Source organism: Leptospira bourretii, assembly GCF_004770145.1.
GTDB lineage: Bacteria > Spirochaetota > Leptospiria > Leptospirales > Leptospiraceae > Leptospira_A > Leptospira_A bourretii.
Window position 1 is genome coordinate 171890 of record NZ_RQFW01000001.1, and the last position, 57266, is coordinate 229155.

General features: G+C 40.4%; 58 protein-coding genes (2 of these 58 running past the window's edge). 27 read left to right on the forward strand and 31 right to left on the reverse strand.

Features of this window, described 5'->3' with window-relative positions; genetic code table 11:
- Together EHQ47_RS00830 and EHQ47_RS00835 are read left to right on the forward strand one after the other, a co-directional pair.
- Positions 1 to 452 carry the 3' end of a glycerol-3-phosphate dehydrogenase/oxidase gene (locus EHQ47_RS00830; RefSeq protein ID WP_135776360.1) on the forward strand. Its footprint begins 1189 nt before the window's first position, so the window shows 452 of its 1641 coding nt (coding positions 1190–1641); its start codon lies beyond the left edge, outside the window; it ends in the stop codon at positions 450 to 452.
- A complete protein-coding gene (locus EHQ47_RS00835; RefSeq protein WP_135749398.1) occupies positions 452 to 874 on the forward strand; it encodes an acyl-CoA thioesterase in 423 nt (140 codons plus the stop codon). Before EHQ47_RS00830 ends, EHQ47_RS00835 begins: the two co-directional genes overlap by 1 nt.
- On the opposite strand, the gene EHQ47_RS00840 is transcribed toward EHQ47_RS00835, so the two are convergent.
- Positions 867 to 1856 (reverse strand): P-loop NTPase family protein, encoded by a 990-nt coding sequence (locus EHQ47_RS00840; protein WP_135776362.1) that lies wholly within the window; start codon positions 1854 to 1856, stop codon positions 867 to 869. The genes EHQ47_RS00835 and EHQ47_RS00840 overlap by 8 nt on opposite strands.
- A 104-nt stretch (positions 1857 to 1960) precedes the next feature.
- Complete coding sequence (locus EHQ47_RS00845; protein WP_135749400.1) at positions 1961 to 3979, reverse strand: protein meaA; 2019 nt, start codon at positions 3977 to 3979, stop codon at positions 1961 to 1963.
- Positions 3980 to 4080: 101 nt separating this feature from the next.
- Between EHQ47_RS00845 and EHQ47_RS00850 the strand changes: the two genes are divergently transcribed.
- A complete protein-coding gene (locus EHQ47_RS00850; protein WP_135749401.1) occupies positions 4081 to 5412 on the forward strand; it encodes a hypothetical protein in 1332 nt (443 codons plus the stop codon).
- Between the two features lie 6 nt (positions 5413 to 5418).
- On the opposite strand, the gene EHQ47_RS00855 is transcribed toward EHQ47_RS00850, so the two are convergent.
- From EHQ47_RS00855 to EHQ47_RS00865, 3 genes are all read right to left on the reverse strand, one after another.
- Positions 5419 to 6054 (reverse strand): lytic transglycosylase domain-containing protein, encoded by a 636-nt coding sequence (locus EHQ47_RS00855; RefSeq protein ID WP_135776363.1) that lies wholly within the window; start codon positions 6052 to 6054, stop codon positions 5419 to 5421.
- A 51-nt stretch (positions 6055 to 6105) separates the two neighbouring features.
- Positions 6106 to 6474, reverse strand: a complete 369-nt coding sequence (locus EHQ47_RS00860; protein WP_244290162.1) for a response regulator — start codon at positions 6472 to 6474, stop codon at positions 6106 to 6108.
- 81 nt (positions 6475 to 6555) lie between these two features.
- Positions 6556 to 7959, reverse strand: a complete 1404-nt coding sequence (locus EHQ47_RS00865; RefSeq protein WP_135749403.1) for an aspartate ammonia-lyase — start codon at positions 7957 to 7959, stop codon at positions 6556 to 6558.
- Between the two features lie 74 nt (positions 7960 to 8033).
- Between EHQ47_RS00865 and EHQ47_RS00870 the strand changes: the two genes are divergently transcribed.
- The 7 genes from EHQ47_RS00870 (at position 8034) to EHQ47_RS00900 (ending at position 11326) form a co-directional block, all read left to right on the forward strand.
- The gene (locus EHQ47_RS00870; RefSeq protein ID WP_135749404.1) at positions 8034 to 8381 is read left to right on the forward strand and encodes a hypothetical protein; all 348 of its coding nucleotides are present in this window, start codon (positions 8034 to 8036) and stop codon (positions 8379 to 8381) included.
- Positions 8382 to 8418: 37 nt separating this feature from the next.
- Positions 8419 to 9099, forward strand: coding sequence for an SH3 domain-containing protein (locus EHQ47_RS00875; RefSeq protein ID WP_135749405.1), 681 nt, complete (start codon positions 8419 to 8421; stop codon positions 9097 to 9099).
- Between the two features lie 92 nt (positions 9100 to 9191).
- Positions 9192 to 9572, forward strand: a complete 381-nt coding sequence (locus tag EHQ47_RS00880; protein WP_135749406.1) for a TIGR04452 family lipoprotein — start codon at positions 9192 to 9194, stop codon at positions 9570 to 9572.
- Positions 9573 to 9667: 95 nt separating this feature from the next.
- A complete protein-coding gene (locus EHQ47_RS00885) occupies positions 9668 to 10120 on the forward strand; it encodes a Spy/CpxP family protein refolding chaperone (RefSeq protein WP_135749407.1) in 453 nt (150 codons plus the stop codon).
- A gap of 3 nt (positions 10121 to 10123) precedes the next feature.
- Positions 10124 to 10648 (forward strand): RNA polymerase sigma factor, encoded by a 525-nt coding sequence (locus EHQ47_RS00890; protein ID WP_135749408.1) that lies wholly within the window; start codon positions 10124 to 10126, stop codon positions 10646 to 10648.
- Positions 10629 to 10892 (forward strand): hypothetical protein, encoded by a 264-nt coding sequence (locus EHQ47_RS00895; protein ID WP_135749409.1) that lies wholly within the window; start codon positions 10629 to 10631, stop codon positions 10890 to 10892. Before EHQ47_RS00890 ends, EHQ47_RS00895 begins: the two co-directional genes overlap by 20 nt.
- A 146-nt stretch (positions 10893 to 11038) precedes the next feature.
- Positions 11039 to 11326, forward strand: coding sequence for a hypothetical protein (locus tag EHQ47_RS00900; RefSeq protein ID WP_135749451.1), 288 nt, complete (start codon positions 11039 to 11041; stop codon positions 11324 to 11326).
- Between the two features lie 70 nt (positions 11327 to 11396).
- Here the strand turns inward: EHQ47_RS00900 and EHQ47_RS00905 are convergent, their stop codons facing one another.
- The 15 genes from EHQ47_RS00905 to EHQ47_RS00975 all read right to left on the reverse strand — a co-directional run bounded on the left by EHQ47_RS00905 (position 11397) and on the right by EHQ47_RS00975 (position 29057).
- Positions 11397 to 12083: a sulfite exporter TauE/SafE family protein gene (locus tag EHQ47_RS00905; protein WP_135776364.1), complete on the reverse strand. Its 687-nt coding sequence runs from the start codon at positions 12081 to 12083 to the stop codon at positions 11397 to 11399.
- A complete protein-coding gene (locus tag EHQ47_RS00910; RefSeq protein WP_135749411.1) occupies positions 12061 to 12258 on the reverse strand; it encodes a cbb3-type cytochrome oxidase assembly protein in 198 nt (65 codons plus the stop codon). Before EHQ47_RS00910 ends, EHQ47_RS00905 begins: the two co-directional genes overlap by 23 nt.
- Positions 12240 to 14702 carry a heavy metal translocating P-type ATPase gene (locus tag EHQ47_RS00915; RefSeq protein WP_135749412.1) on the reverse strand — a complete coding sequence of 821 codons (2463 nt, stop codon included), beginning with the start codon at positions 14700 to 14702 and terminating at the stop codon, positions 12240 to 12242. Before EHQ47_RS00915 ends, EHQ47_RS00910 begins: the two co-directional genes overlap by 19 nt.
- Entirely contained in the window at positions 14699 to 15196 is a 498-nt protein-coding gene (locus tag EHQ47_RS00920; RefSeq protein WP_244290163.1) for a FixH family protein, read from the reverse strand. Before EHQ47_RS00920 ends, EHQ47_RS00915 begins: the two co-directional genes overlap by 4 nt.
- Positions 15196 to 16515, reverse strand: coding sequence for a cytochrome c oxidase accessory protein CcoG (ccoG, locus tag EHQ47_RS00925; RefSeq protein WP_135749413.1), 1320 nt, complete (start codon positions 16513 to 16515; stop codon positions 15196 to 15198). Before ccoG ends, EHQ47_RS00920 begins: the two co-directional genes overlap by 1 nt.
- A gap of 2 nt (positions 16516 to 16517) precedes the next feature.
- Positions 16518 to 17048 carry a c-type cytochrome gene (locus EHQ47_RS00930; RefSeq protein WP_004788022.1) on the reverse strand — a complete coding sequence of 177 codons (531 nt, stop codon included), beginning with the start codon at positions 17046 to 17048 and terminating at the stop codon, positions 16518 to 16520.
- 5 nt (positions 17049 to 17053) lie between these two features.
- A complete protein-coding gene (locus tag EHQ47_RS00935; RefSeq protein ID WP_002991638.1) occupies positions 17054 to 17203 on the reverse strand; it encodes a hypothetical protein in 150 nt (49 codons plus the stop codon).
- A 4-nt stretch (positions 17204 to 17207) separates the two neighbouring features.
- On the reverse strand, positions 17208 to 17903 hold the full coding sequence (ccoO, locus tag EHQ47_RS00940; RefSeq protein WP_135749414.1) for a cytochrome-c oxidase, cbb3-type subunit II: 696 nt from the start codon (positions 17901 to 17903) through the stop codon (positions 17208 to 17210).
- Positions 17903 to 19333 (reverse strand): cytochrome-c oxidase, cbb3-type subunit I, encoded by a 1431-nt coding sequence (gene ccoN / locus EHQ47_RS00945; RefSeq protein WP_135694219.1) that lies wholly within the window; start codon positions 19331 to 19333, stop codon positions 17903 to 17905. Before ccoN ends, ccoO begins: the two co-directional genes overlap by 1 nt.
- 194 nt (positions 19334 to 19527) lie before the next feature.
- On the reverse strand, positions 19528 to 20499 hold the full coding sequence (locus tag EHQ47_RS00950; protein WP_135749415.1) for an LA_0442/LA_0875 N-terminal domain-containing protein: 972 nt from the start codon (positions 20497 to 20499) through the stop codon (positions 19528 to 19530).
- Between the two features lie 210 nt (positions 20500 to 20709).
- Positions 20710 to 22152, reverse strand: coding sequence for a glutamate synthase subunit beta (locus tag EHQ47_RS00955; RefSeq protein WP_135749416.1), 1443 nt, complete (start codon positions 22150 to 22152; stop codon positions 20710 to 20712).
- On the reverse strand, positions 22145 to 26722 hold the full coding sequence (gene gltB / locus EHQ47_RS00960) for a glutamate synthase large subunit (protein WP_135776365.1): 4578 nt from the start codon (positions 26720 to 26722) through the stop codon (positions 22145 to 22147). Before gltB ends, EHQ47_RS00955 begins: the two co-directional genes overlap by 8 nt.
- Before the next feature lie 395 nt (positions 26723 to 27117).
- A complete protein-coding gene (locus EHQ47_RS00965) occupies positions 27118 to 27654 on the reverse strand; it encodes a shikimate kinase (protein ID WP_135749418.1) in 537 nt (178 codons plus the stop codon).
- 38 nt (positions 27655 to 27692) lie between these two features.
- Entirely contained in the window at positions 27693 to 28547 is an 855-nt protein-coding gene (locus tag EHQ47_RS00970) for an HDOD domain-containing protein (RefSeq protein ID WP_004788173.1), read from the reverse strand.
- Positions 28548 to 28553: 6 nt separating this feature from the next.
- A complete protein-coding gene (locus EHQ47_RS00975) occupies positions 28554 to 29057 on the reverse strand; it encodes a chemotaxis protein CheD (protein WP_135694214.1) in 504 nt (167 codons plus the stop codon).
- A gap of 60 nt (positions 29058 to 29117) precedes the next feature.
- On the opposite strand from EHQ47_RS00975, the gene EHQ47_RS00980 reads away from it, so the two are divergent.
- The 3 genes from EHQ47_RS00980 (at position 29118) to EHQ47_RS00990 (ending at position 31273) form a co-directional block, all read left to right on the forward strand.
- Positions 29118 to 30341 (forward strand): TraB/GumN family protein, encoded by a 1224-nt coding sequence (locus EHQ47_RS00980; RefSeq protein WP_135749419.1) that lies wholly within the window; start codon positions 29118 to 29120, stop codon positions 30339 to 30341.
- Positions 30342 to 30381: 40 nt separating this feature from the next.
- On the forward strand, positions 30382 to 30753 hold the full coding sequence (locus EHQ47_RS00985; RefSeq protein ID WP_135776366.1) for a hypothetical protein: 372 nt from the start codon (positions 30382 to 30384) through the stop codon (positions 30751 to 30753).
- Positions 30754 to 30826: 73 nt separating this feature from the next.
- Entirely contained in the window at positions 30827 to 31273 is a 447-nt protein-coding gene (locus EHQ47_RS00990; RefSeq protein ID WP_135694211.1) for a four-helix bundle copper-binding protein, read from the forward strand.
- Between the two features lie 86 nt (positions 31274 to 31359).
- On the opposite strand, the gene EHQ47_RS00995 is transcribed toward EHQ47_RS00990, so the two are convergent.
- Entirely contained in the window at positions 31360 to 32208 is an 849-nt protein-coding gene (locus EHQ47_RS00995; RefSeq protein WP_135776367.1) for an esterase/lipase family protein, read from the reverse strand.
- A gap of 115 nt (positions 32209 to 32323) precedes the next feature.
- Between EHQ47_RS00995 and EHQ47_RS01000 the strand changes: the two genes are divergently transcribed.
- The 3 genes from EHQ47_RS01000 to EHQ47_RS19945 are packed head-to-tail and all read left to right on the forward strand — an operon-like array spanning position 32324 to position 34357.
- Positions 32324 to 32689, forward strand: coding sequence for a hypothetical protein (locus tag EHQ47_RS01000; protein ID WP_135749422.1), 366 nt, complete (start codon positions 32324 to 32326; stop codon positions 32687 to 32689).
- Position 32690: 1 nt separating this feature from the next.
- A complete protein-coding gene (locus EHQ47_RS01005) occupies positions 32691 to 34103 on the forward strand; it encodes a UTP--glucose-1-phosphate uridylyltransferase (RefSeq protein ID WP_135776368.1) in 1413 nt (470 codons plus the stop codon).
- Entirely contained in the window at positions 34100 to 34357 is a 258-nt protein-coding gene (locus EHQ47_RS19945) for an LA_0364 family Cys-rich lipoprotein (RefSeq protein ID WP_135749424.1), read from the forward strand. Before EHQ47_RS01005 ends, EHQ47_RS19945 begins: the two co-directional genes overlap by 4 nt.
- Here the strand turns inward: EHQ47_RS19945 and EHQ47_RS01015 are convergent.
- A complete protein-coding gene (locus EHQ47_RS01015) occupies positions 34347 to 34937 on the reverse strand; it encodes a TetR/AcrR family transcriptional regulator (protein ID WP_135776369.1) in 591 nt (196 codons plus the stop codon). The genes EHQ47_RS19945 and EHQ47_RS01015 overlap by 11 nt on opposite strands.
- A 116-nt stretch (positions 34938 to 35053) precedes the next feature.
- Here EHQ47_RS01015 and EHQ47_RS01020 point away from each other — a divergent pair, with 116 nt between their 5' ends.
- Positions 35054 to 35464 carry an acyl-CoA thioesterase gene (locus tag EHQ47_RS01020; RefSeq protein ID WP_135749426.1) on the forward strand — a complete coding sequence of 137 codons (411 nt, stop codon included), beginning with the start codon at positions 35054 to 35056 and terminating at the stop codon, positions 35462 to 35464.
- Positions 35465 to 35496: 32 nt separating this feature from the next.
- Here the strand turns inward: EHQ47_RS01020 and EHQ47_RS01025 are convergent, their stop codons facing one another.
- The 3 genes from EHQ47_RS01025 to EHQ47_RS01035 are packed head-to-tail and all read right to left on the reverse strand — an operon-like array spanning position 35497 to position 39222.
- Positions 35497 to 37908 (reverse strand): fibronectin type III domain-containing protein, encoded by a 2412-nt coding sequence (locus tag EHQ47_RS01025; protein WP_135776370.1) that lies wholly within the window; start codon positions 37906 to 37908, stop codon positions 35497 to 35499.
- 1 nt (position 37909) lies between these two features.
- Positions 37910 to 38551 carry an energy transducer TonB gene (locus EHQ47_RS01030; RefSeq protein WP_135749428.1) on the reverse strand — a complete coding sequence of 214 codons (642 nt, stop codon included), beginning with the start codon at positions 38549 to 38551 and terminating at the stop codon, positions 37910 to 37912.
- 11 nt (positions 38552 to 38562) lie between these two features.
- Positions 38563 to 39222 carry a MotA/TolQ/ExbB proton channel family protein gene (locus EHQ47_RS01035; protein ID WP_100745034.1) on the reverse strand — a complete coding sequence of 220 codons (660 nt, stop codon included), beginning with the start codon at positions 39220 to 39222 and terminating at the stop codon, positions 38563 to 38565.
- Positions 39223 to 39328: 106 nt separating this feature from the next.
- On the opposite strand from EHQ47_RS01035, the gene EHQ47_RS01040 reads away from it, so the two are divergent.
- From EHQ47_RS01040 to EHQ47_RS01060, 5 genes are all read left to right on the forward strand, one after another.
- Positions 39329 to 41209, forward strand: a complete 1881-nt coding sequence (locus EHQ47_RS01040) for a hypothetical protein (RefSeq protein WP_135776371.1) — start codon at positions 39329 to 39331, stop codon at positions 41207 to 41209.
- Between the two features lie 12 nt (positions 41210 to 41221).
- Entirely contained in the window at positions 41222 to 44425 is a 3204-nt protein-coding gene (locus EHQ47_RS01045; protein ID WP_135776372.1) for an efflux RND transporter permease subunit, read from the forward strand.
- A gap of 74 nt (positions 44426 to 44499) precedes the next feature.
- Positions 44500 to 44862 carry a PilZ domain-containing protein gene (locus EHQ47_RS01050; protein ID WP_135749431.1) on the forward strand — a complete coding sequence of 121 codons (363 nt, stop codon included), beginning with the start codon at positions 44500 to 44502 and terminating at the stop codon, positions 44860 to 44862.
- A gap of 50 nt (positions 44863 to 44912) precedes the next feature.
- Positions 44913 to 46154, forward strand: coding sequence for a sensor histidine kinase (locus tag EHQ47_RS01055; protein WP_135749432.1), 1242 nt, complete (start codon positions 44913 to 44915; stop codon positions 46152 to 46154).
- On the forward strand, positions 46151 to 46792 hold the full coding sequence (locus tag EHQ47_RS01060) for a response regulator transcription factor (protein WP_135749433.1): 642 nt from the start codon (positions 46151 to 46153) through the stop codon (positions 46790 to 46792). The genes EHQ47_RS01055 and EHQ47_RS01060 overlap by 4 nt, the downstream gene beginning before the upstream one ends.
- A 423-nt stretch (positions 46793 to 47215) precedes the next feature.
- Here EHQ47_RS01060 and meaB read toward each other — a convergent pair whose 3' ends face one another.
- The 4 genes from meaB to EHQ47_RS01080 form a co-directional block, all read right to left on the reverse strand.
- Positions 47216 to 48328 (reverse strand): methylmalonyl Co-A mutase-associated GTPase MeaB, encoded by a 1113-nt coding sequence (gene meaB / locus EHQ47_RS01065; protein ID WP_135749434.1) that lies wholly within the window; start codon positions 48326 to 48328, stop codon positions 47216 to 47218.
- Between the two features lie 104 nt (positions 48329 to 48432).
- Positions 48433 to 50571, reverse strand: coding sequence for a methylmalonyl-CoA mutase (gene scpA, locus EHQ47_RS01070; protein WP_135749435.1), 2139 nt, complete (start codon positions 50569 to 50571; stop codon positions 48433 to 48435).
- A 1-nt stretch (position 50572) separates the two neighbouring features.
- Complete coding sequence (locus EHQ47_RS01075; RefSeq protein ID WP_135776373.1) at positions 50573 to 52384, reverse strand: methylmalonyl-CoA mutase family protein; 1812 nt, start codon at positions 52382 to 52384, stop codon at positions 50573 to 50575.
- 1 nt (position 52385) lies between these two features.
- Entirely contained in the window at positions 52386 to 52694 is a 309-nt protein-coding gene (locus EHQ47_RS01080) for a hypothetical protein (protein ID WP_004788068.1), read from the reverse strand.
- 65 nt (positions 52695 to 52759) lie between these two features.
- On the opposite strand from EHQ47_RS01080, the gene EHQ47_RS01085 reads away from it, so the two are divergent.
- The 4 genes from EHQ47_RS01085 to EHQ47_RS01100 all read left to right on the forward strand — a co-directional run bounded on the left by EHQ47_RS01085 (position 52760) and on the right by EHQ47_RS01100 (position 55642).
- A complete protein-coding gene (locus EHQ47_RS01085; protein ID WP_135749437.1) occupies positions 52760 to 53428 on the forward strand; it encodes a lysoplasmalogenase in 669 nt (222 codons plus the stop codon).
- Positions 53429 to 53486: 58 nt separating this feature from the next.
- A complete protein-coding gene (locus tag EHQ47_RS01090) occupies positions 53487 to 54251 on the forward strand; it encodes a ferritin-like domain-containing protein (RefSeq protein ID WP_135776374.1) in 765 nt (254 codons plus the stop codon).
- Positions 54251 to 54733, forward strand: coding sequence for a DUF2505 family protein (locus EHQ47_RS01095; RefSeq protein WP_135749439.1), 483 nt, complete (start codon positions 54251 to 54253; stop codon positions 54731 to 54733). The genes EHQ47_RS01090 and EHQ47_RS01095 overlap by 1 nt, the downstream gene beginning before the upstream one ends.
- A gap of 69 nt (positions 54734 to 54802) precedes the next feature.
- Positions 54803 to 55642 (forward strand): DMT family transporter, encoded by an 840-nt coding sequence (locus EHQ47_RS01100; RefSeq protein WP_135776390.1) that lies wholly within the window; start codon positions 54803 to 54805, stop codon positions 55640 to 55642.
- 30 nt (positions 55643 to 55672) lie between these two features.
- On the opposite strand, the gene EHQ47_RS01105 is transcribed toward EHQ47_RS01100, so the two are convergent.
- Entirely contained in the window at positions 55673 to 56518 is an 846-nt protein-coding gene (locus tag EHQ47_RS01105; protein WP_135776375.1) for an RNA polymerase sigma factor, read from the reverse strand.
- Positions 56518 to 56871: an antibiotic biosynthesis monooxygenase family protein gene (locus tag EHQ47_RS01110; RefSeq protein ID WP_135749441.1), complete on the reverse strand. Its 354-nt coding sequence runs from the start codon at positions 56869 to 56871 to the stop codon at positions 56518 to 56520. Before EHQ47_RS01110 ends, EHQ47_RS01105 begins: the two co-directional genes overlap by 1 nt.
- A gap of 304 nt (positions 56872 to 57175) precedes the next feature.
- On the opposite strand from EHQ47_RS01110, the gene EHQ47_RS01115 reads away from it, so the two are divergent.
- Positions 57176 to 57266: the beginning of a hypothetical protein gene (locus EHQ47_RS01115; RefSeq protein ID WP_135749442.1), read on the forward strand. It continues 320 nt past the right edge of the window; 91 of the gene's 411 nt are visible here — the first part of the coding sequence; the start codon lies at positions 57176 to 57178; its stop codon lies off the right edge, out of view.

Sequence of the window (57266 nt, forward strand, 5' to 3'; positions counted from 1 at the left end):
CAATTGACAATTATACAAAGGGGCAAGAGTCCCCTTGTGCCACAAAATTCACTCCATTACTTGGGGGAAGATACCAAAGTCTAAAGGAACTTGTAAACGAATTACAGTTTAAATATCCAAAAACCGAAGGTGCGAAGTTAGAGACCTTGGCCAGACGTTATGGTAGTGTTACCTGGAAGATTTTATCTTTAGAAGGAAAAGATACGTATCGGATCCCGAATGGTGAGATCTATTATGAAGAAGAAGTGGAATATATGGTCACCCATGAAGATATTTTCCATTTAACAGATTTTTATTTTAGACGTTCTGGGGTTGGTACTGTTGGCACTCTCGATCCAGTAGAGAAAACTCGTTTGAACAAAAAGATTGCAAAAATTCTTGGTTGGAATGCAGACCGATTGAAAGAAGAAGAGAAGTTAGTTGATGAAAGGTATAAATGGTTTGTTGACTAATGGCTCGGATCTCAATTGATATTCCAGAAAAACAAATTTATTCTACAGACATAAGCGTTCGGATTTCTGATATCAACTTTGCGGGGCACTTAGCTCATGATGCTATTTTGACCTTAACCCATGAATGCCGAGCTCGGTTTTTCCATTCACATGGATGGACAGAAATCAATGTGGAAGGGAAGGGAATTGTGGTATCTGATGTTGCGATTGTTTATAAATCAGAGGCTTTTTTTCCAGATGATTTGATGATGCAACTTTTTGTGGACAACGTGTCCAAAAAATCTTTGGAGATGGTTTATGTGATTACCCATAAAAATGGGGGAAAAGAAATCGCTCGGGCAAAAACAGCCATCGTATTTTTCGATTATGCGGAAAGAAAACCATGCCCGATCCCTGATGTTTTTTTAAAGGTCCTTATTTGATTTTTGATTGAATGAAAGAAACGATTTTACGTTCTTCTTCTTCATACTTGAGTTTATGAATGCCACCAAGCGGATTTCGTTTGATTGCCTGGTTCCATTTGGAAGATTCTAATTCTTCCCAGATAGAAATTCCCCATCTTCCATATTCATTCCGAATCCACTGTGTAAGTTGGGTCAGTGTTTCTGAATTTTTGTCTTTTCGTTTTTGGTATTGCAGGATGTATAACAATAGTTCTTCGATACCCTTTCGTTTGGTGACTGATGTTTTGAATATCGGTGGTAGCGACTGATTCGGCAATATGTCTTTGATGAATTCCAAAGTGGATTCTAACATATAATAACTAGAGTTTGCCAGAGACTCCTCATCACATTTGTTGATGATAAAAGCTTCTGGGACTTCCATAATACCCGATTTCATAAATTGCACTTGGTCACCACCCAATGGTTGCATCACAAGAAAGGATAAATCGGAAATAAGAGAAACTGAAATTTCGTTTTGGCCAATACCCACAGTTTCCACAAATACATAATCAAAAACTCGTCGTAAGAATCGGATCACATGATAGGTATAGGGATTCAGTCCTCCCAGTTCCAATTGGGAAGGTTGGGATCTAAAGTAAATTCGTGTATCCCTTCGGGGTAGAGTCACTCTTGTTCGATCACCAAGGATGGAACCTCCACTTAGATTGGAAGAAGGGTCAATGGCAACAATGGCCATTTTTTTGTCTGGGGCAAAATCTAAAAAAAGTTTGCATAACTCACCGAGTAACGAAGATTTGCCGGCGCCTGGTGTTCCAGTAAATCCAATGGTGAGTCCTTCTTTAATGTCTGGGTTTTGTCGGATTAGTTCTTGGAATAAGGACTCGCGAAATTCTAGATTTTTTTCTGTTTCAATCTTCGAAATGATTTTAGCAATCGGATATTTTTCACCAAGTAGTGCGTCAGAAACCAATTGTGATAATGATTCTTTAGTATCAATCAAGGGATGTTGCCATTCATAAGAAATAAATTAAAGAAGGAGACTTCCATTGTAATCCAAAGATTGGAGGATTCACAATGGAAGCTTAAAAAAATAGACTCTTTGTTTTAAACGAGAGCCGGTTCTGCTGCGACGATGTCGATGATCTTTTCCATAATCGACATGAGATCATAGTCTTTTGGAGTGAAGATTTCTCGAATCCCCATTTTTTTGAGTTCATCAAAATCGGATTCAGGAATGATTCCACCAATCACAACAGGGATTTTTGCCTTGTAGTGGGTAAGTTCATCAAACAACTGTTTTACGATTTCTTTGTGAGAACCAGAAAGAATGGATAGTCCAATCACATTTGCGTTTTCTTCCACTGCAGATTGTACGATTTCTTCTGGGGAGAGTCGAATCCCTGAATAAATCACATCAAAACCACTGTGTTTTGCAGAAACGGCAATCATCTCAGCACCATTGGAGTGACCATCAAGTCCTGGTTTTCCTACGACAATTTTAGGTCTATGTCCATTTGCCTTTGTGAATGCCTCTACTTTCCCGCGAACTGTAGAAACCTTATCGTCCGACAAAAAGAGTTTTTGTCCATCGACACCTGTTGGTGGGTTGTATTCTCCATACACTTCACGAAGTGCATCTGCCCATTCTCCTGTGGTGACTAGTGCTTTGGCACAAGCAATAGAGAATGGCATTAGGTTTTTTCCATCTTTTGCAGCTTGTTTTAAGTCTTCTAAAGATTTTTTAGCAAGATCGGCATTACGACGAGATTTTGCCTCTCCAAGAACGTTTAATGTTTGTTCTGCGGATTTTGGGTCTACTTTAAAAATACCACCATCGGAGTCAGTCATCAGTGGAGACTTAATTCCATCGGTCCATTTGTTTTTACCAACGATTACAAGTTCATTGGAGTTGATTTTTGAAAGTCTTTCTGTTTGTGATTTCACAAGTTGAGACTTCATATAACCATTTTCAATCGCAACGAGAGCCCCACCCATATCGACAATCTTTTGAATTTCAAGTTTTGCTTCTTCTTTCAAAGCTTTCACTTTGGATTCAATGACTTTGGATCCTTCGAATATGTCTGGGTATTCGAGAAGGTCTGTTTCATACGCAAGGACTTGTTGTAATCGGAGTGACCATTGTTGGTCCCAAGGTCTTGGTAAGGATAATGCTTCGTTCCAAGCAGGAAGTTGGAGGGCACGACATCTTGCATTTCTGGAAAGTGTCACACCAAGAGATTCAATGAGAATCCTCCAGGCGTTGTTTTCTGGTTGTTCTTCTGTGAGTCCAAGAGAGTTTACCTGCACTCCATATCGGAATACTCGGTACTTGGCAGTTTTTACTTTGTAACGTTCTGTAGTGATCTCTTGCCACATTTCAGTGAAGGCGCGCATTTTGCACATTTCTTCTACAAAACGAATTCCAGCGTTTACAAAGAATGAAATTCGACCCACACACTGCTCAAATTCGTCATCAGAAAAACAATTTCTTTCTTTGATGGCATCTAACACAGCAATGGCTGTTGCGAGAGCAAAGGAAAGTTCCTGAACGGGAGTAGCCCCTGCTTCTTGTAAGTGATAAGAACAAATGTTAGATGGATTCCATTTTGGAATATTGTGTAAACAATACTCATACATATCCACGATGATTTTCATGGAATCTTTTGGAGGATAAATGTAGGTTCCACGTGCTAAGTATTCTTTGATGAGATCGTTCTGAGTGGTTCCGTTTAGTTTTTCCAAAGGAACTCCACGTTCTTCCGCAAGGGCTACATATAGCGAAAGTAACCACATGGAGGTTCCATTGATGGTCATGGAAGTGTTCATCTCTTCGATCGGGATTTGGTCGAATAAAATGCGAAAGTCTTCGAGTGAGTTGATGGGAACTCCCACCTTTCCGATTTCTGGGCGTGATACCTCGTGGTCGGAACTATAACCACACTGTGTGGGGAGATCAAATGCAATGGAAAGCCCTGTTTGGCCTTTAGAGAGGTTCTTTCTGTACAACTCATTGGAGGCTTTTGCATTGGTATGCCCAGCATAGGTCCTAAAAATCCACGGTTTGTCAGGTTTTCCCTGCCCATTCTCGTCCACGAGAAGGTATTCTTTTTTTTCGGCGGACATTCTTTGCCTCGTTTTATAAATTCTATGTATAATTGAAAATCTTCTGGAATATTTTCACCTAAAAATTTATACAGGACTAGGCAAATTGAGCCTTTTCCAAGATGCGAGACCCAAAACCTTTTTCACCACTTCCTTTCCTTTTTAGCATCTTACTCTTAAGTTTGGGCCTTGCTCTGTTCTCTTATTTTAGACCTTTCCCTACAACAGAAACCGAATGGGAGTTTTTGGCCAATATTAAGGCCGCTGTGGAAGAGGGGGGACTTATTTCTTCTCGGGAGCCGCTGGCCATCTGGTTTGTTGTGGCTTGGAAAAAACTCTTTGGGATGAATTATATTCCATCCTTTCTTGTGTTAGCTGGTCTTTTTTACAGTCTTTTCCTTCATTTGTTTATGTTACTGCTTCGTTCAACAGAGTGGAAACGTAATCACTACCTTTTGGTGTATCTTGCTGCCTTTTTGCCGTTTTCGTATGGATTTCCCACTTCCTATTTTACGGAAACACTTTGTCTTGTGTTTCTACTTTTGGTATTTTTAACATTTCGATTGGAAAAGATGACAGACCTTCTTGTTTTTCCTACGTTTACAGCGCTTGCATTCTTTTCTAGTTTCATTATGTTTTATTTGGGTTTTACCTTCTTTGTGGTTTTTACAGGAATTCGTGGATCAAGGAAAGCCGCTCAAAAAACATCTGTGTTTTATAAAAAGAAAAATGTTCCATTTTTGTTTTTACTTGGGTATCTTGGCTTTTTTATTCTTTCCCTCATTTACTTTTCGTACGCAGATTTTTTTGGACCAAACTCCATTAGTTTTTTATTCAAAACTTGGTACACATCTGCTTTGTTAATCCTCTTACCACTGGTTGTGCTTGGGATTGGACATGTTTTATTAAAAACAGAAAAAGAATTAAATACCGTCACGGCTTCCATTGTGATCGTTGTCTCCATTGCCGTTTCCATTTATTTTATATTCAAAAATCTAAATGCTTCTGAGAAAGAACCTTGGGAACTCCAATCTAAAAATTTGACCAAAGCCTTTGGACAAGCTCTTATTTTAAAATCAGATCCCATCTACTTACCAAAAGAATTTTCTTTTGCCTTTTATTTTCAGACGGGAACCAAAACCAAATATATGCGAGAAGAAACGGTAACTGATAAATCGTTTTTGTATGTAGATGGGATTTGGAACCAAGATATTCAATTGGTTCAGAAATCTGGACTCTTTCGAAGAAGCCAAAGAGCATTTGCGATCGTACCCATCAGTGAAGATGATGTTCTCATCCAAAGAGCCACAGCCGAAAAAATTAAAAATGAAAAAAGTTTGAACTTTATTGTGAAAAAAGTGGACGAAGCATGGTCGATCACTCCCACAAAACGTCCGTTTGATCTTTATACTGCCGGATTACAGAAAAAATTTGGGTATTTAACTTTCTATTAAAACAGATTACGAACTAAAGTCTTTGTAGTATCGTTTGACTTTGTTCACGTAATTTTGTGTTTCTTCGTAAGGAGGAATGCCTTTGTAACGTTTCACTGCTCCAGGGCCTGCATTATAAGCTGCGATTGCTTTTTCTGGGTCTTTAAATTCTTTCATTAGCCCCTTTAAAAATTTTACTCCGCCACCAATATTCTCCTCCGGGTCAAAAGGATCATTCACTCCGAGTGATCCTGCTGTTTCTGGCATGAGTTGCATAAGACCCATGGCTCCTTTCGGAGATACAGCATTTGGTTTGAATCCAGATTCCGCTTTGACCATCGCCTTAACTAAGTTAGGGTCCATTCCCTGGGCTTTCGCAATGGATTCAATCGTTCCCAAAATATCGGTTGGTTTGTTTTTTGTATCGGCTTGGAAGGAAACCGGAATTTTGGATCCAATTTCTTCGGGGAAGGGAAGGGAAATCCCTTCTCCATTTAGGTTCGAAGTTTGAACAGGTAACGAATCCTGGGCTTTCGAGCGGTTCCATTCCCTTTCTAAAACATCGGGAAAGGAAACAAGAGATTTGGGATTTTCTGAAAGTTTGGAAAGGGATTCCATCCGGTTCAAAACAGAAGATACAGAAGGGATGTCCGTTAGTCTCACATACTAAGGATCGACCTTATTTGGAAAAACTGAAGAAAAAAATATGTCTCATTAGCCCACTGCCGGGTTGATGGACTGCAAATCCTTCAGGGAAAGTGGTTTCACTAAATATCCTTTTACATTTTTGAATTCTTCTGATCTGGCTTTGTCAGTTGGGTCAATGGAGGAGGTTAAAATGTAGATTGGAAGTTTGGCGTATTTGGGGTGTTTGCTGATGGCTCGTAAAAATTCCCATCCATCCATAATGGGCATGTTCAAATCTAAAAATAACATATCAGGATCGGCCGAACCAGCAAGCAGGGCATTCAACGCTTCCTCTCCGTTTTGAAAGCCATGGATTTCGTCTGCAAAAGAGAACTTTTCCATCAAAGTTTTGATGAGAAATGTTGTAATCACATCATCTTCAACTAGGTATACCATACTTAATTGTTTCATAAATTACGGATAGATCCGAGCGTATTTTTCTAAAAATTTGAAAAGAAAGCAACAAATAAACGATCCCTAAAGTGTATGGGGTGAGGTGAGAATTTCGGGTCGAAGGATCTCTTTCAGTTTTTTTTCTTCTAACAAACCAAGTTCCAAAACAATGGATTCGACAGGTCGATTTTCTAAGAGTGCTTTTTTCGCAACAAGGGTAGCATTTTCATACCCAATGTATGGATTCAAAGCGGTTGCAAGGCCTGCAGAAGTTTTGGCTCGGGATTCAAGTAATTCTCGGTTTGCTGTGATTCCCACGATGCAGTTGAGTTCTAAAGTTTTACAACCAGCTGTTAGATGTTCAATACTTTTAAATAAACTATGGGCAATGATTGGTTCAAAAGCATTCAGTTGCAATTGGCCTGCCTCAGCTGCCAATGTAATCGTGATATCGTTTCCAATGACTTCAAAAGCAATTTGATTGACCACTTCTGGAATGATTGGATTTACTTTTCCTGGCATAATGGAAGAACCTGCGGCTTTGGCTGGCAAATTAATTTCGTTAAATCCACCTTGCGGGCCACTGGAAAGTAAACGTAGGTCATTACATATTTTGGATAACTTAGTCGCAATTCGTTTGAGTACACCAGATAACTGAACAAAGGCGCCTGTGTCCTGTGTGGCTTCAATTAAGTTTGGAGCTGCAATCAAACTCAGGCCAGTTTCATTTGATAAAATATCTGTGACAATCTGCGAATAACGAATGTCAGTGTTGATTCCTGTCCCAATCGCTGTAGCACCTAAATTGATTTCTCCAATGAGGGATGTGGCTTCCTTCAATCGACTTATATCTTCACCTAACATAACATCGTAAGTGGAAAACTCTTGGCCGAGTGTCATGGGGACGGCATCTTGTAATTGAGTTCTCCCTATTTTTAATATATCTTTGAATTCTTCTGATTTTCTGCGAAAAGCCAATTGGAGTTCTTCCATCGCCGCAAGTAAACCTTTCATGGCAAATACCGCTGCTACTTTGATTGAAGTAGGGTATACGTCGTTTGTACTTTGTGACATATTGACTTCATTTAATGGATGCAAATGAGAATAGTCTCCCTTGGCGAAACCTGCCATCTCGAGTGCAATGTTTGTGATCACTTCATTGGCATTCATATTGGTGGAAGTTCCGGCCCCACCTTGGATGACATCGACAACGAATTCCGAATGGAATTCTCCATTGAGGATTCGGTCGCAGGCAGTTGTGATCATTTGGGTAGTTTCGTTTGTGAGTTGTCCCAACTCTTGGTTTGCTTTGGCAGAAGCTTTTTTGATATAAGCGAGGGCACGGACCAGGTCAGGATACGTTCCGATGGTTTTCCCAGTGATGGGATAATTTTCCAAAGCCCGTAGGGTATGGATTCCCCAATAAACATCAGCGGGGAGATCTCGTTCCCCCAAAAGGTCGTGTTCTCTGCGTGTTGGTTTTGTCATAAGTTTATAAATTCTCTTGGATAGGACGAAAGATACTCGACCAAATCCAAATGGGAAGAAGATTTATGTAGGCAATGTATAAAATCAGATTTTCTTTCTTTCTCCTTAGTTTTCTTTTTTGTTTTTCAACGTTAATCGGAAAGGAAAAACAAACTTCTACAGTTCCCTGTAAACAAAAGGAGGAAACTGTAAAAACGATTTTTCAACTTTTGCCAGAATCAGAAAGATCTTGTATGGACATTGCCAAACTGGTTTTGACAGAAGAAGACGAAGAGGGGGAGAAATTAGATAAGGAGTATGCAGAACTTTTTCTAAAAGTATGTGAACTCAAACGGAAAAAACTTTCCTTGGAAGAAATTCGGGAGAATTTGGGGATTACAAAACAGTGCAACATGGCGGTAAATCTCTCGAAAAAGAATTGATTCTTGAAGCGAATGGTATATTTTTTTCGCAAGATTTATGCTAAAATACCATTCCGTCCTTTTATTTTTTCTGATCCCTTCCGTCCTTTTGCCTTGTGATCCTTTTACGGCAAAAACTCTAACACCTATCGACCATTCGGCGAAAGATAAAAGTTTTAGCGAATTCAAAACAAAATTTCAAAAGATTCTAAAATCTAAAGATCGAAAAGCCTTGGAAGAGGTAATTGATAAAGAAATTCATTTTTCCTTCGGTGGAGAAACTGGGAAAAAGGATTTTTTGAAATCATTCCAACTAACAGAAAAACCATCCTCTTCCAATTTTTGGGAATTGATGGAAGAAACAATCAAGTTAGGGTTTCGTCAAAACAAAGAAGGTCAAATGGTGGCTCCCTACTTTTTTGAAACCTTCCCAGGAGACTATGATCCATTCACTCATTACTTGGTCATCGGCAAAAATGTAAATGTTAGAGAAGATGCTTCAAAAGAATCAAAGTCGATCACACAGTTAAGTTACCAAATTGTAAGAGCAGAAGCTGATGATTTAGATGGACGAAGACTAGAAAAGGAAAGTAATTGTAATTGGAAAAAGATTTGTACACCCCAAGGAAAACCTGGTTATGTATGTGACAGGTTTTTACGTAGTCCTCTTGACTACAGGGCTTTCTTTGAAAAAAAGAAAAACAATTGGTATCTTACCGTCTTCATTGTAGGCGATTGACCACGGTTAAATAAAAGTATTGTATAGATTTTTCTTGAAACGTAACTAAGGCAGGTTTATATATGGTGAAACCATTGTTCAAGGAAACATTTATGTTAAAAAAATTACTCTTTGTTGCTTTAGCGTTTTCGCTAACCAACTGCTTGGTATTAAACCCTGTTGGTGCAACCCTCGACCGAGAAAAAGGTTCTGAAGCGGCTTCCCGAATTACAGATGCTGCCATCCAAACAGATCTAGTTCGATCAGTGATTATCAGTGGTAGTCTGAATATCAGCATATTGAGTTTGGTTGCAGCTGATGTTGCAAAGATAGAATCCGATAAATACTATGTTAAATCTGATGTAGACCAGTGTATTAATGACATCCAAGGTTTTAAAGGTGTGGCTCTTGGATCTTTAGTTGCCAATATCATTTCTTGCCAAGACTTGAAAACTGATGGATACTTAACGGGAGATCCGTTCCCAAGTTTCTAATTTAAAAAACAAATTCCCTGCCTCTTTTTTCTTGAGGTAGGGAACTCTCCCTCCCTCTTTCGGGTCATATTCACCAAACAAACAAGGAAGGTTTTATGATCTCTCTGAAAAAAACATTCAAAATTGTCGCAACAATTGGTCTTGCATCGGTGATGGCATTTGCTTTTGGAAATTGCCGCGGACATAAAGATTTCGAAAAAAGAATCGAATGGGTGGCGTCCAAACTCACATCTAAACTCGATTTAGATGAAGCACAAAAAGCAAAACTGGAAACCATCAAAGCCGAACTCATTGCCAAACATAAGGAAATGAAACCGAAACATGAATCTTGGGCCAAAGAAATGGCAACTCAAATTCGTGCAGAAAAAATCGATACCAAGTTGTTGGATAAAATGAGTATTGAACGAGAAACGCGCCACCAAGAAATGCGTAAGTTTTTCCAATCAAAACTTGTGGAATTCCATGCTGTATTAAAACCAGAACAAAGGGAAAAGTTTGCTGATTTAGTGGAACGTTTTGCGAGTCGACACCAACCACCGGAAGAATAAACAATGCCTGAGTTTGACTTCGAAACAGTAGTCAAAGAAACCAAATTTTTGGTTTTGAAAACGGTCGGTGATACCCTCATCGACCGTTTTGATGATGCAACGGAAGATGTAGTGCAGGAAGTATATTTTCGTGTGTTTAAATCATTAGAGAAGGGTGGGTTTGATGGAAGGTCAAAAATTTCTACTTGGATTTATACCATCGCTCGAAACGAAGCCCTTCGTATGAATGAAAAACGGTTGCGAGAGGAAGAGAAAGCAAAACGATACTTAGTGAAGAATAAAGTCCAATTATCGGGTGTGAGAGAAGAAGCTTCTTTCGAAAAAGAAGAATGGGTTGAGTCCATGCTTCTGCAAATCCCCGAAATCTATCGGCAAACCTTACGTCTTTATTTGGCTGGTAACACGATGGATGAAATTGCTAAAGAACTTGAGGTTCAGCAAGGAACAGTTAAATCGCGATTGTTCCGAACCAAAGAATGGATACGAAAACATATACCAGGAGGAAGAAATGAATTCCAAGAATCCTAAAAAATGGGAACAACTTTTAAATGATTCTGATTTCGAATTGCGTCTTGTTCGGAAAACCAAATCCAGAATCCAAACAGAAAGGACAAAGCGGAAAGTCTATGTCACCTTAGTTGCTTCGACTCTACTCTTTTCCCTAATTTTTTTCAATGAGTTCATCCTTGAACCCAATGAACTATCAACTAATGTCCATTACCTGGTGGATGAACTGAGTTCAGAATCAATTGTTAGTTTGAGTATGGATTGACATTTATCAATGAGAAAAGCAAGGAACTTGTGCAGGAGGTTTTTGTAAAAAGAGTGTGATTTTATTTTCCTTTGCGTCATAATAAAGTAAGGGAAGTGAAAAATATGAACGCCTGCATCCTATACCTCAACAAAAAACGAATTGAGATGATTAAGTTTGAATCAGATCAAATGCGATCTAGAACTTGGGAAAAATCGAAAGAAACGGATGTCTGGGATTTTGAAGACATCACCAATACTTTACAATCACCTAACGAAGTGATTTTGGTGGGTGAGTCTGAATTGAACACACAATATCGACGTTGGTTAGTCAATCATGACAGAAATTTAGCCAAAAAACTCATAGCCGTGATCGGGAATAACAGTGAAAATAATATCAATCAAGACCTAGTCAGCCATTTTAAAGAAAAATACTTTCGAGGAAGAGGGTTTTAAGTTTCAAAATAACTCTGGTTTTATATGAATCAAACACCTGTTTGATGGAAAAACAGACATGAAAAGAGAGTTATAAAAGATGGTCGCAGGATTCTCCGTGGGTATGGAAAAAAAGACGGTAGAGTAAAAAACTGAGAGAAGTTAAAATCACAATTGTTCCAAAGGCGGGGATCCATTTTGTTGGGATTTTGTCTCTCCATTTCCTCACAATCCATCCAAGCCCCGTGAGTGCAGGAACAGTTCCTAAATAAAAGAAAAACATCACAAGTCCACCGTTTAACAAGGTACCAGTGGCGAAGGAAGCCGCATATGCTGGATACAATACCCCGCAAGGGAGTAGGGCACTCACCATCCCAATTCCAAACCCAAGACCATTTTTACTAAAACGAGAACGGATCTTTTCTAAAAATTTACGAATCCCTTGTGGTAAAGAACCAAAGGAGGAAGTTGATTTTGTAGAATAAATGCGGATGGCAAAGACAACTAAAAATAAAAACGTAAGAACACCAGCCACACCTTGAACGGCACTTAATTCTCCTAATGCATTGGCACCTTTACCAAGAAACCCCAACACCATACCGAGAAAGGTATAGGATATGAGTCTTCCTAAGTGATAGAGATAAATGGGGATCTGTTTTCCTTTTTCTGTTTGTAATAGTGAGACAAAGGGGCCACACATGACAAGACAATGAAAGCTACTAACAAATCCATACAAGATGATGGAACCAAAAAAGCTAAGATTTGCTAGTTGGTCCATCAGGTGAATTTGATTTAGATTGGTTCTCTTGGGGGTATTCTTCCTCGAAGAACATTCTATATTTAGGTGATTCGATATCTTCAAACTGACCTTTTTTGAAGGCAGTGATAAAGATATAAAGAAAGAAGGCGGCAATACACATTGCCATAGGTATTGTTAAGTAGAGGGCTTCCATTGGGGGATCCTAAATCTAATGGAAAGAGAATTGAGAAGGACTGTCAAGCTAGAACAGGCCATAAACACGGCACAGATTACAGGCAACATGAGTCCAAACATCGCAAGGGGCAACATAATCGAATTATAACAAAAGGAAATGATGATGTTTTGTAAGATCACCTCTCTTGTTTTTTTAGCAGAGAGTAAGGAATGGACTAGGCCATTTAAATTTCCAGAAGTCAAAACCACGTCTGATTTTTCTAAAGAAAGATCTTCTGCTTCCGTATGAGAGATGGATACATTGGCCTGTGCCAAAGACAAACTATCGTTGATCCCATCTCCTACCATAATGACAACATTTCCTTCCTTTTGGGCACTGCTAACGAGATTGGATTTGTCTTCCGGAGAAAGATCAGAAACGTACTTTTCAATTCCGAGGGAGTCGGCAATAAACTTCACTGCTGCAAATCGATCTCCCGAAAGGATCGAAATATTGGGAACAAAATGTTTGAGAAGAGAAACAAAGGAACGGGCCCCTGGACGAATTTCATCGGCGAGTAAAAAACTTCCCAGATACATTCCATTCACAGCAAGTAAAATCATAGACCCTTCCCCTTCTGGTAAATTTTCCATCGGGATCTTCTCACTATCGAGTAGGGTTTTATTTCCGATGAGAACCAAAAGTTTATTAGAATTCACTTCTAACTCGGCTTTGACTCCTCTTCCTGGAATATTTTCTAAATTGGATAATATAATGGACTCGGCCCGTTTGGTAACAGAACTAAATGGTTGCAAATACTTCACAAGAGATTTTGCTAAAGGATGATTGACTTCTTTTTCAATTCGATAAACAAGCGGTAGGTGGTCATCTTTGACTGAAACTTGTCTCACTAAAAATTTTCCTTCCGTGAGTGTACCCGTTTTATCTAAAAAGATGGTATTTGCTTTTGCGAGGGCTTCTACAACCGAAGGGTTTTTTAAGAGTACACCTTTGTCTGCATTGAGGATATGGTTGGTGACAAGAGCTGTTGGAACAGATATCCCAAGTGCACAAGGGCAAGCTACAATGAGAACAGAAATAGTTGTGACAAGGCTTTGTTCTAAATTCCCGCCGGATACATAATACCAGGCAAAAAAACAAAGAAAGGCCAATGCAAAAACCACTGAGATAAAGTAAGATGCAATTCGTTCAGTAAGGATTTGTAATTTTGGTTTGAGGTGTAAGGCTTCCTCTAGTCTTAGTTTAAGAGAAGAAAGTGTTGATGCATGGTAGTCGGAACCAGCAACAATGAGAGCTGGATTGTCCATCGCAAGGGAACCTGCAAGAATCGTATCTCCTTTCTTTTTTCGAATGGGTAAAGATTCTCCCGTTAGAAACGATTCATCCACATAGGTATGTTCGGATAGAAGAATGGCATCCACTGGAATTCGTTTTCCTGGTGCGACACGAATGGTATCGCCAATTTTAATTTCCGAACTGGGGATGGTTTCTTCGCCAGCTTCGGTCACTCGCACTGATGTTTCGGGCAGTTTACAAAGGATGGACTCCAATTTGTCAGAAGCAAAAACTCTCGCCTTTTCTTCGAAGTACTTCCCAATCAAAATAAAGAAGTAAATCATTGCGACTGAATCAAAATAAACTTCTCCCACATCAGTGAGCGTTACATAAACGGAATAGAAGTATGCCATAGAGATGCCTAAAAACAATAGGAAATCCATTGAAAGGGTTCTTCGTTTGATGCTTGTTAGGAACCCAGACATAAAAGGGTATCCCGAATAGAGATAAGCGGGAGTGGCAAACACCCAGGATGCATAATGGAAGAGGCGTTTGATGTCCAAATCGATCCCAGTGAAATAACCGGAATATAAAGCCACACTTAGGATCATGATATTTCCAAAACAAAATCCAGCCACACCAATGCGCAGGAGTAAGGTCTTTAGTTGTTTTGTTTTTTCTACAATGCCTTCTGTGGGCGAAAAAAGAACTGGTTTATAACCGATGGCTCGGATCAGAGATAAAATGCGAGAGATTTTGATTTTGGAACGATCAAACCGGACCCGAGCTCTCCCGGATGCAAAATTAATTTGAGCGGAGATAATTCCTTCTTCTTCGTTTAAAACTTTTTCATTGATCCAAACACAAGCGGAACAATGAATGTTTGTGATTTGGATGGAAACTTCAGAAAAATCTCCTGACTTACGAACAAACTTTTCATATACGAGTTCGTTCTCTATGTCAGCATCCGAGTCCTCGATCCTAACTGGATCAAGTTTTGTATTTCCTTTTAAATTGTAATAATAACTTCCACCAAGAGAGTTGATGATGGAATAAACCGTTTCACATCCTTCGCAACAAAAAACCTTCGTATCATTTCCAACCTTTGCTTCGATCCGGACCAGTCGGATCTGATTTCCGCAGTGGTCACATTCTGTTTTTGTTACGTCGGAAATGGTTTCGTTCATTTAACAGAAATTTTTCCTTCTCTTTCAAAGGACTTGCCACCTATATCAGCAACAAGTCGTAAATTCCAAGTTCCTTTGTCTAGGAGTGGGATTTTCCCAACAAATCCATTGGCTGTTGATTTTAGTTGGAATTGTGCTGTATTTTTAGTAGTGGCATTTCTTTCCAAAAAAACTGTCATCGATTTTGCGCTTTGATTTGTGAGTGTTCCGTTTTTTTCCAATTGGACCGAAATTTCTGATTCACCCATTGGGAGGAGGGTTTGGCTGTCCCAATTGGTTTTGATCAGGTAACCTTGTTTCAAAAGTTCTTTTTGGTTCTCTATGGCTTTTTCATAGTTCAAGCCAATTTCGTAATAGTTTTTATCCATTACAGGTTCAAAGTTTTTGTAGGTCAAACGAATGGTATAAAAAGTAGCGGCCACAAGCGCTGTAAAACTAAACAGAACCACATACATTGCGTTTCGTAAACTGGGGTGTAATTCTTTAAACATCATTACCTCCTTGGTAATGTTAAGGAGAGTTTTTTCTCCAATCGTTCGTCTGGATCCTCTGCATTTTTTAATACAATGGATCCTGGTAAGTAACCTTCATTTAATTCTTGTTCTGTGAGAGATTGTGTCTCTAAAACCACAGAAATACTTTTGATTTCGCCTGATCCTAATTTGAATCTGTTGTTTTCTTCGCCGGAACGAATTAGGATTTCTTTTCCATGTCTTGTGTCAGATGCCGAAAGTTGGAATTCTTTTTCAATCGGCGCAATGTTTTGAATGCGTAGAGCAACAAAGGCTCTAATTTTATTGTCTGGAATTAAGATAGGTGGCATCGATTTGTTTGATGCTGCAATCATCGACATAGGAGTTCTTGTGACAAGTTGGATGATGGCCCCAGTGATCACAACTGTGAGTAAAATGGCATAAATCACAGTTCTTGGTCTGATCCATTTGATTTTTGCCCCTGTTTCAATTTGTTTGAGTGAGAAATATCCAATTAGAGTTTTTTTGTTTTCTCTTGCCATGATGGAAGTGCAGGCATCCACACATTTTCCGCAGGCCACACAACCCACTTGCAAACCATCGCGGATATCGATTCCAGTAGGGCAGACCACAACACACATATTGCAGGCCACACAATCCCCAATTTTGGTTTTCCCATCGCGACGAGGTTCTCCTCGTTTGAAATCATAAGTTACGTTCCAAGAATGTTCATCCATAAGGAGAGTTTGGAACCTAGCATAAGGACAAGCATATCGACAGAACTGCTCGCGAATGAATCCGATATCGATAAACATCGCTGCCGTAAAAAATAATGTAAAATAAAAGTACGTTTGGTTTATAAAAGAGAGATTAACAAAGTCAGCCAACATTACATAAGGACTAACAAAGTAAGCAATCCAATGAAAAGAAGCGATAAAAGAAACAACAATCCAGAGAAAATAAACTGTGTATTTACCTACGATGGAAGCATCCTTTTTCCCATATTTAGAATCTAAAACAAACCGACCAATTCGATCGAAAAGATCGGTGTAGATTGTTTGAGGACACCCCCATCCGCACCAAACACGGCCAATGACGGAGGTGAAAAAGAAAAGAGAAAGTCCCATCGTGAGAAGGAAAAACCATAAGATCAGTCCTTCTTGTGGGATAAAAAGACCACCAAACAAGTGAAACACCCTATGCGGGATATCCAATCGAATGAGAGGGCTACCTTCTGGTAACACCACCCAAGGTGCGATTAAAAATAAACCTACGAGAAAACTCATGACAAAGTTTCTTCGTGTCCTTACCTTTCCTGTCTGTGGTCTTGAAATAATCATCTTTACTTAGCCTTTACCAAACTACTGTTTTTAGTTGCAAGCCATGCCATGACAGCATAAACTTTTTCAGCACCTAAACCTTCCCAAGCAGGCATTCCCCCTCGGTTGAGTTTTTGTCTTTCTGGTCCAATTCCTTTCATGATATTGTTAAACACTTCTTTATCAGTGTTTCCATGAATCCAATCTTTGTCCACGAGACTTGGTCCTACAGCACCTTCTGCAGTTGGGCCGTGGCAAGCAGAACAAATTTGTTTGTATGTTCCTTCGCCTTCTTTAATCGCCACTGCGTCATCACGGTAAGGGTTTGATCCATCTTCTGTGTTCACAACAACTGCTTGTTTTGCAGGAAATTGCGCTTCGTGTTCCGCAACTTCTTTTTCAAATGCAACTTCTTGTGGCCATTCAGAATACCAGTGAAAGTATACAACGTATCCAATGGATACGATGATACTGATTAACCAGACTAATTTCCACCAAGTGGGCATGGGATTGTCGGCTTGGAAGATTCCGTCTACTTCTTTTGGTTCTTTCATTCGTATTAATCCTCCTCAAGCATTCTATACTTGGGTTTCTCCATTTCGTCTTTCGTACGTTTTTTATAAACGTAGTAGGTGATGTAAGAGATTGCGATCACAAGGATCGGCAATCTCAAACTTTTATAAACGAGTAGAATATCTGCATCGTTCATGGTTTTATTTCATACCTTTTTGTAACTCGGCTGAATCCTTCCCTAGTTTTTGTAGGTAGGCAACAAGTGCTTGTCCTTCGGTTTTGTCCTTTAGAAGAGATGGTGCGTTAGCAAAATCTTCTTCAGTGTAAGGAACTCCGATGGATTTTAGAGCTTTCATGTTGGATACTACTTGTTCTACATCAACCTTATGAGATTCTTCGAATAACCAAGGGTAAGCTGGCATAATCGAGTTAGGTACACCACCTACAGTTCTTGGGTTGATCAAATGGTTTTTATGCCACTCATCAGAACGAAGCATTTGTGATTCATGAGCTAAGTCCGGACCAGTTCTTTTGGATCCCCAAAGGAATGGATGGTCATAAACATACTCTCCACCTTTTGAATATCCAGTTCGTCCGTAAGCTTTTGTTGGATCAAAACGATCTACTTCCCATTTGAAAGGTCGAACCATTTGTGTATGGCATCCGATACAACCTTCTCTTTGGTAAGTGTCACGACCTGCTAGTTCCAATGCGGAATATGGTTTCACAGTTGAAATTGGAGTTACCGTTTTCGTAAGAAAAAACGGAGGGATGAGTTCGAAAAGTCCACCAATCACAACGGCAATCGTTGTATAAAGAGTAAACTTAACACCTTTTGTATCCCAATGGTCTGCAATTTCAGAAAACCAATCTAAGAATTTGTTAAATCCAAACATTATGATTTCACTCCTATACGTAAGTCTTGTTCTACAAACCCACTGTCTTTGTTTTGAATGGTTTTGATAAAGTTATACACCATCAGTACAATTCCAGTTAGATAGAGTGTTCCTCCGATCGCCCGGAATAGTCTGAATGGTTTTAAGAACTCAACAATTTCTACCCAGTCTTTATAAACGAGTTCACCGTTTTCACCAACTGCTCGCCACATAGATCCTTCAGTAATACCAGATACCCACATGGAGATGATGTAGAGTAGGATACCGAGTGTTCCTAGCCAGAAGTGTGCGTTGGCAAGTTTTTCGCTATAAAGGTTAGCATTCCAAAGTCTTGGAACTAGGTAGTAGAGTGCTGCAGCTGACATAAATCCCACCCAACCGAGAGTTCCTGAGTGAACGTGACCGATGATCCAGTCAGTATTGTGTCCAAGAGCGGAAACTGCACGAATGGAAAGAAGTGGACCTTCAAATGTTGACATACCGTAGAAAGTAACGGCAGCTAACATCATTTTGAGGGTAGCATCTACTTTGATTTTGTCTTTTGCTTGGGTCAGTGTTAGGAATCCGTTTAACATACCACCCCAAGAAGGCATCCATAACATGATGGAAAAAACCATCCCTGTTGTTTGTAACCATTCTGGAATTGGAGAGTAAAGTAAATGGTGAGGACCTGCCCAAATATAGATAAAGATTAACGACCAAAAATGGATGATCGAAAGTCTATGTGAGTAAATGGGTTGTTTGATGTGTTTTGGGAGGTAGTAGTACATAAGACCCAAAAACGGAGTCGTAAGAACAAAGGCTACTGCGTTGTGTCCATACCACCATTGGATGTTGGCATCAAACACACCAGCGTATACCGAGTAGGATTTTAAAAGTCCTGCTGGGATGACAATGTTGTTTACGATAAAAAGAAGTGGAACTGTTACAAAGGAAGCAATGTAGAACCAAATTGCTACATACATTTGCTCTTCTTTTCTTTTGATTACCGTCATCAAATAGTTTGCAAAGAAAATTACATACCATACAACAATCAATAAGTCGATAGGCCATTCTAATTCGGCATATTCTTTTGATTGGCTGTATCCAAGTGGTAAAGTAATTGCTGCAAGGACAATTGTTAGGTTATACAGTGCCAGGTGTATTTTGGAAAGTGTGTCGTTCCACATTCTTGTTCGACACAATCTTTGCACCGTATGGTAGGCTGTGGCGAAGATAACACTCAACGCAAAACCAAAAATGGCTGCATTGGTATGTAGAGGTCGTAACCTTCCGAAGCTCGTCCAAGGTAATTCCAAATTCAGCTGTGGATATACAAGCTGGAAGGCAATAATGACACCAAATGTCATTGATGCAACGCCCCAGACTAACGCTGAAATGATAAACCCTTTTACGATAAAATCGTCATATTGAGTTTTTTCCGTAGCCAATGTTTCTCTCCTTAATCTTTATCAGTTCCATTTATATAGAGAACTAATTCCTTTGTCTATAAAGTGACGAAGAAAAGAAAGAAAAACAGAATGCGGTTCTTAGAATCCCCCCTTGATTTTTGTCAAGGGGAGCTTTGAGACTTAGACTGAATCTAATTGAGGAGGGGAAAAGTGTGCGGACTTTCTAACAGAGGTTAGAAAGTAAATTCATATCCTAATTGTGTACGATGTTCGATTCCACGATCTCCTGCAATGGCTGTCGGATGGTATCCAACGCGGTCCACAGATGAATACATGAAGAACTTTTCTTTTCTGGTGTCGTCTTGGCTAAGTCCAGAACCTGTGGGATGGAAGTAGTAGGCATCAAAGATATTCCAAAAATAAACAAGAACTGTCGCAATCCCAATGTATTGCATCTCTTGGTAGTGACGTTCGACGGATTCCCTTTGTCCTTTGAATGGACCCAGTTGGCTTACAACAACTGCTTCAGCAGGGGAGACAGTCGCTGCCGATTGAGGAGAAAAAGCTGCACGGATGAGACCATTTGTTGTATAAGGATTTTCTAAATTATTATAATCACGTTTGGCATTTAAATACATACGATGTTTCTCATATGTAAAAAAGAGTCCAACAGCAATGATGGAAGGATACACAATGGCTTGTACTTTTCTGCCTTGTTTCCATTGGCCCCAACCAGGAAGAACAGCAGATCTCCATGTGGCACCTGTCTTTGTTAGGTTTTTGCGATCGGCTTCTGCTAGTTTAGCTTCTTCTTCTTGTTTGCGTTTGGCTTCGGCTTCAGCCGATGCATTTTTTGCAGCTAATTCTTTTTCCTGTTTTGCTGCTTCTTCCTGTTCTTTTTTGAGTCTTGCAGCTTCTTCTTTTTCTTTTTTAATTCTTTCTTTTTCTTCTTCCGCTTTTCTGAGTTTATCTTCTTCCGCAGCCGTTAGGTGGTCTTTATAAACCACTTTGAGAATATCTGTTTTATTAAGAACAACTGTAGTTCCGTCTTCTTTTCGAATTTTTAGCTTGTATTGGTCTTGTTCAACAACCTTACCTTGGAGAGTTCCCCCTTTTTTGAGGAGGATATTCTCTGCGGATAGGTTACCGGCGAATAGTACCAAAAGTGTTGCGATTTTAATGAATTGTGTAATAGTCAGTTTCAAGGGTATCTCAAATGTTGGAATATTATATAACAATCTCTATAGTGTTACTTGCTACGTTTCAATTGATCTCTCCAATGATTTTCGCAATTTGTAAGTTAGGCAAGAATTTTTTTGTCAAAGACGCTTCGAAAGTCAGCCCACAATTGGAAATAAATTATCCATGTTACGATAAAGTATGTTCCAAATGTGGTTCTTAAGAAGTAGAGGTTTTTAACCCTCTACTTCTTGCATTAGGAAGTGGTGAACTTGGTCAGCACACTTCCTGCCTTCCGAAATGGCCCAAACAATGAGGGATTGCCCTCGTCTCACGTCCCCGCAAGCGTACACTTTTGGTACAGAAGTTGCAAATGATCCTGGTTTTGTTCCAAAATCAGCTTTTACATTCCCACGTCCGTCTAGTTCCAATCCTTCTTTCTGTAAATCAGCGAGTAATCCTTCTTTGACGGGGTTTATAAATCCCATCGCAAGGAAAACCAAATCGGCAGGCCATTCAAATTCGGTTCCAGGGACCGGGTTAAACTTTCCATTTTCTTCTTTTACTTCGGATCCGTAAATGGCGGTCAATTCCCCTTTTTCATTGGATTTAAAACCCATAGTAGAAACTGCCCATTTTCGGTTTACACCTTCCTCGTGTGAGGTGGAAGTACGGAACATTTTTGGATACAGAGGCCAAGGAGTAGAAGCATCTCTTTCTTTGGGAGGTTCAGGAAAAAGTTCGATTTGAGTGACAGATTTTGCCCCATGACGGTTAGAAGTCCCTACACAGTCTGATCCGGTATCTCCACCACCAATGACAATGACATGTTTGTCTTTGGCGTTGATGATTTCAATAGCATCACCTGCTACGTGTTTGTTGTTTTTGGACAAAAACTCCATAGCATAATGAACACCTTTGCTATTTCTTCCTTCTACTGGTAAATCTCTTGGAACTTCTGATCCGCAAGCAAGAACCACCGAATCAAATTCGGTTAATAGTTGTTTTGCTGTAATATCCACTCCCACATTCACATTGGTTTTGAAGGTAACACCTTCTGCTTCCATTTGTTTCATGCGGCGATCAATATGTCTTTTTTCCATTTTGAAATCTGGGATTCCGTAACGGAGTAGACCACCAATCCGATCATTTTTTTCAAAAATAGTGACTGTATGTCCTGCACGCGCTAACTGTTGTCCTGCGGCAAGTCCTGCTGGACCTGAACCGACAACGGCTACTTTTTTTCCAGATTTGGAGACAGGAGGTTGTGGGATGACCCATCCTTCTTCCCAAGCACGATCAATGATGGTTCTTTCAATCGATTTGATAGAAACAGGAGGTTCGATGATTCCTAAAGTACAAGCTGACTCACAAGGAGCAGGGCAGAGCCTTCCTGTGAATTCTGGAAAGTTATTGGTTTTAGAAAGGTTTTCCCAGGCTTCTTTCCAGCGACCTCGGTATACAAAGTCATTGAATTCAGGGATAAGGTTATCCACCGGACAACCTGTATCACCGTGGCAGAAAGGAATTCCGCAGTCCATACAACGAGCACCTTGGTCTTTGGCAACAGCTTCAGGAAAAGGTTTTTCAAACTCTTTGTAGTTTTTAACTCTTTCCTTCGGATCAATCTTCTGAAGGTATTCTTTTTTAAATTCTAAAAATCCTGTTGGTTTACCCACGAGCTGTTACCCCCTCTTTGTTCGTTTTTCCTGCGGCAGTTTCTTCTGCCATTTTTTCTAGAGCTTTTTTATAATCTCTTGGAATGACTTTGATCATTTGTTTTACAACAGTATCCCATTCTTTCAGCACTTCTTCGGCTCGTTTAGAACCTGTATATGCTTTATGATCTTCTACCATCTTTTTCACTTCCGCAATTTCACTTGCATCAGTTAACGGATCTAAGTCGACCATCTCTTTGTTGATGAGAGCTTCTTTGTTTTTCTTTGGATCCCAAAGGTAAGCAATCCCACCAGACATACCAGCAGCAAAGTTACGTCCGATGTCTCCAAGGATAATGACCCGGCCACCAGTCATGTATTCACAACCGTGGTCTCCGGTTCCTTCTACGATGACATGAGCACCAGAGTTACGAACACAGAATCTTTCTCCAGCAATCCCATTGACATAAGCGTTTCCGCTCGTTGCGCCAATGAAACAAGTGTTACCGATAACGATATTTTCTTCTGCTTTGTAAGGAGCATTTTTTGGAGTTTGGAAGATGAGTTTTCCACCACAAAGCCCTTTTCCTACATAGTCGTTTCCTTCACCCACCAGGCGAAGTGTCATTCCTTTGGTTACAAAAGCACCAAACGACTGTCCTGCGGTTCCTGTAAATTCGATATCGATTGTGTCTTCCGATAGTCCATCCACACCATATTTTTTAGTCACTTCGTGGCTAAGCATCGTTCCCACAGAACGGTTGAGGTTCACAATGGATGTTTGGATTTTCACAGGTTGTTTGTGATCAATCGCAGCAAGTGACTTACGAATCAGTTCGTTGTCAATTTGTTCATCCAAGTGATGGTTTTGTTCTTTGGCACGGTAAAGTCCAGTAGGGAATACAGGAGTTGGTCTATGGAGCACTTTACTAAAATCAAGACCACGAGCCTTCCAGTGGTGGTGAGGTCGTTTGAATTTGATTTTTTCTACTTGGCCAATCATTTCTTCAAATGTTCTAAATCCGAGTTTTGCCATAATCTCACGAACTTCTTCCGCAACAAAGGTCATGAAGTTCACAACATGTTCCGGTTTTCCGGTAAATTTACTTCGTAAAAATTCGTCTTGGGTCGCAACACCGACTGGGCATGTATTGAGATGGCATTTACGCATCATGATACAACCCACAGAAACCAGTGCGGAAGTGGAGAATCCAAATTCCTCGGCACCAAGTAAAGCTCCCACAACCACATCTTTTCCTGTGAGGAGTTTCCCATCTACAGCCAGATACACACGGTCACGAAGTCCGTTGGCAACGAGTGTTTGGTGGGTTTCGGAAAGTCCAAGTTCCCAAGGGGTTCCTGCATGGTGGATAGAAGAAATGGGACTTGCCCCAGTTCCTCCTTCATGTCCTGCGATCAGGATATGATCCGCATGTGCTTTGGCAACACCGGCGGCCACAGTTCCTACACCCGATTCGGAAACAAGTTTCACAGAAACTCGTGCTCTTGGATTCGAGTTTTTTAAATCAAAGATCAATTGTTTTAGATCTTCGATGGAATAAATATCGTGGTGAGGAGGAGGGGAAATGAGAGTTACCCCTGGAGTGGAATAACGAAGCCATCCAATGTATTTGTCTACTTTGTGGCCTGGAAGCTGTCCACCTTCACCTGGTTTGGCGCCCTGTGCCATTTTGATTTGGATGTCATCGGCATTGGTTAGATATTCCATAGTCACACCAAAACGTGCGGACGCAACCTGTTTGATCGCCGAACGCATGCTATCTCCATTCGGGAGGGTTTTGAATCGTACTGGATCTTCTCCACCTTCACCTGTGTTCGATTTGGCACCAATTCGGTTCATCGCAATCGCAAGTGTGGTATGTGCTTCCCAAGAAATGGAACCATGACTCATCGCTCCTGTTTGGAAACGTTTGAGTATGGATTTTACCGATTCCACTTCTTCGATGGGGATCGCTTTGGATCCTTCAAAATCAAGTTGGAACAAACTGCGAAGTGTGATTGCTTTTTCGTTTTGGTTATCGATTAGGCTTGAGAACTCTTTGAATACTTTGTAATCGTTGTCTTGCGTTGCTTTTTGTAGTTTGTGAACTGTAATCGGTGTATAGAGATGGCTATCTCCATTTTTACGATAGTAGTGCACTCCACCTGGTTCTAGGTTGTTCGGGAAAAAAGTAGGATCGTAAGCTGCTTTGTGGCGGCGAACGGTTTCTTCTTCCAACATCTCTAGAGAAAGTCCTTCAATGCGAGACTGAGTTCCTGCAAAGTAAGTATTCACTAACTCAGAATCAAGTCCCACGGCTTCAAAAATTTGCGCACCACAATACGATTGTAATGTGGAGATTCCCATTTTTGAGAATACTTTGAAAAGTCCTTTCCCGATGGATTTGATGTATTTCTTTTTTGCATCTTTGTAATTAGGAACTTCTGGGAGTAAACCTTGTAACGAAAGGTCGGCAATGGTTTCAAATGCAAGGTATGGGTTGATGGCGTTCGCACCATAACCGCATAACAAAGCAAAGTGGGCTACTTCTCTTGGTTCTCCCGATTCTAATACAATCCCTGCTTTTGTTCTGAGACCTTCACGAATCAAATAGTGGTGGAGTCCCGCCACTGCAAGTAGAGATGGGATGGCTGCTTTTTTCTCACCCACACCGTGGTCGGTTAAGATGATTAGATTTACGCCTTGTTCTCGAACGGCTTTCGCAGCATCTGCACAAACACGATCGAGCGAGTTTCTCATGTCATGTTTTTTAGAAGGATCAAAAAGGATTTCAAACGTTTTTGCTTTGAAATGACCTTCACTGATTTGTTTGATTTTTTCAAAATCTTCGTTGGTAAGGATTGGATGTTCCAACTCCAATCGATGCGCGTGTTCTGGCTCTTCCGAAAGAAGGTTTCCTTCGGGTCCAATATAAGTTGTGAGTTCCATCACAAGTTCTTCCCGGATTGGATCAATCGGCGGGTTTGTGACTTGCGCAAAGTTTTGTTTGAAATAACGGAATAGGGGTTGTGGTTTTTCACTGAGAACTGCAAGCGAAGAATCCACACCCATAGAACCAATTGGTTCTTCTCCAGAAACTCCCATCGGTTTGATGATGGTAAACACATCTTCATGTGTGTACCCAAAAGCTCTTTGGCGTTCTAAAATGGTTTCGTGTTGCGGTTGTTTTACGTTCTCAGGGTCCGGCAAAGATCCAAGACGAATCATATTGTCTTCTACCCATTTGCGATATGGTTTTTGGGTAGAGATTTGTTTTTTGATTTCTTCATCATCTAAGATTTGGCCTTTTTCCATATCGATCAGAAGCATACGGCCTGGACGAAGTCGGTCTTGGATGAGTATTTCTTCTGGGGGAAGATTGAGAACGCCAGCCTCTGAAGACATGATCACTTCATCGTCTTTTGTGACCACAAAACGAGCAGGACGAAGTCCATTACGATCGAGTGTTGCTCCGATGATTCTACCATCAGTAAAAGCAATGGCCGCAGGACCATCCCAAGGTTCCATAAAAGTTGCATGGTATTCGTAGAACGCGCGTCTGTCGGCATCCATCGCTTTGTTTTTTGACCAAGCTTCTGGGATCATCATCATAACAGAGTGAGGTAAAGATCTTCCGCCCATCACTAGTAGTTCCAAAACAGTATCAAAGGTTGCTGTATCGGATTGGCCTTCCATGACAATCGGAAGCATACGACGAAGTTCATCCCCGTAAAGTGGAGACTGCATCACCATTTGGCGAGCGGCCATCCAGTTCATGTTCCCACGGAGAGTGTTGATCTCTCCGTTATGGGCAATTTGGCGGTAAGGGTGAGCCAAATCCCAAGTAGGGAAGGTGTTTGTTGAAAATCGAGTGTGAGTCAAACAAAAGGCAGAAGTTAAATCAGGAGATTTTAAATCTTCATAGAATTTTTTGACTTGGTCACCAAGTAACATCCCTTTGTATACAATTGTACGTGATGAAAAACTAGGTACGTAGTATTGGGAACGATCCAGTTTCATTTCTGTACGGATTCGTCTGTCAATTAAGCGACGGATGAGAAATAGTTTTCTTTCGAAGTCGTCAGAGGTTTTATTTTTTTTGGATTTTTTACCAATGAATACTTGTTTGAAGACAGGGATTGTTTTGGATGCAACAACTCCCGCATATTCTTTGTTAATGGGGACGTCGCGAAATCCTAAAAATTCTTCCCCTTCATCTACAATGATTTTTTCAATTACGTTTTCCACAGCAGTTCGGGCTTCTGTGTTTTGGGGAAGGAACAAAAATCCCACAGCATAGTCGCCTTCTTTCGGCAAAGTGAAGGGGAGGACTTTTCTAAAAAATGCATCCGGGATATTGATCATGATCCCAGCACCGTCACCGGTTTTTGGATCGGCACCTTCGGCACCCCTATGCTCTAAATTGCACATGAGGCGTATTCCCTTATCGACGATGTCCCGGGAACGTTTGCCTTTATAATTTGCGATAAAACCAACACCACAGGAATCTTTGTCCATGGCAGGATCATACATACCTTGGGCCTGTGGGCCGAGTGGCGGAAGGATGGGTGGTTGGTTGGATTTTGACATACGTACCCTACTCTAAAGCAATTACTGTACCTTGTTTTTGAATTTGGGTGTACTGTCCAATTATTTTGTTTTCAGCAAAATGATTTATTTTTAGGCAAAATTAAACACTTGAAAATGCATAATGTGTGAACAATTGGCGCTTTACTTGATCATTATGCTATATGATGGAACAAACTAGGATTTGGTCTAAAAAATCTAAGAGTACAAGAAAGAAGCGAACTGCAACTTCCATAGGAAGATTGTCTAAATCCCGACGTGTCTTTTGGAGAGATCTGGAACGCTCAATCGTTCGTTTTTCGAGCAGGCCAGAGGAATTTTGAAATATGGTTTCGGAGAAAACCTGAGAAAACCCATTTTCTTTGAAACCTAGTTTTTTTAGTTCGAAAAGAGATCTGTTATTTGGATTTGAAACCTAGCCAGTCTAAGACTCGTTCGGCTGCTTCTTCTTTGGTAAGTTTGGAAAGGTTTAGTTTGTAGTGGGCTGCTTCTTGGTAAACGGGTAATCTTTTTTCTAAAATAGAACGGTAGGAAGTAACTTTGGAGAGGTCAGGTCTAGTGGAATCTCCTTTTACCTTTTCCACTAATTCCTCAATTCCTCGTTCCAAATAGACTATCCTTCCGATTTTTCTTAAGATATCTAATTTCCTTTGGCTTGGAATTTCGTTTCCGTCTGCATCCAAATCAAATAATATCCCACCTCCGCAATCCAAAATAATTCCATCTGCATTTTGTAATTTTTGCAAAATGGAATATTCTAATTCACGAAATTTATTCCAACCATACGTTTCAACAAATTGGGGGATAGGAATTCCACCTGCTTCATATACGGAAACGGAATCTGTGGAAACCACCGGGAATTCTGTTTGTTTGGAAAGAGTTCTTGAGACTTTGGATTTCCCAGCACCTCTAGCTCCAATAAAGATAATGTTCATACGATCTGGTTCAAACGTTCGAGGTTCAGTTTAAAAAATTATACGTTGAGTAAATCGGCAAGTCCCGCTTGTAAGTCCGGGATGTGAACAAAATAAGTTTCAATATCTGCTTCTGTAACGCCGGTTTGGCTAAGAGCAAAAGGAGAAATGGGAACTGATTCACCACCAATGTCGATTCCGATTCCAGAAACAACAATGAGAATACTTGCAATATGTACTACAGAAGTAAGAATCGGATTGTTTTTGGAATTTTCTGGAGTGAGGTAATTTGCCACCACATCCGTCAATTCCTGCGGGAAGTTCCAACGTTTTAAGAGGTTTTCCGACACTTCCATATGAGTGTATCCGAAGTATTTTTTCTCTAAGTTAGGGAAGGGTTCTTGGTTGTCTTTTAAATCCGTTTTGATTTGCATCATCACCGGACTAAAAAACTGTGCGAGGACAATTTTACCAACACTGCAGAGTAATCCAGAAGTGAAGGCAAGATCCTTATCAATTTTTAGTTTTTTATGTTGTACGATTTTACTAGAAAGTTCTGCCACAAGTAGGGAAGAAGTCCAGAGTTGGGCTGCATCCAGTTGGTAACTATTCAAATCTTGCGAAAGGATTCCTTTGGCAGCAGTGAGAAGTACAATTTCTTTTACCGTTTTGATCCCAAGGGTCATGAGTGCTTCTTGGACCGTACGAATGGGTTTGGAAGCTCTGTAATAAGCGGAATTAGAAAGTTTGATTACGTTGGCCGTGATGGCAGGATCTTTTGAAATTTCTTGTGCAAGGTCTGCAATGTTTACGTCTGGCTTTTGGAGTTTTTCCAATACCTTAGACACAACAGCCGAAATGGCAGGCAGTTTATTTACGTCTTGTAGTATTTCATCAACCTTTGATTTTAGCATATTCGCCTAACGCACCTTATAAAGGTATTTTTCCATACCAGCTTTTTTTAACAACACACGCCCGTCGTCACAATAAAGGCTGATGGTTCTTCCTTCGTTCCCGGCCACATCTTCCACTATGACAGGGATTTTATTCTCTTCCATAAATTTTTTGACAATAGCAATATTCTGTTCCCCGATGTTTTGTAGGAATTGGGAGTTGATTCCTTTGAACATGGAGGCTCCACCAAACATACGACAAGAATATTGTCCAATATTGGAACCTTGTTGTTTCATCATCTCAATGAGGATGGGTAGAGCCGTTTCCCCGTACTTGTGCGGAAACTTAGTGGCATCTTTGCCTGTGGGATCTTTGGCGAGCATGATATGGGAGATGGCACCCACTTTCTGTTCTGGATCATACAAAACGATTCCTATGCACGAACCCAATGTAGTTCGGAGCACGTCCGTATCTTTTCCGACCTTGATGTCGGCAATTCCTACATTGATGATTTTGGATTTTATAGACATTCTACTTGTTTCTAGAGAGTGGAACCGTTACTTAGGTATTATAGATAGTAAGCTTTCCTTATGCGTTCAATCAAAAAATCAACTCCCACAAGAAAATCTACCAAAAAAGGTTTCAAAACAAAGGAACCTTACCTCTTCCAAACCATCGGAAAAACGGAAGTCCACATCCTTGGAACAGCACATGTTTCCAAACAAAGTGTAGATGAAGTTGAAAAAATGATCCAATTATTAAAACCTGATGTCATTTGTGTAGAGTTATGTGAATCGCGAATGAAGTCGGTGGAAGATCCCGATTACCTAAAAAAATTAGATATATTCAAAGTTTTTAAAGAAAGAAAGATGTGGTTACTTTTATCCAGTCTCATCCTTTCTTCTTTCCAGAAAAAAATCGGAAATAAAGACATCAAACCCGGTGATGAAATGCGAAAGGCTATCACTCTAGGAAGAAAATTAAAAAAACCGGTGTTGGCAGTCGACCGCGAAATCCAGACCACACTGAAAAGGTCTTGGGGGAATGTTGGTTTTTTCTCTAAAATGTATTTATTTAGTGCTCTTCTTGCTTCGCTTCTCGTTCGGGAAGATGTTTCCGATGATAAAATCGAAGAGATGAAATCAGATGATATTTTAAAAGACCTGTTTTCTCAAATTCCCAAAAAATATGAATCGGTCAAACATGTTATCATTGATGAAAGGGATGTATATTTAGCAGAAAAAATAAGACAAGCTGCGGAAGGGAAGTCGGCAAAAAAAGTTTTGGCTGTTGTTGGTGCTGGTCATTTAGCTGGGATCGAACGAAATATTCAATCAATTAACGATTTATCCGTGTTAGATGAAGTTCCCAAACGCAAATGGTGGGACAATATCAGTATTATTTTATATCCTGTTTTTTTTGCAGGCCTCATTGGTTACACTACCTGGAGCCAAGGTGGGGAAGCAGGGATGGATTTATTTTCTAAACTCATTTATATCAAAGGGGGACTGGCTGCCCTTGGTGCTCTCATCGCTTGGGCACATCCCATTTCAATCTTACTTGCCTTTATCACAGCTCCGATTGGAACTTTTGTGCCCATCTTTAAAGCAGGTTGGGTCAGTGCTCTTTCGGAATCCTATTTACGGAAACCTCTTGTGGAAGACTTCGAACATATCGCAGAAGATTCAGAATCAGTGGCGGGCTTTTGGAAAAACCGTGTTCTTCATATTTTTCTCGTTTTTTTCCTTCCTCAATTTGGATCGACCATTGGAACCTTTATTGTGGCAGGAAAAGGCTTGAAGAATTTATTTTAAAGAGTAAGATAGAATCGTCTAAGCACTGTAGCAGAAGAGTATGAAACGTAAGTTTGCCATTGGATTCATTCTAATTTTTCTCGCTTATTTAGGGTGTAAATCATCCGTATTTGGGTTTTGTACTTCTGCAGAAAAATTTGTGGAGCGGGCATCCGTTCCGCCTTGCCACCAAACCGCTGATTCCAAAGAGGATGAGGCAAATTCTTGTGAATGCCCTATCACACACGAAGAACTTCAATCTTCCAGTGGGACAGATTCCCCGATTTGGAAGCAGATGAAATTTGTGGTTTGGAACGGGTTCTCCGTTTTAAAACCACAATTCCTTCATGATTCGTCCACAAAGTGGTTTGTATTTGGCCATCGTCATTCTCCTCCTTATTTTCCCACAAAAACGATCCGGCTTCTGATTTGAGATCACCACACCTATTCTAGGTGAAGTGATTTTTAATTTATTTGTTTTTAAATTTTAACAGAGGTTATACGATATGAATCGCAAAGAATTATTACAAAAAGCAGGGATGGCAGTTGCCGTTTCTGGAATTTTATCCACACTTTCCGCAGAAGACCATGACCATTCAACTATGACAACTTCCTCTGCAGGAAAATCCAAATATTCCAAAGCAATGATGGCTGCCATGCACTGCCAACTTTCTGCTGAGGATTGCCTCAGCCATTGCCTTACAGAGCTTGGAAAAGGGGATAAATCTATGGCGGCTTGTGCAACTAGTACAAGAGAAGTCATTAGTTTATGTGATTCCTTTGTAAAACTTGCAAGTCAATCCTCTGCATATACAAAGAAGTTAGCTAACTTATGTATTGAGGTTTGTGAAGCTTGTGCAAAAGAATGTGACAAACATGCAAATCATCATGCGATTTGTAAAGAATGCCGAGATAGTTGCCTTGCTTGTGTTAAGGAATTAAAAAAAGTTTAATTGATTTAATCAATAGAGATTGAATCAATCTTGATATGCAACTGTCCGCTGTTTGGCGGGCAGTTGTTTGTTAAATCATCAAAAATCTAACGTTTTTTCGCCTTTTTTTTGGGTTTTGGTTTGGCCACTGGCTTTGGTTTCTGTGTTGGTTTGGCTTTTTTTGCAGATGATTTCTTTTTTGCCGCCAGTTGTTTTTGATTCTTTTTATAAACAGACGGTTCGTATTTAGAAAAATCCACTTCAATCTTTTTGGGAACGGCAAACTCTGGGTTCGCTTTAGGTGCCGATTGGATGGCAATACTATCTTTTGGTGTACCCAAAAATTCTCTGAGTGTCCGAATGTTTTCGTTTCTTCTGACTAAGTTATAATTTCCAGGGATGTCAAACCATAGGTCTCTGCCTTGGCCGAACTCCGTGCTTTCTTGCGGAGGAAAGGAAAAATCTTCAATGGCAGAAAGAGGTTGGAAGAGGGGAAAGAAGAGTGCATTTTTATAATTTGTTTTCACCCAATCCGATTCAAAGCCCCAATACGATTGTCTAGTGTTGGTAAACCTGTCAGAACCATGGAAAGGTGTTCCGAGAGTGATGAGGCGTTTCACCTTTCGTCTAGCTTCGTCTGGTAAAATCAAAACAAGGAGTCCGCCCGTGTTGTGTGCAATCAAAGTGACTTCGTTAGGTGCTGTGAGGATCTGGCTTGCGAGGTATTGGACCGCTTCTTCCAAAGAAAGAGGATCTCGGAGAGTCGAAAGAATTCCGACTTTGAATCCTAAATTGTCCAAATTGGATTTGAGTCTCGAATAATAGGAACGTCCAGCCCGAAACCCAGGAACGATCAAAATGTTTTTATCCTTATTGTTCTCTACAAACAAATGACTGGGAAGGTAAAACGACAACAACGCCCAAAAACGTTCCAGATATTCTATGAATCGAAACATGAATTAAATGATTCTGTCTGACTCAATTCTTGTCTATGAAAATCAATTCCAGCGCCAGAAGAATTCCTGAATTGACCGATAACCGTACTCGCATAGGATTGCCTTTTAGAATCGTATGCGTCATAGTTTCTTAATTATTTTTCTTTTTGGGTTTTTTCCTGCCACACTACTCGCGGAACCCGGAAATTATGATGAGGCAGCGAGACTTTTACCCCAAATTTGGGAAACAAAGTACCCCCTCCCTTATGGCAAACTCACAAAAAAAGATCCGTTGAAACAAGGGATTCGGCAAGTGACGAGAAAAAAGGGAAAGTACTGGATGTACAATTTCGAAGTTTTTATGCCAAAATACGAAAGAAAAGAGACTGTGGCTGTGCCAAAAGAAGAAGGTCGCAACCTCCTCGTATTTTTTTTATGGAATCCGGGGATCTCGGAAGAGCCCCATCGGATCGAACTTGGGGAACCACACGAAGGGAAGTGAAATGGATAAACAAAAATCGGACCAATTGATCAGAGAAACTATGAAAGCTGCGGGTCTTACGGATGCCTTCATAGCCGATTTTATCACTAAGGTAGATGCCGTGCGAAACGGTGAAACTGGAATGGTGAATTGGGAAGAAGTAGGAGATTTAGACCCCAAAACCGATGAAATTTCCTTAGAATCCATCCATTCTTCTTATCCTACTGACCTCAGTTTGTTATCCAAACTCGTAGTGATCAAATTGAATGGAGGACTTGGGACAAGTATGGGTCTAGACAAAGCAAAGTCCCTCATTCCGATCAAAGGTTCGATGTCTTTTCTTGCGGTCATGGCAAAACAAATTGAATTCATTCGTTCTGAGTTTGGAATCGATGTACCTCTGCTTTTTATGGATTCATATAATACACAAAAAGACTCTCAAGAGGAATTAGAAAAAAACGGATTTAAACAAACACTCCGAACAAGTTTTTTACAAAACAAAGTGCCAAGGTTAGATGCAGAAACCTTTGCTCCCATCCAAAACAAAAATGAAAAAGAAAACTGGTGCCCACCAGGACATGGTGATATTTATTTTACTATGGTCCAGGAAGGAATTTTGGATGAATTACTTTCAAAAGGTTATGAAATTGCCTTCCTTTCGAATGGAGATAACTTAGGAGCTACCGTTGATCCACATATTGTGAGTTATCTTCTAAAAGAAAACGTTCATTTTGCGATGGAGATGACTCCTAAAACATTAGCAGACAAAAAAGGTGGAGCTATCTACCGCAAAACTGTTGGTGGAAAGTTTATTAAGTATGAGCTTTTGGAAACAGCACAAGTCCCCAAAGAACATGAAAACGAATTTAGTGGGCTTGGAAAATTTAGAACCTTCTCAACAAACAATCTTTGGATCAATTTAAAAGCCTTAAAAGAAAGGTTTAGCCAAGGAAACTTTTCTTTATCACTCATTGTCAATCCTAAACAGGTGGATGGGAAATCAGTCATTCAATTAGAAACAGCAATGGGAAGTGCCGTTGGGAATTTTCAAAGATTCAAAGGCATCATTATCCCTAGAGATCGGTTTGCACCCGTAAAAAAAACAGAGGATTATTTGATCCGTAGGTCAGATGCCTATGTTTTAAATGATGATTTTTCTCTCACGATGACAAAGGAAAGAAAAACCGCAGGTTTTGGTGAAGTGTTGGTTCATTTGGATGAAACATATTATAAAAAAATTCACCAGTTCGATCATCTCTTCCAACAATATCCATCTTTACTTTATTGCGAAGAACTGAAGGTATCGGGAGAGATTTTATTTGATGTTCCGATCTCTATTAAAGGGAAGGTAACTTTCCAAAATCAATCTGGTGCGTTAAAAAAGATTTCTTCCTTGGATCGTAAGGAATTTGAAAACGAAACAATTTCTTTATGAAACAGAATTTATTTTTTTGTGTTCTATTGTTTGTTTTCAGTTGTGGAGCTCCATTTTCCTTTCGTTCCGCTTGTTATGAGCGTAATAAGTGTTCAACGATAGAAGGGGCGTGTTTTCTCCGAAATGATGCCTTTTACAAGGTGGCCACAAACAGTACTGAATATAGTACTCAAGATCTAACAGCAATTGTCGGAAGTTGTTTGGGTTTAGAAAAAACTTGTCGCAAAAATTGTGAAAGTGGCACTATTTTTTAGCCTGTGGATCAAAAACTTGTTTCATCTGAGCAAACATTCGTTTTATATACACTTCATTCAAAGAAATCCTCCAGTTGATGAGAGCTCCTTCGTAAAGATTTATTAAGTCTCTCGCCATTTCCATAGGATCCGTTGTTTCTTTTAATAATCCATTTGATTTCCATCTAGCAATATACATAGCAAACAATGTTTCCCAGCGAAAGGCGATGGACTTGAATTCATCACTAAACGGTTGTTCGCCGATCGGGAATTGGCAGGAAAAAATTGCAATGGGACAACCTTGGTAATAAGAAGCATCTTCGTTCATTTGTATAATTACGGCTTTAGAAAGTTCAGCAATAAAATCATTAGGAGAAGGTGATTCGCGTAGTATTTGGCGAAACCAAATCAAAACATCAGCTCCGTATGCTTGGATGACCCGAATCCCCAGATCTCTTTTGGAGGGGAAATGGTCATAGAAAGAGGCTTTGGCTGTTCCTGATTCTCTGATGAGTTGGTTGATCCCGGTATGGTAGTATCCTTGTTGGTAAAATCTTTTTTTGGCGATTTCGAGGATTCGGTGTCGTGGAGAGCCTTTCATGGAGTTTGAGTATGGTGGTTGGGGGTGGGGTGTCAATTCTTACGAACCATTCTGTCTGTTTTTTAATTTACAGACAGAATGGTCTACCGGAACCTAGCCCTAACCAGGAGCCACCCATGCCTCACACCACAGAAATCCCCGTCCTTTGGAGCCATATGGATGCCAATGGCCATGTCAATAATGGAATTTACCAATCCTATTTTGATGAAGCAAGAATCCAGGCCTTAGAAAACGAAGGATTCTCGATCCAGGAAATGCGTGAAAAGAAGGTTGGGCCAGTGATGGTGAAGGCCGAACTATCTTATTACAAACCTCTACGTCATCCCGATGCCGTTCGTATTGAAACAGGATTTCGTGAGATGTCAAAGATCAAGGGAAAGGTTGTGCAAAATATGTTTCGAGTTTCAGATGGAGCACTTGTCTGTGAGGCAATATTCTCTGCGCTTTTCTTTGATTTTGAAAAAAACAGGCCTTGGAAACTACCAGAGGCATTTTTAGAAAAATTTAAATCCGATGAAGGCAAATAAATAACTGGGAAATCCTCTCAGTTATTTATGAATTACTCTCGAATAAAAGACAGTTGGCTTTTTTCTGGAACTAAAACTTTATCTTCAAATTCACCAGAAAGGGAATCATAGTTAGGTGATAGTTTAATCTTCCATTTCCCTTTTTCTTCCAGTAGGTCTGAATCTACTATGTTTTTGCCACGGAAAATTTCATTTTCATTCCATTTCATGATGATGTTTCCTTCTACATCTTCAGCTTCAATGGTCAAACGGACTGGTTTTACTTTGTTTTTACCGTCCCAATACATGGCAGTCCAAGGACCAACAAACTTCTGTATGGCGGACTCTCCAAAGGTTTTGACTTTCTTTAAATCAACCACTGTTTCTGAAATCACCGAAGTAACAGGTTTTGAAAATAAACTTTCACCAATTCCTTTGGAAACAGATTGGATGGCGAAAAAATAAAACTGATTTTTGGTTAGATTTTGTAATTTGAAATTGGTATCAGAAGTTTCTTTGACAAGACTCCATTCCGGATCGTTTTTTTTACGCATATAAATTTTGTAAGAAGTTACCTTAGGAATTGGGTTCCAACTGAATAAAAATTCGCTCGTCTTTCGATTCTCTGAAACATTTAATTCAGGGGATTTGATTCCAGAGGATCTACCTGCTACCAGTGATGGAAACCCAATGTCTGGTTCCGATGGAAGGCTAAACAAACTTCCTTCAAATTCAGAAGCAACAGCATAAAAGGATTCTTTTTGATAAGACTCATCATCTTTGAATTGGAGATCTGTTGTTTTTGCAATTTCTTTCCATGAACCATCTGTTTTGCGAAAGATATGGTATGCAATCGCACTAGGAGAACCTTCCCATTGCAGAATGGTTGCTCCTGCATACAAACCTTTGGAAGCTGTTAGATTTTTTGGTCTTGGTTTCAACACTTCGGAAGGATCTAAATGCGCAGAAACATAATAGCTGGCTTCGCCAATCAGTTGGTTCTTTTCTGGAACAACTTGGTAGATTTCGCTATCTCCATTGCGACTGGCTTTTAAATCGATATAAGATGTTTTTTCGGTTTTGCCCAAAAATCGGTAGATTCTTGCCATTGGATTCCATTTATAAATAGCATAAGTGGTAGAGATGGGTTGCGGATCCCATTCCAATAAAATTCGATCATTTGTAGGTGCTACGGTTGCTCGTAGGTTTGTCACAGGGAGAATTCCAGCCGGTTTCGTTGGGTCGACCGCATAACCGTCATTTGAGTCAAGAGAAGCTTTTGATAGAAAGTTTTCATCCAAACTTGCCACTCGGTAATTGTATGCCGTATTCTTTTGGATTCCAAAATCTTCAAAGAAGGCTTGTTTAGAAAGTCCTACTAATTGGTATTTGCTGTCGATTTTTCGTTTGCGGTACACTTCATAACCGATAGCCCGTTTTTCTCTAGACCAACTGATTCGAATGCGATCTGAAAAATCACCTCGGGACGCAAATACCTCTTTTGGTGGGAAAAGATTGTGTTCCCCATAATCAAGTGTATCTAATGCATTGTTTAGTTTATTCTGTGTTAGAAGTTCGTTTTCTGTTTCGGAATCGGCAACATAGACAGACTTTGTATATTTAGGAAAAGTATCGTAAGATATCCATAAATACCCTTGGTCTCCCCAGGTTGTTCCCCAAGAATTCCATACTTTGAATGCTTTCTTTTTATCATTAAAACCTAAGATCACCAGAGACTGTGCTCCTAAAATTTCTCCTGTCCCTATTTCAAAAACTGTATCTGGTTTTGGATCACGAAAGTTTTCATATACCAAGTATCCAATGAGAACTGGTTTCTTTTCGATTAATGCTAGTTTGATGGTAGTCAGATCATGTGGTTCAATTCGATAAATTCTTCGAAGCCTTGCTTTTCTTCCTAATTCGACTATGTCTGCTTTGGGTCTTGTCCGAAAGCTGGACGAGGATTCGTTCATCTGTTCTAAAGTCACAGAACCTCTGCTCTCGGCAAGAACCAGCGCATCCAAAAGAGAAACAGCTTGGTCTTTTCCACTATTCAGTTGGTTGTAAATAAAATTAGGTGAATATAAAACCTTTTGTCCATTTGCTGAACTAGGTGCAACAGAGGAAAGGTTACGAATTCCCTTTTTTTTAGCTTCTAAATAAGAAATCAGTCCGAAACCAACCGTATAACCTACGTTATCCTTGTGGATCCCTTGGTCAGAAGGTGCGGGGAATTCGTTACTAAACTCAAAACTTCCAGATAAATCGGAACTGGTTCTTTCGGAACGGAAAGGTGGGATACTTTGATAGAGTTCAAAAGGATCGGGGATAAGACCTGATTTTCGGGAAGAAGATTTGGATTCTGTTTTTCCGGTAATTGGTTTTGATTGAAACCCAATCATCATAAGGGACAATGCGATAAAAATAGTTCCAATCGCAATTCGATGTTTGTTGTTCCGTAACATTTCAGTCCTCTTCTAAATCAAAACTGATAGGAAGCCTGTGAGCCATCCGAGTTGGTTTCCCTTTATCATATCCAGGAGAAAAACGGGCTCTTTGGATGATGCGAATGGCAGCTTCATCAAATCCATATCCAGCTCTACCAGAAACAATTTTGACACCTTGCAAGACTCCATGTTCGTCCACTTGCACCATCACCACGACTGTCTTTTGGCTGATATTTGCTGCCTTGGCGGCTTCTGGAAAATAAGCTTTTAAATCAAAGTCAATGATAGGAGTGGGAGGACGATCTCCATTAAAGGAAAATAAATACCCATCTTTGTCTGTTCCATTTCCCGAGAGTTGGTTGGGATTTAAGTCGGAGTTATCAGGTTTTTCTTCTGCATCTTTGTTTGATCCTTCCACCCATTCTTGTTTTTCGACAGGGGCAGGGCTCGAAGTTCCTCCTATGAGTTCGGGAGGAATTTCTTCAAAGGAAACATCCATATCTTCCATAGAAGTTTCTTGGAAGGCAGCATTACTAGGAAGTGTGAGTATAAAATAAATCAAATAACAAAATACATGCAATCCCACGGAAGCAAAGAGACTGGCCCGAAAGAGTCCGAACCGTCTCAGTTTGTATTGCAGATACAATGTAAATGATTTCATGGAATGATCTTCTAGTGGTGGATATTCGGTGTAGAACTAGAGGACTGGTTGTGTTTTCCACTCGTGATAAAACTGGCATGGATTTCTTTAGATAGAATTTCTAAGTGTCCGATGATGAGTTTCATTTTACGTGTGAAGTAGTTATTTGCCATCACCACGGGGATTGCCACAGCAAGTCCAGCGGCCGTAGCAAGAAGGGCAGTAGAGATACTTCGCATCACCACTTCCGCTCCCGAGTTTCCAAGAGTACCAAGACCATAAAAGGCTTTGATGACACCAAGGACAGTTCCCAAAAGTCCAATGAAAGGAGTGTTGTTTCCAAGGGTGTTGAGAATGGGGAGTCTTTCTTCCAGTCCCAATTTTTCTTTCAAAATTTTCCCTTCCATCAGCTCTTCTAGACCTTTGTGGTTTTCCTTTTCTCGTTCCAAAACAAAATGTATGAACCGAGTGTAGGAATTTTCCATAGGATGGGTTTCTAGGAGTTTTTCTGTCCCTTTTAAGTCTCTATGGCGGATGAGAAGAGTGAGTGAATCCAGAAGTGACTCGGATTCTTTGTTAAAATTACGTTTATAAACAATTAACCTTTCGATAAATACGGCAATTGCGAGGATACTCGCAAATAACATAACGAGGAAGATGATTTTTTCCCCAAGGTCTACGAAATCTTGCATTTTTGGAACCTTCTAACGGACAGAATTCTCTACCTTGGACTGTAATCAAAGAGAAAAATTGCAGAAAAAGAACTTCGGTTGATTCCAAGCCGACCTAGGAGAAAGAATGATTCCAAGGATTGGTATGAAGGCAAAAAACATTCTTCCCAGTGTTTTGGGGTTCATTTTCATCATTTTTGGTATTTCTCTGGTAGTGTTCTATGCTACAAAGTCATGGGAGACTTTTCTTAACCTTTGCCCCAACAAAGATTTTTTGTCTTGGGATGAGAACATTCGGCTCAATCAGGTCCTGGATCAGTATGTCGATTTTCGAAACGGAAGTTGGTTTCGAGGGATAATGCCATTTTTGGAAAGTCCAACTTGGCCTCCGCTTCGTTCGGTCCTAACTTTTGTTACACTTTTTTTGCCAATAGATGCATACGAAACCTATAGGGATTCTTTTTTAGGACTATTCTTTTTAATTTTGGTATATCCTGGCTTGGTATTTATCTCTTTCAGAATCACAAAATCCTTGTTATGGGCAGGGATTCTTTCAGGACTCATTTTTATCCTAACCATCCAAACAGGAGAAGTACCTGCATATTCTCTTTCTTCCATGTTAGAAACTCAATCCATGTTTTTTCTTTTGTTTTCCATCTACGCAATTTATCGTTTGTATGATGTGGACAACAGAGAATCAGAGATTGATTCAGGGACTAAGTGGCTCGTTTTCTTTTCTTTATTTGGTTTTTATTTTACTAAGTATCCATATGGAATTTTATTCTTTATGGCATGTTTTGCCTATGAGTTAGTTAGGTCTCCATCCAAGTACAAAGATGTTTTGGTATATTTGTTAAAACATTATGCTAGAGGTGTAAGACTCGTATATTTAGTTTTTGTAGTGCTTATGGTATTTTCTTTGCCAGTGTTAAGAGTGGTTACAAAAATCAATCTCAACCAAAAGGGATTCAAACAGTTTATGTTCGGGATCACCTTTCTATTGTTTGTTGATTTGTCCGTTTATTTTTTCCGCAAAAGAGATGAAATCAAAAAAGTATTTCCGAAAACAGCTGTGGTCCTTTGGATTTATGCAATTTTTCCAGCCTTTTTATGGCTGTTTATGAACCCAGACCGGGTCAATGCCCTCATCGATGCCCAAATGATTGTGAATGCCTACACTCGTAGTTTTTTCTTAACACTTTGGACAGAACCAGGACTTGATCCTTCCGTGCCAGGGGTTTTTGATTTTATCTGGGGGTTTCGAACTCTCATTATCTTTTCTGTTTTATCCCTTCTTTATTTTTTGTTCCGATCGGGAACCAAATTTCCAACCAAATTAAAAGATCCACTTCTGGCAGGGACAGTGATTTTGTTTTTGGAACTTCTCATTCTAGAAGTAACAACAGGAAATAAACAACCACGACATGTACTTCAGTTTATCCCTGCCATCGGGCTTATGAGTTTTCTTTGGATCTTGCGTTTGTACGAGTTAGCTGAGACAAAAATAGAAAAATTGGCTTCTGTTTCCGTTTTCCTACTCACTTCCCTGTTTGTGTTTTCGAATTCGGTATACTCTCAAGGGATTTTGTCTGGGAAATTTTATGAAACAAAAATGTTTTGTTATCGTGGGATGAATGTTGGTGATTTCCAACCGGCACGAGAGATCGCCGAACAGATAACACCTGAGAAAAAGTACGTTCTCATCAATGCCTTCCATTTTGAAGAAAAATACAATACACGAGGTAGAGTTCTTGCCTCGGATTTCGATCTTGCGATGAAACTCAAGACCTATAAACAAGGGATGGTACGAAACGATAACAAATACCGATGGAAAGAATGGACAGATTTTGATTCCGTTCTTTTATTGAGTGATGTTTGTCCGGATAGTTTTGTAGAAGAAAAATTTGAAAATCGAACAAAAATCTTGAATAGTAAGTCAACGTTACTGTCTACTTACAGAGAGAGTTCCGGTATTGCTTGTCTCCAAGAATATAAATTGCTCAAATAGAGAAAAAATTTTATGAGTATTGCTTCCTTTTCGATCAAACGCCCCATATTCATTTCCTCGTTAGTCATCATTATGGTGATTACGGGATTTATTTCCTTAAAACGAATCGGTGTCGACCTTTTCCCTGACATCAATATTCCCTTTGTCGTGGTTTCGACTGTCTATCCAGGTGCTGGGCCTGAGGAAATCGAAACCTCCATCTCCAAACCATTGGAAGAGGAACTCAGTTCTATCTCTGGTCTCAAACGAATCACCTCGAGAAACCAAGAGGGAATTTCGATGGTGTTTGCAGAATTTAACTTAACCACTGATATCAAATACGCGGAACAACAAGTTCGGGATAAAACCGCTCGAGTCAAACCTCTTTTCCCTGAATCTTCTAAAGAACCACTTGTCCAGAGGTTTGATCCCTCGGACCAACCGATCATGAGGATTTCTCTTTTTGCTGATTTACCAGAAGGTGAACTCTATGATTTGGCAAAAGAAAAAATCAAAACCAAACTAGAGCAGGTGAATAACGTTGGTGCGGTGAAAATCATCGGGGGTTCTCGTCGGGAAATTCACATTGAATTAGATCGTAACAAAATCAATTCCTATCAAGTCCCAGCCATCGCCATTGGAAACCAGATCAAAAACTCAGGTGTAAACATTCCGGCAGGAAAGGTGGAAGGTGGTGATAAAGAAACTTCCTTTCGGACCGTTGCTAAGTATGAATCCTTATCTCAAATTGAAAACACGGTAGTTTCCTTCGGTGGAGAGTTTGGGCGAGGAGTTTTAGTCAAAGACCTTGGCCAAGTGAAGGACACTCTCCAAGACCGCCAAACATTGGGTATGTTATATGCCCCGATTAGTGCAGAAGAACACGAAGAACCTTCCATCATTGGGAAGTTATTATTCAAATATGAACCACCCAAAAAAGAAAGAATCCAGAAAACTGCTCTCTTTTTGGATGTGTACAAACAGTCAGGTGCCAACACCGTAGAAGTGGCCGATGGAATCCTCGGAAAAATTGATACCATCAACGCACAAATCAAAGATTTAAAAGGAGCACCTAAGGTCATTCTGATTCGGGACGGATCCAAATGGATTCGGGCTAATATTGAAGATGTGACCATCGCCATCATCCTTGGGATCTTACTTGCTGTTATTGTTGTTTATCTTTTCCTTGGGAACGTTCGTTCCACCTTAATTACCGGAATGGCACTCCCCAACTCTATGTTAGGTGCCTTTATCATTATGTATGCAATGGGTTTTACCATGAACGTAATGACCCTTCTTGCCCTCTCTCTTGCCGTGGGACTTCTTGTGGATGACGCTATTGTGGTTCGGGAAAATATTTTCCGCAAACTAGAAGAAGGTGAATCGGTGATTGTTGCGGCAAGGAAAGGAACGGAAGAGGTAACCCTTGCCGTCATTGGAACTTCCTTAACGGTGATTGCAGTATTTTTACCCATTGGATTTTTATCTGGAATTGTAGGTCAGTTTTTCAAACAGTTTGGACTCACCGTTGTTTTTGCGATGATCATCTCGTTATTTGATGGTTTGACCGTAGCACCAATGTTATCTGCTTATTTTGCAGGGAAAACGGATATCCATAAAAAGAAAAATTTTGTCCTTCGTAACTTTGATAAGTTCCAAGATTTTCTGGACAAAATGTACGGAATCATTATGAAATTTGCCCTAAAAAAACCTTGGGCTGTGATTTTGTTAACCTTCCTTACATTGATTACTAGTATTTTTTCACTCGCCTTTGTGAAAAAGACCTTCTTACCTGCAAACGACCAAGGTGAGTTTATGGTCAATGTGGAGATGGCTCCAGGAACTTCTTTACAAGGGACAGCGGAAGTGGTGAAAGAAATTCAAAATGCCATCATTAAAACGGTTCCTGAGTTGGAACTTTTGGCAACGGTTGTGGGAAATAGTGATGGTGAATCCAATATTGCAACCATTGGTGTGGCACTCCTTCCTTCCGAATACCGCAAACGCACTACAGGTGATGTCAAAGACCAAATCCGCGAATACCTAAAACAATACCCACAAGCAAGACCGAAAGTGAACGACTATTCGGCGATAGGTGGTGGAGTTCAATATCCATTCAACTTAAACTTAAAGGGTGAAAACTTAAAAGACTTAGAAGCATATTCTTTCAAAGTTATGGAAGAATTACGAAAAATCCCAGATCTTACAGATGTGGACACAACTTACAGAACAGGGAAACCTGAATTCCAAGTTGTACCAAACCGATCCAAAATGCAAACCGTTGGGGTTGTGGCCGGGGTCATGGGAGCCGAACTTCGTTACCATATCGAAGGTGGGGAAGTGGCCAAGTATTTGGAAAATGGAATTGAATATGATGTAAGACTTCGTTTGAAAGAAGACCAAAGAAACTTACGTAAGTCTTTCTATGAAACAAGAGTTCCCAATATCCAAAACCGACTCATTCCTCTGAATGCCATAGCGGATGGAAAAGAAAGTAGTTCCCCTGCACGGATCATTCGGGAAGACAGGTCTCGGGTCGTTCCTATCAATGCAAACTTGGCACCAGGTGGAGCGATTGCCTCGGCTTCGGAAGCAGCCACAAAGATTCTAAAAGAAAAACTTCCACCGCCTCCAGGAATTACGTATACCTTTGTAGGACAATCGGAAGACTTTAAGGAACTTTTACAAAACATTGTCCTTGCATTCGGGATGGCTCTCATCTTCATCTATTTGGTGTTAGCTTCTCTTTATGAGTCTTTTATCACACCGATCACAATCCTTTTTGCCATCCCTCCAGCCATTTCGGGAGCTTTCTTTGCTCTCGCTCTAACCGGTGAGATGTTAAATTTATTCAGTATGATTGGACTCATCCTCCTTATGGGACTTGTGGCCAAAAACTCCATCCTTCTTGTGGACCATGCAATGCTTGCGATGAAAGAACATGGGATGACTCGGGACGAAGCGATCTTCGATGCAGGATCAAAACGACTACGTCCGATCCTTATGACTTCCCTTGCGATGATTGCAGGAACTTTGCCAATTGCTTTGGGGATCGGAGAAGCATCCAAATCAAGAACTGCTATGGGGATTGCGATCATTGGTGGTCTTGTTTTATCTACACTCATCACTCTCATTGTGGTGCCTGCCGTGTTTGGGTACATTGACCGTATTCGCGAAAAAATTGAAGGTGCTTTCCGCCCTGATTATGAAATTCGCCCTGAGGATTTAGAGGACTAAACCTTGATCCTAGGAAATTCTCAGGCATAAATTTAAACTTGCCCAAACTTTGAATTCGGCGTTCTCTTGCTATCATGTCCAGCGAACGCCGAATCTACAAACGAATCTCCGAAAAAGTCCATCTCACCTACCGAGTGATCCAATCGGGAGCCGGTTCTTCTCAGTTTTTACCAAAAGACAAAGGAGAAGGGGATTCCCAAGACATTTCCGAAGGGGGACTGTTGTTTCGCACCAAAGAACCAATGCCACTTGGAACTCGATTGGAATTAGAATTAAGATTCCCTGATGTGAAATACGTTTTGTATCCTAAGGCAAAGGTTGTACGATTGGAAGAATTTGGCGAAGGGGCCTTTTATGAAGTAGGTCTTGAATTCAACCAAATGTTTGATGATGATCAAAAATTATTATTAGAACATATTGCTCGATTAGCAGTTTAATCTGATTTCCTCTTACCACCTCCACCAATTGATTTGTAGGTAACAAACCAATGTTGCAAAGGTTGTTTGTCCTTTTTCGTGGGATTCCCCTCGAACCGATTTCTCTACTCGCCGTATATTCCGAGATTATCAGCAAATTGTATTTTCTTGGATTCGCTTATTGTTTGGCGTATCTCCAAAGTGTGTATTTGGAATGGAATGCGTTAGACCAAACCAATTGTATTTTATCAGCCATCCAACTTGTATTTAGTATTCTCTTGGTATTGACCTCCTTTTTTTATAGAAGGTTTTTTGGTTTTGCTCCCGTCATTGTCCGTTTGACTTTTTTTCTTTTGGTGTTGGTAGAAATTGAAACTGGATTTCATGATCCTACCATTCCTTATTTTGATCCAAGGAATTGGCTTACCATCACCGCCTTACTTGCCACTTCCTCTTTCTTTTATCCAGGCCTTGTTTGGCAGTACATTTTAGAATGGTCTATCGTACTTTTGCTTTATATCATTCGGGTGTACTTTGCCAACCAAACTGTCATTCCGATGGAAACCTGGCGGGAGATGTCCACCATTTTCCCTTTGTTCCTTGTTGCCTTTTTTTTAAACCACTGGTGGTTTCGCACTCGTTACATTGCCGCTTATCGTGGGATGTTATTGGAAGAAAAACGGAGAACATTTTTCCAAGACATCCATGATAGTTTAGGTTCGCAATTAACGGATTTAGTTTTACTCACTCAAAAAATCGAAAAAAAACCGACTGAGATCACAGAGATTCAATTACAAAAATTAAGGCAACTTTCAGAGTCAGCACTTCAATCCTTACGTACGCAAGTCCAAGAAGAAGACCAAAGAGATTTGATCCAAGAATCTTTGTTAGACGGATTGAAACTTTTAGTCAAAAAACGATACAAACTTGTTGGTCGTACGATAAACCTAAAATGGGATTCCATAGGAGATGAGACAATGATCAAAATTCCCGATCCCGAGGTAGCCCATCATATCCTTCAATTCTTCAAAGAAGTGACAACCAATGATTTACGACATGGAAACGGGACTTCTGAATGGAAGATTAATAGAACACCAGATCATATGGTATTCCAATTTGTCACAGAACTAGAAAAATCGAACGGAAATGAAAAGGGTTTGGATATTTATCCTAACAAACAAGAATGGAATGAATCAGGAATTGGCGAACGAGGCCTCCACCAAAGAATCAAATCTTTAAATGGTGACCTTACCATAATAGAATCTCCATACCAGATTCATATGAAACTTCCTATGAGTTTATTTCATATATGAAATCTATTTCCATCGGTATCATCGAAGACAATGTAGATTTTTTACAATCGTTATGCGGTGTCTTAAAACAAAATTCTCATCTAAATTTGGTTACTTGGAATTCAGCTGAAGATTTTTGGACGAATGGACAATCTAGGGAATGGGATTTGCTCATTTTGGACATTGGACTACCTGGTATGAGTGGAATTGATGTACTCAAAACTTACCATACAGTGGAATCGAGAAAAAGCCTTGTGATTTCCGCCTTACAAACGGATGACGCTATCTTTTCAGCACTTCGGAATGGAGCTTCTGGGTATATTTGGAAATCAGAGTTGGACTCTCTTCCAGAGACCATTCAAACCATTTTGGAAGGGGGAAGTGTGATTTCGCCTTCGATTGCCGCAAAAGTATTGTTAAGTTTTCGAAAACCTCAGACTTTTTCCGATCCTTCTGGGGTTGGCGTTGAAGTTCTCACTCCGAGAGAAAGACAAATTTTGGAACTGATTGTAGAAGGGGACAACCCAAACCAGATTGCTTCTTTATTTGGAACAACTGTTGGAACTGTCCGCCAACAAATCAAAGCCATCTACAAAAAACTTCAGGTGAATACTCGGGTGCAAATGCTAAAAAAAGCTCGCCAATTTGGAATTTTTTAAAGGGATATAAAATTCTAATTTATACCATCTGGTAAATGGACACCGACTGAAAACTTGGTTATACTATCTCATCAACTTACCAGAATACAAACAAATGCGACTAGAATCGATTCATTGGATCTCTGCTCTCCTCATCAAACTAAGGCTAGTTTTATGGTTTGGAGTGTACTTAGCGCTTGTATTTCTGATGAATTGGGTTTTATAAAGGGAAATCCAAAAAACAAAAACACCCGTTCGGGAAGGTTCCTTTCTTTCCTTTTTATACCATTTGGTAGATAGACAGCGACTCTCGTCTCTGTTAGCATTATCTGAAGAATCCCAGTCTGTCCTACCCTGGCTGGCGAATAGCGTAGAATTTCCATTTAACATTCCATTGCTTGGTGCAAGTGCCATCGTGTTCGAGACCACGGTGGTATTTTTTTTTCAGTCCATCAAACGTTTGATTTCTTTTAAGAGTGTGGATTGGCCCGACATCAGCTTTGTTTCCGATTCTAGGATGGCCTCTTTTTTTCCTGGGCGCATAAAAAACTGTTCTAAAACCGCTTCTCTTAGAGTTTCTTCAAACCACATCCGGGTTTGGTTTTCTCTATTCTTCACATAATACCCGTTTGATTTTGTAGTCGAAATATAATCTAAAACCAACTTCCAGATTTCTTCGATTCCCTTTCCTCCGATCCCACTACAAGTGGTGGCCCTTGGTGTCCATTTGGATTCGGGAGCCGGGAAAAGGTGGAGGGCCGATTCATATTCGACCCGGGCCCGCATGGCAAAGGGTTCATTGGGCCCGTCCGCTTTATTGATAGCAATGAGGTCAGCCATTTCCATAATTCCCCGTTTGATCCCTTGGAGTTCGTCTCCGGCACCGGCAAGCATGAGTAATAAAAAGAAATCCACCATGGAATGGACTTGGGTTTCGGATTGTCCTACTCCCACAGTTTCGATAATGATGGTGTCAAACCCTGCTGCCTCACAAAGATACATGGACTCTCTTGTTTTTCTAGCAACTCCTCCCAAAGAACCACTGCTAGGTGAGGGCCGGATAAAGGCATTTTCTGATTTGGAAAGAATTTCCATCCTTGTTTTATCACCAAGGATGGAACCTTTGGTACGTTGGCTACTGGGATCAATGGCAAGGACCGCAAGTTTATGGTTTTGTTCCAGGAGATAACTTCCAAAACTTTCAATAAAGGTAGACTTCCCAACGCCGGGAACACCTGTGATTCCCATCCGGATGGAATTTCCCACTTTTGGCATCACAAGCTCTAAGATGGCTTGGGCTTTGTCGTTATGTGCTTCTAAATTACTTTCTACAAGAGTGATGGCTTTGGAAAGATGGGTGCGGTTCCCAGAAAGAATTCCTGTCGCTAGTTCCTCTACGGAGATTTCTTTGCGGTTAAGAGTTTTTCTTTGGTCACGGATGTAAGGAGAAATGGCTGGGGCATCGGCGACACCGGGGTTGACAGAAAGTGCCGATTTGGGATTCGCAATATCGGAATCCTGATTCTTTTTGCCAATGTCCTCGTTTGGTGTTTCCATATTAGTTGATTCTTTGTGAAAGATCCTAAAAGACACCAATCTGCTGAAGGGTTTTTTCAGCAAATCGGTGTTTGGTGGGATAAGCCCCTTGTCTAATTTTGAACTTAGGCGGCTCTTCTTTCGCCAAGGAGTATGTTCAGAATTTGTTTGGCAGCTTCTGAGATCACAGTTCCCGGTCCAAAAATAGCAGTTGCTCCTGATTTGTAGAGGAAGTCGTAATCTTGTGCAGGGATCACCCCACCCACAACCACGAGTACATCTTCTGCACCCAGTTTTTTTAATTCCTCAATCACTTGTGGAACAAGGGTTTTGTGACCAGCAGCAAGAGAGGACACACCCAAGATATGACAGTCATTTTCTACTACTTGTTTGGCGACTTCAGCCGGTGTTTGGAACAAAGGCCCGATATCAACGTCAAAGCCCATATCAGCAAAACTGGTGGAGATCACCTTGGCGCCACGGTCATGTCCGTCTTGGCCCATTTTGGCCACCATGATTCTTGGGCGGCGTCCTTCTAGTTTTGCAAATTCATCGGCGAGGGACCTTGCTTCGATATACCCTTTGTCTTCGGAAATTTCAGAGGAATACACTCCAGAGATGGAACGAATCACAGCTTTGTACCTCCCAAATACTTTTTCCATTGCATAAGAAATTTCACCAAGAGAAGCTCTTTTTCTGGCAGCATCCACTGCAAGTTCGAGGAGATTTCCATTCCCTGTTTCTGCACATTTGGTGATAGCGTTTAACGCAGCTTCTACGGCTGTGTTATCTCGATCTTTTTTCATTTGTTCCAAACGTTTGATTTGGGCAATCCGAACGGCAGTATTGTCAATGTCTAAAATATCAAGAGGGGCTTCCTTATCCAAGCGGAACCGGTTCACACCCACGATCACATCTTTTCCAGAATCGATACGGGCTTGTTTTCTTGCAGATGCTTCTTCAATACGCATCTTAGGAATTCCAGTTTCAATCGCTTCCGCCATTCCACCTAACTTTTGTACTTCGGTAATCAGGGCCCAAGCTTTGTGGACTAAATCGTTTGTGAGTTTTTCTACATAGAAGGAACCACCCCAAGGGTCGATGACTCGGTGGATATTGGTTTCTTCTTGGAGATAAATTTGTGTATTTCGTGCAATCCTTGCCGAGAAGTCGGTAGGGAGGGCAATGGCTTCATCTAGTGCGTTTGTATGTAAGGATTGTGTGTGCCCAAGAGCTGCCGCCATCGCTTCGATACAAGTCCTTCCTACGTTGTTGAAAGGATCTTGTTCGGTGAGAGACCAACCCGATGTTTGGCAGTGTGTCCGTAGAGCCAAAGACTTAGTCGATTTGGGTTGGAACTGGTTCACAATCTTTGCCCAAAGAAGCCTTCCCGCACGCATCTTGGCAATCTCCATAAAATGGTTCATTCCAATTGCCCAGAAAAAAGAGAGGCGAGGAGCAAATTCATCTACAGAAAGTCCAGAAGCAATTCCTGTTTTGATGTACTCCCATCCATCGGCGAGTGTGTAGGCAAGTTCCAAGTCCGCAGTGGCACCTGCTTCTTGCATATGGTAACCCGAAATGGATATCGAATTAAACTTAGGCATGTACTTGGAAGTATAACCAAAGATATCGGCAATGATTTTCATGGAATGTTTCGGTGGGTAAATGTAAGTGTTACGCACCATAAACTCTTTCAAAATATCATTTTGGATGGTACCGGAGAGTTTGTCTTTGGATACACCCTGTTCTTCTGCCGCCACAATGTAGAAGGCAAGAACTGGGATCACGGCACCATTCATAGTCATGGAAACAGACATTTGGTCGAGAGGGATTTGATCGAAGAGGATCTTCATATCCAAAACCGAATCGATGGCCACACCGGCTTTTCCCACATCTCCCACCACACGGTCATGATCAGAGTCGTAACCACGGTGAGTGGCAAGGTCAAAGGCAACGGAAAGTCCCTTTTGTCCAGCAGCTAAGTTTCTTCGGTAAAAGGCATTGGATTCTTCGGCTGTGGAGAATCCGGCATATTGGCGGATGGTCCAGGGTTTATTCACATACATGGTGGAATAGGGACCCCGTAAGTAAGGTGGGATTCCCGCCGCGTAGTTTAGGTGTTCCATTCCCTCCAAATCAGTCTTCGCATAACGAGATTGGATGGAGATCCCTTCTGCCGTTTGCCAAAGCGAAATGGATTTGGAATCCGGCTGAGGAGAACTGAAAGAAAGAGGGATTTTTGAAAAATTAGGTTTGTTCATTTTATTTCCCGATCCATTTGGTTTGGGCTTTTTCCATAAATTCCACGATGTTTCGTTTCATATGGATGAAGTCGTCGATTCCGAGTGATTCTGCTTGGGTGATGAGATCTTTTGGGTATCCTGCCAGAAGTTTCCAAGAATTGGTGAGTTGGGATTTCATCTCCGCGGCAAATTCAGGAAGGTAGGTCGCATATTCTTCGTCAGACGAACAAAGGACAACGATTTCGCATCCCTCTTCTTTTGCCTTTGTGACCCCTTCTTTTACAGAAGAAAATCCTAAGTTGTCTATGATTTCATATCCAAGGCAACCGAGGAAATTGGAGCTAAAACCAGCACGAGCTTTTCGCATGGTCAGATCCCCAATCGTAAGTAAAAATACTTTGGGAAGTTTTTTGCCAGAAGCCACATGATTATCTGTGAGATTTCTCCACTTATCAAATTCATAGGAAAGACGAACCGGCAAAAGACGCAAGTAACTGGTTTGTCCTTTGGTATTGATATTTTCTTTCGTAACTTCTAAAGAACTTTTTAATTCTGGATGTCTTTCTGAGGCGAGGGGATACTGGTTGGTTCCCAGTAAAATTTCTTTTTTGTTGGCAAGGGCATTTCTTTTTTGATTGGCTCTTGTAGAAATTTCCTTTTGGATGGTTCCTTTTTTGAGTGCTTCTCCAAACCCACCATCTTTCTCCAAATCCTGGAATTTGGCCCAAGCCGATTCAGATAGTTTTTTTGTAAGCACTTCTAAGTAATAAGAACCTGCTGCAGGGTCTTCTACCTTGTCGAGGAAGGATTCATAACGAAGTAGAAGTTGTGAATTCCTTGCAATTCTTTTGCCTAACTCTTGTTGTGCGGAGTATTCGGAATCAAATGGTAATACAGTAACAAAGTCTGCCCCACCCATTACCGCCGACATGGCAGTAGTGGTTCCACGTAACATATTGACATAAGGATCATATGCCGTGAATTGAAAATTGGAGGTTCTTGCGACAATCAGTGCAGGAAGGGATTCCCCAAGTCCGACTTGGTAAGCATTTAAGATTTCTGTCCAAAGGATGCGGAATGCACGGAATTTTGCGATTTCTGTGAAATAATCAGAACCAATTCCCATCCAAAACCAAACATTGGCTGCCGCATCTTCAATTTTCACACCTGCATCAAGATGACGGTTTAAATAATCCACACCCCAAGAGAGAGAATAAGCTAATTCTTGGCCAATGGATGCACCTGCATCTCTCAAATAATAACTATGAATTCCCACTCCGGAAAACCCTTTGGTTCCCGCAAGCGAAGCGAATGTTTTACCTATTGAGTTTTCTTCGGTTCCTAGTTCTCCGTTTTTTAATGCGGATCCATATGGGTCAAAGTCACTGAATACAGTGTTATGCGAAGAAGTAAATTTCTTTAATGAGTCGGAGAAGGTTGGTGTTTTTTCTTCTAGAGATACAACCAAGGGAAGATTCCCAGTAAGGCCAACCAATCGTTCTAGGTCATTAGAAGATCCAATCTTTAAGCCAGGCAATTTCCCATTCTCCCCTTGGGAGATAAGAATCACGGCATCGGCTCCTTTTTTGGAAAGATCAGTCAGTTCGGATTCGGAGGTTATGGTTTCTGTGACATTCCAACCATTGGTTCGTTTGTATACTCGAGGGAGGTCTGAGATATCTTCTTTGCGATAAAAGGGTTCGATTTTGAAACCTTCTTCTGTTTCCCAAGTGACCTTGTCCCAAGGGTTACCTTTTAAATCTTTTAGGATTTGGTTTTTCCAATCCTCAGTAGAAACTTCAGGGAAGTCTGAAAATAGAAATTCGTTCAATTTATTCCTCTACGATTTGGTAATCTTCCATATAACCTGGGAAGTCGCCTAACCCACGTGTGAAGGTGAATTTTGCCGGATAAACAACAAGACGTTTACCTGACTGTAAAAAAGTTCCAGATAGTAGTGTGAAAGGGGAGGCAACAATAAAGGCCGCAGTCCCAAGCACCGTACCGGCAAGACCCATAGGTCGCGCTACAATCAAATCGATCAACATTTCGCCACCAGAAGGAACTTCTCTAGCAGATAAAGTCTGGGTCCAAAGGAGACAGATTAAGAAAAGGATGGACAAGGGTCGTGTTTGTTTCATAGGCTGATCACTCGGGCTTTCATCTGATGAAATCTCGAGAATGATCTCCCTGTAAAGTAAGAAATATGGCTAAAGAAATTGTTTTGTTTGTTCTCTATTCTATTGTGCATCTGCTTGCGATCGCTACGATCACAAAACAGGATGTTTTTTATCTCCCTTCGAAAATCATTCCCATCCTGATTCTCATTGTAGCACTCTTCCGTTACTTCCCTAGTTTGGGGAAACGTGGGAAATTGGTGGCTGTAGGACTTGTGTTTTCTCTTTTTGGAGATAGTTTCCTTGCTCTTCCCAAAGAAGGTTTTTTTGTATTTGGCCTTGGTTCCTTTCTCATCGCTCAGTTGATTTATTCCTATGCCTTCACTTTGGATTCGAAAATCAAACCTATCCTAGCCATTCCCTTTTTACTATTTGGTTCCTCCTTCTTTCTTGTTCTTGTGCCAAAACTAGGTGCTCTTCTCATTCCAGTAGGGGTTTATATTTCAGCGATTTGTCTTATGGGATGGCGAGCAGCTGCTAGGAATTCAGTTTCCAAACCATTTTATTTAGGCCTTTTGGGTGCCTTGGTTTTTATCCTTTCTGACTCCATCATTGCCTATTCGATGTTTCTAAAACCAGAAATGGACAGATTCACTGCATCAATGGGAATTATGGTAACGTATTATATCGCTCAGGTCCTCATCTACTCAGCCACAAAGGCGGAAGAGTTGGATGTACAATCAGTGAAAAATACTTGATTCACTTGAAACACGAGAGTATCGTATCTATGGTTTTGAATAACCAGGGAATGGGATTATGAAATCACTAAAAAAAACATCCTTTATTGAAGCAGTTGCAGCTGCGATTGAACATGAGGTTCAATGTTTCAATTTTTATCTAAAACTTTCAGAAAGTTTACCAGAAGGTCAAATTAGAGAATTGTTCAGCCAACTTGCGTTAGATGGTGATGAACATATTAAATTCATCAAAGAAATCTATAAAAGTGCGGAAGGGAAAGAACTTCCCAACTTAAAACAACTTTCTGAAATTGAGAAGTTTCATTCCTCCACCATCCAGAAGGTAATGGACAGGCTTGATCGAAACAAAAACGAAGAAGTCAAAGCAGACGAAAGAAAAGCGATCGAACTTGCCATTAGAGAAGGGGAAGATGCGCGTAATTTTTACGCTACCATTCGGAACAAATTCCAAGATCCAAAAATCAATCTGTTATTTCAAAAATTAGCAAATTTTAATGAATCCAACAATTCATTGTTAGAAGCCCAAGCAATGGCTATGGAACAGTCGACACCTGCTGACCAAGTTTTCTATTGGGAAGATGAGGAACTGATGGAGCAGGTGAATCGTTCTGCAAAAGCTGCTTCTAAACCAAAAGTCTCGAAACCATCACCAAAACCACAAACCGCAAAAACAAAACCATCTGCTAAAAAAACTTCTAAACCAGCTGCAAAACCAGCAAACAAGAAGTCGGTGAAAAAAGCCGCTAAAAAGGCAGTGAAAAAAGTTGTAAAGAAAGCGGTGACAAAATCAAAACCTGCAAAAAAGAAAGGTAAGAAAAAATAGTGAAATACCAAGTTACCCATTCATTTCCCGTTCCCCTTGAAAAACTTCTTCATGCGAGAGAGGAAAGATACAAACATTTGGATCAGTTTCCTGATTTGAAAAATGTAACTCTACTAGAAGAAACGAAAGAGGGGAATATCATTCGTCAAAAACGAAAGGTAAGTTTGGAAGGATCTATGCCTGCCGTACTTTCGGCAGCCCTCAATGACCTTTCGCTTTTAGAAGAATCCACTTTTGACATTACAACCAACACTCACGAGTTCAAAATTGCGCCTCCAGGGAAAGACAATGTGTTCGTGATCAAAGGGAAAAGTAAATACGAAGCGGATGGGGCGGAGTCCAAACGTTCGTATGATGTGGATGTGGTTTCCAGTCTTCTATTTGTCTCTCCGATTGTGGAAAAAGCAATTGAAGAAATTCACAAACATAGTTTAGAAAAAGACAGAAAATCCATCGCCAAATTTTTGGGGGTTGAATCCTAAGTAGAAGTGAAGTCTTCTTCTCCTACCTTTTTACGATCTGTTTTAGAACTCAATTTGACGATCCTCATTATGGGGAACGTCACTTTGTTTGCCAAACTCCTTCCATTCCCTGCAGTCACGATCATCTCCGGTAGAGCCCTTTTTTCTGTTCTTATCCTTGGTTTGTTTTTTTGGCTTCGTGGTAAGTCCGTCTCTTACCGGAGTTTTAAGGACTTTTTATCGGTTTTTGGAATCGGAATTCTTTTTGCACTGCATTGGGTGACCTATTTTCATTCCATCCAGGTTTCCACTGTGGCTGTGGGGATGTTGTCACTTTTCACCTATCCCGTGTTTTCTGCTATTTTAGAACCATTGTTTGGTGGAAAACGCCCCGACCCCTTTGCCTTCTTCATCGCTTGTTTCTCTTTTTTTGGACTTTTTTTAATTGTACCTGATCTATCTTGGGACAACCAAATGTTCCAAGGAGTTGTTTGGGGAGTGGTTTCGGCAGTCCTTTATGCCATTCGCAATTTGCTCACAAAAGAAATGCATGTGCACTATCCAAGTTCCCAGATTCTTTTTACCCAACTGATTGCCACAAGCCTTGTCCTGCTTCCTTTTGCTGATGGTCTTTTTGTGATGCTCGCGGAACCCAAATACCTTGTATTCCAAGTGGTTCTTGCAGGAGTCTTCACTTCCCTGGCTCATACCATTTGGATTCGTAGTTTGTCCAATTTGTCTGTCACAACCGCAGGGACTTTGTCTACGCTAAGCCCCATTTACGGAAGTTTGGCGGCCTGGTATTTTTTAGGGGAGGTCCCTCCCAATAGGCTTTGGTTAGGTGGTGGTGTGATTCTTTTTTGTGCGATTTTAGAAGTGTTTCGAAAACAAGCGGAGAGTGGGAAAAAAGAAGAGGAGAAATTGATTTAAGAATTCTCCTCCTTTCCTAGATGTTTAAACTTATATTTTTGGACTGTATTTTTCCAATAACTCTTCCAAAATTTGGGGAGGTGTTTCAAAAAAAGGATGGTCTCGAAATATTTCTTGGTATTCAAGTCTTTTGAAATCTTCGTATTCGCAATGTAGTTCTTTCACCTGTTCTTTTAGGCGGCGAACGAGTGGCATAGAAAAACGAGGATTCGTCGGATCGATCCAACCATTGTTTTGAAAACTTTTCATTTTTTTGGAACAACGACAGGGATTTTTTTCATTTATGAGTCCACATTTATCATCCATAAATGTATAGAGATCTTTTCTGGCTCGACTCAAACGTTTGCGAAAAGCTTCATTCGAAATATCTAATAATTCCGAACTTTCACGATCACTTAGTCCCATTAAGTCGGCAAGAATGAGTGCGGTCCGTTGTTCTCGGTCCAAACAAAGTAACATCCCCAAAGTGCAAGAAGCCTTTGCTTCTTCTATTAAAACTAAGTTTTCTGGACTAAATAGTTCGTTTGCCGGAATTTCTAAATTTGGCATTTTTTCTAATTCATTTGCATAATCAGAAAAACCAGTTGTTATTTCTTCTAAACGTCCTCTTTTCCCATTTAACGCGTGATTTACGGAAATCCGATAAGCCCACGTTTTAAAGCTGGCTCGTGTTGGATCGTATGCAGCAAGGTTCGTTGCAATTTTCAGTAGCACTTCTTGGGTATGATCTTCTGCTTCTTGTGGATTTAACAAAATACGACGAATGACATTATAAATCCAAGATTGGACTTTGGAAAGTAAAGATTCCAAAGCACGGCGGTCTCCCGTCCGTGCCCTTTCGATGAGGTTTAGTTCTTCTTCACTACTTGTTTTCATTAGAGTGATTGCCGTTCAAACATTTCAAAGACCAAAGTCTGTTTCATCAAGGCGAAAAATTCTTTTCCTGTTTCTGAGTTCTGAAGTGTCTCACCTGCCTTATGGCAATCTTCTACATTCTCCCAGTACAAAAGATCCAAAAGAATTCCTTCTCTGGTTTTGGACCGGAACGCTCGCCATGCCAAAAAACCCGGTTGGTTTTGCAAAAGTGGTAACATTTGTTTCCGCATCTGGTGATATTTTTCTGTATCCTCAGCTGCACATTCAATGATGGCGATTTCGATTGCCGTTGATTGTGGTAAACTTTCTAAGGTCAGTAAGTCTTGGCCTTGGTTTTTTAAACTTTCTAACATGATCTGTGTCTCCTTTGTGAGGGTTTCGACCTCTATAATGGATACACAAAAAAAGGAGAGTTGTGACAGAACTGGGGAAAAAAACTTCTAGAAGTTCCCTTGTGTAATTTCCTTCTCATGGATTAATAAATAACAAAACCTTTATCCTATCTGAACGATTTGTCATTGGAAAAAATCCTCCAAAGGGTATCAAAACCTAACAAAAATAGACTGAAATTTTCACATTTCTGTTTGACAAACCTCTAGTTTTCTAGTTTTTACTATCCTCTTGTAGAAATAATATATTTCTACAAGAGGAGAAAGTGTGAAAAAAATTAGTTTCATCTTGGCGTTGGCAGTATCTATTACCGTTTTTCATTGTAAGTCGGGTGATAAAACGACCCTTGAAGATTCAA

Coding starts and splice junctions, on each gene's coding strand:
- EHQ47_RS00980 (WP_135749419.1), top strand. CDS start 29,118: ATGCGTTCAATCAAAAAATCAACTCCCACAAGAAAATCTACCAAAAAA.
- EHQ47_RS01100 (WP_135776390.1), top strand. CDS start 54,803: ATGGGGAACGTCACTTTGTTTGCCAAACTCCTTCCATTCCCTGCAGTC.
- EHQ47_RS01025 (WP_135776370.1), bottom strand. CDS start 37,908: ATGTTACGGAACAACAAACATCGAATTGCGATTGGAACTATTTTTATC.
- EHQ47_RS00910 (WP_135749411.1), bottom strand. CDS start 12,258: ATGGAAGCCCTCTACTTAACAATACCTATGGCAATGTGTATTGCCGCC.
- EHQ47_RS01005 (WP_135776368.1), top strand. CDS start 32,691: ATGGATAAACAAAAATCGGACCAATTGATCAGAGAAACTATGAAAGCT.
- EHQ47_RS00970 (WP_004788173.1), bottom strand. CDS start 28,547: ATGCTAAAATCAAAGGTTGATGAAATACTACAAGACGTAAATAAACTG.
- EHQ47_RS01105 (WP_135776375.1), bottom strand. CDS start 56,518: ATGAAAACAAGTAGTGAAGAAGAACTAAACCTCATCGAAAGGGCACGG.
- EHQ47_RS01000 (WP_135749422.1), top strand. CDS start 32,324: ATGCGTCATAGTTTCTTAATTATTTTTCTTTTTGGGTTTTTTCCTGCC.
- EHQ47_RS01060 (WP_135749433.1), top strand. CDS start 46,151: ATGAAATCTATTTCCATCGGTATCATCGAAGACAATGTAGATTTTTTA.
- ccoO (WP_135749414.1), bottom strand. CDS start 17,903: ATGTTTGGATTTAACAAATTCTTAGATTGGTTTTCTGAAATTGCAGAC.
- EHQ47_RS01035 (WP_100745034.1), bottom strand. CDS start 39,222: ATGCAAGATTTCGTAGACCTTGGGGAAAAAATCATCTTCCTCGTTATG.
- EHQ47_RS01055 (WP_135749432.1), top strand. CDS start 44,913: ATGTTGCAAAGGTTGTTTGTCCTTTTTCGTGGGATTCCCCTCGAACCG.
- EHQ47_RS00845 (WP_135749400.1), bottom strand. CDS start 3,979: ATGTCCGCCGAAAAAAAAGAATACCTTCTCGTGGACGAGAATGGGCAG.
- ccoG (WP_135749413.1), bottom strand. CDS start 16,515: ATGATTATTTCAAGACCACAGACAGGAAAGGTAAGGACACGAAGAAAC.
- EHQ47_RS00900 (WP_135749451.1), top strand. CDS start 11,039: ATGATTAAGTTTGAATCAGATCAAATGCGATCTAGAACTTGGGAAAAA.
- EHQ47_RS01090 (WP_135776374.1), top strand. CDS start 53,487: ATGAAATCACTAAAAAAAACATCCTTTATTGAAGCAGTTGCAGCTGCG.
- EHQ47_RS01020 (WP_135749426.1), top strand. CDS start 35,054: ATGCCTCACACCACAGAAATCCCCGTCCTTTGGAGCCATATGGATGCC.
- EHQ47_RS01050 (WP_135749431.1), top strand. CDS start 44,500: ATGTCCAGCGAACGCCGAATCTACAAACGAATCTCCGAAAAAGTCCAT.
- EHQ47_RS00880 (WP_135749406.1), top strand. CDS start 9,192: ATGTTAAAAAAATTACTCTTTGTTGCTTTAGCGTTTTCGCTAACCAAC.
- EHQ47_RS19945 (WP_135749424.1), top strand. CDS start 34,100: ATGAAACAGAATTTATTTTTTTGTGTTCTATTGTTTGTTTTCAGTTGT.
- meaB (WP_135749434.1), bottom strand. CDS start 48,328: ATGGAAACACCAAACGAGGACATTGGCAAAAAGAATCAGGATTCCGAT.
- EHQ47_RS01015 (WP_135776369.1), bottom strand. CDS start 34,937: ATGAAAGGCTCTCCACGACACCGAATCCTCGAAATCGCCAAAAAAAGA.
- EHQ47_RS01045 (WP_135776372.1), top strand. CDS start 41,222: ATGAGTATTGCTTCCTTTTCGATCAAACGCCCCATATTCATTTCCTCG.
- EHQ47_RS00965 (WP_135749418.1), bottom strand. CDS start 27,654: ATGAACATTATCTTTATTGGAGCTAGAGGTGCTGGGAAATCCAAAGTC.
- EHQ47_RS00890 (WP_135749408.1), top strand. CDS start 10,124: ATGCCTGAGTTTGACTTCGAAACAGTAGTCAAAGAAACCAAATTTTTG.
- EHQ47_RS00920 (WP_244290163.1), bottom strand. CDS start 15,196: ATGATGTTTAAAGAATTACACCCCAGTTTACGAAACGCAATGTATGTG.
- EHQ47_RS00930 (WP_004788022.1), bottom strand. CDS start 17,048: ATGAAAGAACCAAAAGAAGTAGACGGAATCTTCCAAGCCGACAATCCC.
- EHQ47_RS00875 (WP_135749405.1), top strand. CDS start 8,419: ATGCTAAAATACCATTCCGTCCTTTTATTTTTTCTGATCCCTTCCGTC.
- EHQ47_RS00870 (WP_135749404.1), top strand. CDS start 8,034: ATGTATAAAATCAGATTTTCTTTCTTTCTCCTTAGTTTTCTTTTTTGT.
- EHQ47_RS00905 (WP_135776364.1), bottom strand. CDS start 12,083: ATGGACCAACTAGCAAATCTTAGCTTTTTTGGTTCCATCATCTTGTAT.
- EHQ47_RS00935 (WP_002991638.1), bottom strand. CDS start 17,203: ATGAACGATGCAGATATTCTACTCGTTTATAAAAGTTTGAGATTGCCG.
- EHQ47_RS01110 (WP_135749441.1), bottom strand. CDS start 56,871: ATGTTAGAAAGTTTAAAAAACCAAGGCCAAGACTTACTGACCTTAGAA.
- EHQ47_RS00860 (WP_244290162.1), bottom strand. CDS start 6,474: ATGGTATACCTAGTTGAAGATGATGTGATTACAACATTTCTCATCAAA.
- EHQ47_RS01085 (WP_135749437.1), top strand. CDS start 52,760: ATGGCTAAAGAAATTGTTTTGTTTGTTCTCTATTCTATTGTGCATCTG.
- EHQ47_RS00990 (WP_135694211.1), top strand. CDS start 30,827: ATGAATCGCAAAGAATTATTACAAAAAGCAGGGATGGCAGTTGCCGTT.
- EHQ47_RS00995 (WP_135776367.1), bottom strand. CDS start 32,208: ATGTTTCGATTCATAGAATATCTGGAACGTTTTTGGGCGTTGTTGTCG.
- EHQ47_RS00895 (WP_135749409.1), top strand. CDS start 10,629: ATGAATTCCAAGAATCCTAAAAAATGGGAACAACTTTTAAATGATTCT.
- EHQ47_RS00865 (WP_135749403.1), bottom strand. CDS start 7,959: ATGACAAAACCAACACGCAGAGAACACGACCTTTTGGGGGAACGAGAT.
- EHQ47_RS00975 (WP_135694214.1), bottom strand. CDS start 29,057: ATGTCTATAAAATCCAAAATCATCAATGTAGGAATTGCCGACATCAAG.
- EHQ47_RS01040 (WP_135776371.1), top strand. CDS start 39,329: ATGATTCCAAGGATTGGTATGAAGGCAAAAAACATTCTTCCCAGTGTT.
- EHQ47_RS00850 (WP_135749401.1), top strand. CDS start 4,081: ATGCGAGACCCAAAACCTTTTTCACCACTTCCTTTCCTTTTTAGCATC.
- EHQ47_RS01080 (WP_004788068.1), bottom strand. CDS start 52,694: ATGAAACAAACACGACCCTTGTCCATCCTTTTCTTAATCTGTCTCCTT.
- EHQ47_RS00835 (WP_135749398.1), top strand. CDS start 452: ATGGCTCGGATCTCAATTGATATTCCAGAAAAACAAATTTATTCTACA.
- gltB (WP_135776365.1), bottom strand. CDS start 26,722: ATGTCAAAATCCAACCAACCACCCATCCTTCCGCCACTCGGCCCACAG.
- EHQ47_RS00885 (WP_135749407.1), top strand. CDS start 9,668: ATGATCTCTCTGAAAAAAACATTCAAAATTGTCGCAACAATTGGTCTT.
- EHQ47_RS00915 (WP_135749412.1), bottom strand. CDS start 14,702: ATGAACGAAACCATTTCCGACGTAACAAAAACAGAATGTGACCACTGC.
- EHQ47_RS01030 (WP_135749428.1), bottom strand. CDS start 38,551: ATGAAATCATTTACATTGTATCTGCAATACAAACTGAGACGGTTCGGA.
- EHQ47_RS00985 (WP_135776366.1), top strand. CDS start 30,382: ATGAAACGTAAGTTTGCCATTGGATTCATTCTAATTTTTCTCGCTTAT.
- scpA (WP_135749435.1), bottom strand. CDS start 50,571: ATGAACAAACCTAATTTTTCAAAAATCCCTCTTTCTTTCAGTTCTCCT.